Raw genomic sequence first — 56,805 nt, forward strand, 5'->3', positions numbered from 1 at the left:
CCTGCTGGAGCGTCCGCCACCCGGTCCGCGGGGGTGCGCTGCCACCGTCCCCACGAGGCAGCGCGGGCAGGCGGGCCGTCCGGTCATCGGAGACGACCGCCCGCCGGTCTTCAGGGGCCCGGAGCCAGGCCCAGTGCGGGGAGCAGCGCGGCGTCGACGAAGCGGACGAGGTAGTCGGCGTCGGCGTAGCGGCCCTCCAGGACGGGGCGGATCCGCAGGACGCCCATCAGCTGCGCCGGGAGGAACTCCACGGCGGGGTGCCCCGCGGCGATCTCGCCGCGGGCGACGCCGCGGGCCACCATCACGTCGAAGGCGGCCAGTTCGGGTTCGACCAGCGCCTCGCGCAGGGCTCCTTGGAGCTCCTCGTCGTTCATGACCGCGTGGCCGAGGGCCTGGGTGAGGCGGGTGTCACGGCCCGAGGTGCCGGCCGCGATGCGGGCGACCGCGCGGAGGTCCCCGGCGAGGGTTCCGGTGTCCACGGCGGTGAGGCTGCGGTCGCTCCGGGCCGAGCGCAGGGCCGCGGCGACCAGGCGCGGCTTGGTCCTCCACTGTCGGTAGAGCGTGGACTTGCCACAATTGGCCCGGGCCGCGACGCCCTCCATGGTCAGGGCCTCGTAGCCGTGCTCGCGGAGTTGCTCGAGGACCGCGTCGAAGAATTCCTGCTCCCGCTCCGGGGTGATCTTGGAGCGGCGCGCGGCGGCCGTCGGCAACGGCGACGACGTCATCAGCGGCTCTCCTTCGGCGGACGGCGGGGCGGGTGGCGGGTGCGGTGCCCTTCGATACGGCAGCGTACCGGAACGCAGCCGTATCGGTACACTCTCGTATCGATACATTGTCGTATCGATAGTCGCAGAGGAAAGAGACCGGGGCATGACCCAGCGCACCACGGCCGTCGGGCGGCCCCGCGCGATACCCGAGCTGTTGCTCGTCGCGGTCCTCTTCGCCGTGTACAAGGGCGGCCGGATGCTGACGTCGGGCCACACCGACGACGCCTTCCGCAACGCGGGCCGCGTCTGGGACGCCGAGCGCGCCCTCGGACTGCCGGGCGAGGGCCGGGTCCAGGACCTGCTCCTGCACAGCGACGCCGTCGTCCACCTCGCGAACACCTACTACGCGGCCGTCCACTTCCCGGCCACCGCGGCCTTCTTGATCTGGCTGTACCTGCGCCGCCCCGGCCACTACCTGTGGGCCCGCCGCGTGCTCGCGGCGCTCACCGCCGTCGGGCTGGTCGTGCACCTCGGCTTCCCGCTGGCCCCACCGCGGCTGCTCGACTCGGCGCACCTGATCGACACCGGCCAGGTGTACGGGCCGACGGTCTACGGCGCCGCTCCCGCCCAGGACACCATGGCCAACCAGTTCGCGGCGATGCCCTCGCTGCACTTCGGCTGGGCGCTGATGCTGGCGATCGGCATGATCGCGGTCACCCGCGGCCGGTGGCGGTACCTGTGGCTGCTGCACCCGCTGCTGACCCTGACCGTGATAGTCGGCACGGCCAACCACTACTGGCTGGACGCCGCCGTCGCGACCGCGCTGCTCGGCGTCGCCCTGCTGGTGATCCCCCGGCCCGTGACGCGGCGGGCGCCGGAGCGCGGTTCAGCCGCTCCGGGCGACGAGGCCGTGCTCGTGGGCGAGGACGACCGCCTGCGCTCGGCTGGCCAGAGCGAGCTTGCTCATGCAGTGGTGCACGTGGGTCTTGACGGTGGCCGGGCTCAGGACCAGTCGGCGCGCGATGTCGGCGTTGGACAGTCCGGCCCCGACCAGGCCGAACACCTCCCGCTCCCGCGGCGTGAGCACGTCCAGCCCGGGCCACGGGGTGCGGAGCACCGGGGCGCAGCTCTCGATCAGACCGGTCAGCGCCCCGGGGCTGAAGAGCATCTCACCGGCGTGGACGGTCTCGATGGCGGCGAGCAGCCGCTCCGGCGGGGTGTCCTTGACCAGGAACCCACCCGCACCGGCGCGTAGCGCCCGGTAGACGTACTCGTCGGTGCCGAAGGTGGTCAGTACGAGCACCCGCGGGCCCGGACCGGCGGCCGGGTCCGCGGCGGCGGCCGCCAGGATGCGTTCGGTGGTGGTGATCCCGTCGGCGCCCGGCATCCGGATGTCCATGAGGACCACGTCGGGCCGGGTCTCGGCCGCGAGGCGCACGGCCTCCTCGCCGTCTGCCGCCTCGCCCACGGGATCGAAGCCGGGCGCGGCCCTGAGCAGGGCGATCAGCCCCGACCTGATCAGGAACTGATCGTCGACGACCAGTACAGACGGCATCCGCGCTCCCCCGCTTCCCGTGCTTGCCGTGCTTGCCGATGGGCCCGGACGAGCCGGTTCCGTCGCCCGTCGCTCCTCATCGGGCGGCGACCGGACGGGGCACCGGGACGGTCAGGCTGACCTCGAAGCCACCTTCCGGGACGGACCGCGCCACCACCGTGCCGTGGTAGATCGTCGCCCGCTCGCGCATGCCGATCAAGCCCTGGCCCGAGGACGGGAGCCCGGTGGCCGAAACCCGCCGGGGCGCTCCCTCGTCCTTGATCAGGACCGACACGGAGTCCCTCGCGTAGTGGACGTGGACGGTGGTGCGGGCGGCCGGGGCGTGCTTCATGACGTTGGTCAGCGCCTCCTGGACCACGCGGTACGCGCAGAGGTCGATCCCGGGCGGGAGGGCGTAGGCGCTCCCGGTGATCCGTACCCGCACCGGGACCCCGGCCGCCGAGACGCGCGCCGCGAGCTCGCCGAGCCGCCCCAGCCCCGGCACCTCGGGCGCCGGTTGCGCCGCCGCGCCCGGGGCGGCCGGAACCCGGTCGGCCGCGCGCAGGACCACCAGCATCCGGCGCATCTCGCCCAGTGCCTCGCGGGCACTGGCCGCGATGACGTCGAGGGCGGAGCGCGCCGTCGCGGGGTCGGTGGTGACCACGTACCCCGCCACTCCGGTCTGGACGGCGATCACCGAGACGTGGTGCGCGATCACGTCGTGCAGCTCGCGGGCGATCTGGATGCGTTCCTCCATCACGGCCCGGCGCGCCTTCTCCTCCTGCTCGCGGCGCAGCCGACGGGTGAGCTCGCGCAGCCGACGGGAGCCGTCGCCCGCCTTCCAGCCGACGGCTGCGGCGACGACGACGAAACCGGCGCTGAGGGAGACGATGCCCGGTTCGGCGAGCCGGGAGCCCCACAGCTCGACGAGGACCACCAGCACGGCGCACCTGACCGAAATCCGCCGCTCCCGGCGTGCGGCGACGGTGTACAGGGGCAGCAACAGGCAGCCGACGGCGGGCACGTGGTAGTAGCCGCGGGTGAAGTAACAGGCCGTCCAGAAGGCCGTGTTGACGAGCACGGCAGCCGGGAACCGGCGGCGCAGCACCTGCGGCAGGATGATCGCGCCGAGCAGCAGGTAGGCCAGGGCGTCGCGCTCGCGCCAATAGCCGTGGGCGTCGGGGTAGTTGGTGAGCATGGCGGTGGAGATCCACAGCGACCCGAGCACGTAGACGACGTCTCCCGCCATCGGCAGCGCCGCCCGGATCCGGACCACCAGCGGATGTGCCGACACCGGCTCCGCCGACCTCCAGCGCGAAGGACTTCGCACGTCACCCCCCTCAGGACCACTCATGGTTGTACAGGGTCTACCCCCAGGGGGGTAGGCGCGTTTCAACCCGCGGATGGGCGAGCGCGACCCCTCGGCGCACATACGTTCTCTGCAACGACACGCCGACCACGACCGCACCGGTTCCGCGGGCGCCCCGCCCGTGGCGGACCCTGCCCCCCAGGGACCCCGTGCGGCCGTGCCCGTTCGGGGGCGGGCACGGCCGCACGGCGGGGGCAGCGCCTCCGGAGGAATCCGATGCAGAAACGATGCGAGTTGAAGGGGCCGGTGGTGCTCACGAGGCTGGGCCCATGGACCTCAAGGACCACCGGGACCTCGGACGAGCCCACCGCACCGGCGCCGACGACACCGAGGACGCCCGGCTCGCGGCGCTCTTCCTCGCCGGCGACGAGGACGGCATGACGGCCGTCTACCTCCGCTGGCGGCCCCTCGTGCACTCCCTCGCCCGCCGCTGGCTGGGTGACGAACGGGAGGCCGAGGACGTGACCCAGCAGGTGTTCCTCGCCGCCTGGCGCGGCCGCGGCGGCTACCGGCCCGGCAGCGGCGACCTCGGCGGCTGGCTGGTAGGCATCACCCGCCACAAGGTGGCGGACGCCCTGGCCGCGCGCACCCGGCGGGCCCGGGCGGTGGCCGCGGCCGGGACCCTGTGCGCGGTCGCACCGTCGGCCGCGGGCGCGGCGGGTCCGGAGCAGGCCCTGGACCGGGTCTTCGTCCTGGGCGAGCTGGCCCGGCTGCCCTCCGCCCAGCAGCGGATCCTGCGGCTGGCGTACTACGGGGACCTGACCCAGACCCAGATCGCGGCCCGTACCGGAATGCCGCTGGGGACGGTCAAGAGTCACATGCGGCGCGCCCTGCAGTGCCTGCGGAGCGCGCTGCAGGCGCCGCCGCTGCCAGCGCCTCGATGACGCCGACCGCCGAGCGCAGCGCGTGGAGTCGGTCCGCGCCCGGCAGCGGCGGGCCGCCCGCGCCCCAGCCCGGTCCCGCGAGCAGCAGCCACGGGTGGGCGCGCGCGCCGCGCAGTCCCCATTCGACGGCCGAGACGGACCGCACCAGCGAGCGGTCCGCCGTCGTGCGGGCCTGGGACCAGAGCACGACGGCGCAGGGCCCGATCCGGCGGACCGCTTCGAGCAGCGCGTCGGCGGGCAGTGCGGGGCCGAACATCCGCACCGGCAGGCCCCGTTCGCCGAGCGCCGCACAGAGGGCCTCCATCGGGAGGCTGTGCAGCTCCCCCGGCGCGCAGGCGAGGAGCACCGGAGCCCGGCCCGGACCCTCGGCGGCGGGCCGCACCCGGCGCAGCGCACCGGAGACGTGCCAGGACAGCAGGTGCTCCACCTCCACGTAACGCTCCCCCGCGGAGGCCCACTTGCGACCGACCGCGTGCAGGGTGGGGGCGATGATCTCCTCCCAGGCGGTGACGGGCCCGTGCGCGGCCAGGGCCGCCTCCAGCAGCTCCGTCACCGCGGGCGCGTCCAGTCGTACGGCGGCCCGCGCGAGCCCGCGGCACTCGGGGCGGACCTCCCCCAGCGGCAGCGCGTTGCGCCCGCCCGGCGCCTTGGCGACGGGCCGCGCGAGCGGCGCGGAGGGCACAGAAGGCGCAGGAGCCGCGGAAGGCGCCGGTAACGGCGGGGCGGGGGCCGGGGCGGCCGCCGGAGCCGCTCCGGCGAGGGCGGCGCGGGCGGCTTCGGCGGGCGGCACCCCCTGGGAGGTCAGGTGGCACATCAGTTCCAGGCGGGCGATGTCGTCCGGGGTCCAGCGGCGGTGCCTGCCGTCCTCCCGGCGGGCGGGGCCGATGGAGTAGCGCCGCTCCCAGGAGCGCAGGGTGGTGGGCGAGACCCCCAGGCGCCGGGCGACGGCGCCGGTGCTCAGCGGCCACGGCACGGGCGGCTGCTCCGGGGTGGGGTGCGCACGGTCCACTCCCGTCACGATACGGCCATCGGCCCCGCCGCCCCCCGCGGAGCCGTCCGCCGCGATGCCGTCCGTCGCGATGCCGTCCGTCGCGATGCGGTCCGTCACGACGCGGCGCGGGCCTGCTTGAAGCGGCCCAGCGCGTCGGCGAGGTCCACCACCGGGTCCGGATAGTCGTACCGGGCGCGCTCCAGCCCGGTCAGCCGCCAGGGCTCGAAGACCCCGGGTGCGGGCAGGTCCGCCAGTTCCGGCACCCAGCGGTGGACGTAGTGGCCGTGCGGGTCGTAGCGGCGGGCCTGTCGGACGGGGTTGAGGACCCGGTTGGGCCGGGTGTCGGTGCCGGTCCCGGCCACCCACTGCCAGTTGAGCTGGTTGTTCGCGAGGTCCCCGTCGACGAGCAGGTCCAGGAAGTGCCGGGCCCCGGTCCGCCAGTCGACGTACAGCGTCTTGGCGAGGAAGCTCGCGGCAAGCAGGCGACCCCGGTTGTGCATCCAGCCCTCGTGCCGCAGCTGGCGCATGGCCGCGTCGACGACCGGGTAGCCGGTGCGGCCCTCCTTCCAGGCCTCGACCTCCTCGGCGGCCGCCGCGCCGGTGCGCCAGTGGTCGTGCCGGACCCGGTAGTCCGCGTGCGCGGTGGCCGGGCGGGCCGCGAGCACCTGGTGGTGGAAGTCCCGCCAGCACAGCTGCCGCACGAAGGCCTCCGCGCCGGGTCCGCCCGCCGCCCGCGCCCGGTGGACGCACTCGGCGGGCGAGAGGGTGCCGAAGTGCAGGTGGGGGGAGAGCCGGGAGGTGGCGTCGCCCGCCATGTCGTCGTGCACCTCCTCGTAGCGCGCCACGCCGTCGCGCAGCCAGGCGGCGAACCGGGACCGGGCCTCGTCCTCGCCGCCGCGGGCCAGGCCCGGCGAGGTGCCGCGCACGGCGGACCGCTCGGGCAGCGGCTCCGAGCCCACCCCCTCGGGCACCCGGACCGCGCGCGGTGCGCGCGCCAGGGGCTGCGGGGGCTGATCGGACCAGCGGCGGAAGTAGGGGGTGAAGACCGCGAAGTGGTCCGAGCCCGCCGGAGTCACGGCGCCCGGGGCGAGCGCCGTCACCACCGCGTCGTGCACGTAGAGCCGCCGCCCCTCGCGCTCCAGCGCGGCGCGCAGCCGCTCCTCCCGGCCGTGGGCGTAGGCGCTGACCCCGGCCGCCATGTGGACCTCGTCCGCATCGGCCTCCCGGACCACCTTGCACACCTGCTCGACCACGTCCCCGGAGCGCACGACGAGGCGACCGCCGCGCTCGCGCAGTCCGGCGTCGAGGGCGACCAGGCAGTCGGCGAGGAAGGCGAGCCGGTTGGGGGCGGTGAATCCGCTCGCCTCGACGCCCCGGTCCCGGACGAACAGCGGCACCACCTCGGCGGAGGAGGAGAGCGCGGCCCGCATCGGCGGATGGTCGTGCAGGCGCAGGTCGGAGGTGTAGAGGACGACCGCGACGTTCATGGACGGGCTCCGCGTCAGGAGGGAGGGCGACTGTCGTGCGGTACTTCGGCCCCGCCGGTCCCTTCGGATGCGCCCGGGGGGACCGGGGACGCGGGGAGGGCGGGGAGCGAGGCCGCCGCGCGGGCGATGTTGCGGGCCATGCCGCCGAAGACCACCGCGTGGAAGGGGGACACGCTCCACCAGTAGAGGTGCCCGAGGAGCCCGCGCGGGTGGAACAGGGCGCGCTGGCGGAACCGGGCACCACCGCGGCCGCCCGCCGCGCCCGGGCCCCGGCCGTCCTCGTCGACGTACAGCTCCAGCCAGGCGAGCCCCGGCAGCCGCATCTCGGCGCGCAGCCGCAGCAGCCGCCCCGGTTCGATCTCCTCGACCCGCCAGAAGTCCAGGGAGTCCCCCACCCGCAGCCGGGCCGCGTCGCGCCGACCGCGCCGGATCCCGGCCCCGCCGACGAGCCGGTCGAGCCAGCCCCGTACCGCCCAGGCCAGCGGGAAGGAGTACCAGCCGTTCTCCCCGCCGATCCCCTCCACCACCCGCCACAGCGCCTGCGGCGAGGCGTCCACGTCCCGCTCCCGGCAGTCGGTGTAGAGGCTGCCTCCGGCCCAGTCCGGGTCGGTGGGCAGCGGGTCGCTGGGGGCGCCGGGGAGGGAGGCCGAGGACCAGCGGGTGCTGACGTCCGCCTCGCGCACCCGGCGCAGGGCCAGGGTCAGGGCCAGGTCGAAGCCGATCGGGGTGCCGGGCGGGTCGGGGACGTAGCGGGCGATGTCGTGCTCGTCGCAGACCACCTCGTGGCGCAGGGACTCGGCCAGCGGCCGGGCCAGCGCCCGCGGCACGGGCGTGACCAGGCCGATCCAGTGGCTGGACAGGCGCGGGGTGAGCATCGGGACGCGCAGGATCAGCCGGTGCGGCAGACCCGCGACGACGGCGTAGCGCCGCATCATCTGCTCGTAGGTGACCACGTCCGGCCCGCCGATGTCGAAGGCGCGGCTGACCTCGGCGGGCAGGGTGGCGGAGCCGACGAGGTAGCGCAGCACGTCGCGGACGGCGATCGGCTGGATGCGGGTGCCGACCCAGCTCGGGGTGACCATCACCGGGAGCCGCTCGGTGAGGTAGCGCAGCATCTCGAAGGACGCCGAACCGGAGCCGATGATGACCGCGGCGCGCAGCACGGTGGTGGGTACGCCCGAGGCGAGGAGGATCTCGCCGACCTCGGCCCGTGAGCGCAGGTGCGGGGACAGCTCGCGCGGCGGGACCCCGGCCGGGGTCAGGCCGCCGAGGTAGACGATCCGGCGCACTCCGGCCGCGCGGGCCCGGGCGGCGAAGATCCGGGCGGCGGACCGGTCCCGCTCCTCGAAGCCGGGGCCGGTGCCGAGGGCGTGCACGAGGTAGTAGGCGACGTCGATCCCCCGCAGGGCGGCGGCCACCGAGTCCGCGTCGGTGACGTCCCCGCGCACCACCTCGGCGCGACCGGCCCAGGGATGGTCGCGCAGCCGTTCGGGCGAGCGGGCCATGCACCGGACCCGGTGCCCCGCGTCCAGCAGCTCGGGCACCAGACGGCCGCCGATGTATCCGGTGGCACCGGTGACCAGGCAGGACAGCCCGCCGGTGGTGGTCGCGTGGTCGACCATCGCGCTCTCCCTTCGGGACTGCCGATCCGCTGTCGGCCGGACCTTCTCATGGTGCTTCGCGGCGGGCGGGGAGGACGGATGCGGCGCGGTCGCGCATTGGGCCGAATGGCGTGGCATCCGAAACGGCTCCGGCTCCGAAGTACGGGTACGGGGGCGTCCTGCCCGCGACGGCCGACCACCGGGGCCGCGACCACCGACGGCGAGGGAGCACGATGACGCAGCGAGCACAGGGGCGGCCGCGCACGGCGGTGATCGGCGGGGGCGTGTCCGGGCTGACCGCGGCGTACGTGCTCGCGCGCGCCCACGACGTGACCCTCTACGAGGCCGACGACCGGCTCGGCGGCCACGCGCACACCCACGAGGTCAAGGGGTCCGACGGGGTGCTCCGGTCCGTGGACTCCGGTTTCATCGTGCACAACGACCGTACCTACCCGCAGCTGCTCCGGCTCTTCGGCGAGCTGGGGGTGGCCACCCGGAGCACCAGCATGAGCATGTCCGTGCACTGCGAGGGGTGCGGGCTGGAGTACGCGGGGGCCCGCGGGCCCCGCGGTCTGTTCGCCCGCCCGCGCAATGCCGCGGACCCGGCGTACCTGGGGATGCTGGCGCGGGTCCCGGCCTTCCACCGGCTCGCGCGCCGACTGCTGGCGGCCCCGCCGGACGACGACCCGACGCTCGGCGAGTTCCTGCGCCGCCACCGCTTCGGCGCCCACTTCAGCGCCCACTTCGCCATCCCGCTGGTGTCCTGCGTGTGGTCCTGCCCGGAGCACACCGCGCTGCGCTACCCGGCCCGGTACCTGTTCCGCTTCCTGGAGCACCACGGCATGCTGTCGGTGGGCGGCTCCCCGAACTGGCGGACCGTGAGCGGCGGTTCGGCCCGGTACGTGCGCCTGGTGCGCGACGCGCTGGGCACGGCGGCGGTGCGGACCTCGACTCCGGTGCGGGCGCTGGCCCGCTCCGCGCAGGGGGTGCGGGTCACCCGCGACGACGGCACCTGGGCGACGTACGACTCGGTGGTGGTCGCCGTCCACGCGGACCGCGCCCTGGCCCTGCTGGCCGATCCCACACCGGCCGAACGCGCGACGCTCGGGGCGTTCGCGTACTCCCGCAACCGGACCGTGCTGCACACCGACGCGTCCGTACTGCCGGGTCGCCCCGGCGCCCGGGCCTGCTGGAACTTCCGGCTCTCGGGCTGCCGGCCGGGCGACGCGCGGGTCCGGGTGAGCTACGACATGAACCGGCTGCAGGGGCTGGACGGGCCCGAGTCCTACGTCGTCACGCTGAACGCCGACGGCCGGGTGCGGCCGGACCTGGTCCTGGCCGAGATGGACTACGCGCACCCCGTCTACACGCCGGAGTCGGTGGCCGCGCAGCAGCGCCTGCCCGAACTGTCGGGGCCGGTGACGGCCTTCGCCGGGGCCTACCACGGCTGGGGGTTCCACGAGGACGGCTGCCGTTCGGGGGCCGCGGCGGCCGCCGCGCTGGGGGTGCGGTGGTGACGGCCCCGATCCGTGCGGCCGAGCCCGCACCCGCACCCGCCGTGGACGGCGTCGAGCCCGCGCTGTACCCGTCGGTGATCACCCACGTGCGCTCCGGGCCCCGCCCGTACGCGCTGCACCAGCGCACCTCGCTGTGGCTGGTGGACCTCGACCGGCTGCCGCGGCTGCCCCGGGCGCTGCGCCCGCTGGCCCGGTTCGACGCGCGCGACCACTTCGGCGGGGACCTGCCCTCGATCCGGGCGGGGCTGGACCGCTTCCTCGCCGCGCAGGGCGCTGGGCCCGCGGGCGGGCGGGTGTTGATGCTCGCGCACCCCCGGGTCTTCGGGCACGTCTTCAATCCGCTGTCCGTCTTCTGGTGCCACGGCCCGGACGGCGAGCTGCGCCACGTGGTCGCCGAGGTGCACAACACCTACGGCGGGCGGCACTGCTACCTGTTGGGCCCCGAGGCGGCCACCGGCGCCGGGCACGCCCGCAAGGAGTTCTACGTCTCGCCGTTCCTGCCGGTCTCCGGCGACTACCGGATGCGGCTGCCGGTACCGGGTGAGCGGCTCGTCCTGACCGTCCGCCTCGACACCGGGTCCGGCACCGGGCTGACCGCGACCGTCCGCGGTGCGCGCCGGTCCGCCGACCCGGCCGGGGTGCTGCGCGCGGCACTGCGCCGCCCCTGGCCCACCGCCGCCGTCTCGCTCGGCATCCGCTTCCACGGCATCCGGCTGTGGCTGCGCGGTGTGCCCGTACAACCCCGTCCCCCGCACGTCCCCCAGGAGGGTGTGAAGTGAGCACGCGCACGACGTCCACCACGGTCACGACCACGAACCCGATCGCGCCCGCGACCCCGCCCGGCGCGGAGGCCGCTCCGGTCGTCCCCGCCGCCCCGCCGGTGCCCCGGTGCTCGCGGGTGCGGGCCGCCGTCGGCGGGCTGCTGATCCGGCGGGCCCTGGACCGGCTGCCGCTGACCGTCCGACTGGCCCCGGAGGGCCCCGGCGCCCCGACCCTGGGGCGGGGCGGCCCGGAGCTCTCGGTGCGGGATCCGCGGGCGTTCGTGCGCCGGATCGCCACGGGCGGCCTGATCGGCTTCGGCGAGTCCTACCAGGCCGGTGAGTGGGACGCGCCGGACCCGGTGGCGGTGCTGACCGTCCTCGCGGGGAACGTCGCCTCGCTGATCCCGCCGTCCCTGCAGCGGTTGCGGAGTCTGTGGGCCGCCCGCCACCCCGACGCCGACCGCAACACCCCGGGCGGCGCCCGGAGCAACATCCGGCGCCACTACGACCTGTCCAACGAGCTGTTCGCCGAGTTCCTGGACCCCACCATGACCTACTCCTCCGCCGTGTTCGGCGCGCTGCCCGCCGACTGGTCGGGGCTGGCCGCGGCCCAGCACCGGAAGATCGACATGCTCCTGGACCGGGCCGGGGTCGGTCCGGGCACCCGGCTGCTGGAGATCGGCACCGGTTGGGGCGAACTGGCGATCCGGGCCGCCGGGCGCGGCGCCCAGGTCGTCTCGCTCACCCTCTCCCGGGAGCAGAAGGCGCTCGCCGAGCAGCGCATCGAGGCCGCGGGCCTGACCCCGCGGGCCGAGGTGCGGCTGTGCGACTACCGCGAGGCGCGGGGGAGCTACGACGCGATCGTGAGCGTCGAGATGATCGAGGCCGTGGGCGTCGAGTACTGGCCGGCGTACTTCGCCGCGCTGGACCGGCTGCTCGCGCCGGGCGGGCGGGTGGCGCTCCAGGCGATCACCATGCCGCACGACCGGATGCTGGCCACCCGCAGCACCTACACCTGGATCCAGAAGTACATCTTCCCCGGCGGGATGCTGCCGTCGGTGCGGGCGGTGGAGGACCTCGCACGGGCGCACACCCGGCTGCGGGTGGAGCGGTGCGAGGGCTACGGGGCGCACTACGCGCAGACGCTCCGGTTGTGGCGGGAGCGCTTCGGCGAGCGCTCCGAGCGCATCGGCGCGCTGGGCTTCGACGCGGCCTTCCGCCGGATGTGGACCTTCTACCTCGCCTATTCGGAGGCCGGGTTCGCCTCCGGGTACCTGGACGTGCACCAGATCGTGCTGGCCGAGCGGGACGGAGGGCGCTGATGCGATGGGCGGCCTTCGCGACCGGCCTGCCGGTGACGGCGGGCGCGGCCCTCGCCGTGCTGCTGGTCGCCTTCGCGGTGGGGGTGCGCCTCGGGCGGCACCGCGGGGTGGACGTGGCCTGGGGCGCGGCCTTCGCCGCGGTCGCGCTGGCGTCGTACGCCGCTTCCGCCGGGCAGGGGGACGGCGCGCGGCGGCTGCTGTTGACCCTGCTCACCGTGGTGTGGGGACTGCGGCTGGCCGGGCACATCGCCGCGCGCGGGCGCGGGCACGGCGAGGACCCGCGCTACGAGCGGATGCTGGCCAAGGCCGGGGCGGCGGGCTCGCGGGGGCGGAACCTGTACGCGCTGCGCATGGTCTACCTGCTCCAGGCGGCCCTGGTGTGGCTGGTGTCGCTGCCGGTGCAGGCGGGGCAGTACGTGACGGGCCCGATGGGCCCGCTCGCGGCGGTCGGGAGCGCCCTGTGGCTGCTCGGGATCGTCTTCGAGGCGGTCGGGGACCACCAGTTGGCCCGGTTCAAGGCGGACCCGGCGAACCGGGGCCGGATCATGGACCGGGGCCTGTGGTCCTGGACCCGGCACCCGAACTACTTCGGGGACTTCTGCGTGTGGTGGGGCCTCTTCCTGATCGTCTGCGAGTCCCCCGGCGCGGCCGCGGCGACGGTCGTGGCGCCGCTGGTCATGTCGTACCTGCTCACGGCCGGCAGCGGCAAGGCGCTGCTGGAGCGGCACATGGCGGGGCGGCCGGGGTACGCGGAGTACCTGGAGCGGACCAGCGGGTTCTTCCCCCGGCCACCGCGCGGGCGGCGCTGAAGGGGGCGGTCGGGGCGGACGGGCGCGGGCTCCGGCGGGCCGCGGGCGTCGTGGGCGGTCCTCGCGCGAGCCGTTGGTACAGTCCGGGAGCCATCGCGACGCCCGACGGAAGGCCCCCGGACCCATGGCCGTGGACGAGCTGGACACCCGGATCCTGCGGCTGCTGATCGAGGAGCCGCGCACGAGCCTGCGCGAGTACGCGCGCCGCCTCGGCGTGGCGCGCGGCACCCTCCAGGCCCGCCTCGACCGGCTGGAGCGCACCGGGGTGATCACGGGCACGGGTCCGGTGCTGTCCCCCGCGGCGCTCGGGCACCCGGTGTTGGCGTTCGTGCACATCGAGGTCACGCAGGGGCACCTGGACGAGGTGGGCGAGGCCCTGGCCGCCGTGCCGGAGATCATCGAGGCCTTCTCGATCACCGGCGGCGGCGATCTGCTGACCCGGGTGGCGGCCCGGGACAACGCACACCTGGAGGACGTGATCCAGGGGCTCATCCGGCTGCCGGGCGTGGTCCGCACCCGCACCGAGGTGGCGCTGCGCGAGCGGGTCGCGCACCGGCTGCTCCCCCTCGTCGAGTCCGTGGGCCGGTCCGCCCGCAAACCCTGACAGGATGGACGGGAAACGTACGCAACCGGCAGGACGGGCACAACGGATGATTTCCGTCATATTCGATCTCGACGGCACCCTCGTGGACAGCGAGCCGAACTACTACGAGTCCGGCCGCCTCACCCTGGAACGGCACGGCGTCGCCGATTTCACGTGGGAGGAGCACGCGCGCTTCATCGGCATCGGCACCCTGGAGACGCTGGAGATCCTGCGCGAGCGCTACGCCCTGCGGGCCCCCGTCGAGCAGCTGCTCGCCGAGCAGAACGCGAGCTACCTGGAGCTGGCCCGGGCCCGCACCGACGCCTTCCCCGAGATGCGGAAGTTCGTGGAGCGCCTGCACGGCGAGGGGGTCCCGATGGCGGTGGCCTCCGGGTCCTCGCGCGAGGCGATCGACGCCGTGCTCGCCGGGACCGGACTGGACGCCCTGCTGACCACCGTGGTCTCCGCCGAGGAGGTCCCGCACGGCAAGCCCGCGCCGGACGTCTTCCTGGAAGCGGCGCGGCGGCTGGGGGCACGACCGGCCGACTGCGTGGTGATGGAGGACGCCGCCCCCGGAGCCGAGGCCGCGCACGCCGCCGGGATGGCCTGCGTGGCGATCCCGTACGTGGCGCAGAGCGCCGACGACCCGGCCTTCGCGACGGCGGGGCTGCTCTTCCGCGCCGGGCAGGCGCAGTTCACCGCGGAGGCGGCGCACGACTGGCTGAGCGCCCGCCGCGCCGCCTGAGCCGCACCCCGCCCGATCGGCTCCCGGCGGCCGCGCCGCGGAGCCGGGGCGGTGCGCCTCTGGTGCCTTGGCGGGGGCGCTGCCACCATGCCTGCGTGACCGCCACCCTGCCGCCCGTGGGAGCCGAGCGCGGACCGCGCCGGTGGCCCCTGCTCGGGAACCTGCCCGCCTTCGCCCGCGATCCGCTGGCCTTCTTCGAGTCCTTGCGCGACGAGTACGGCGACTGGGTGCCCTGGGCGCTGGGGCCGCAGCGCAACGTCCTGGTCTCCCGGCCCGAGCACGCCGCCGAACTGCTCGGGGCCGTCGAGGGCAGTTTCAAGCCCTCCGAACTGGGTTGGGCCTTCCGGCAGTTGCTGGGCAACGGCGTGGTGGTGGCCACCGGCGAGGACTGGCGGCGCAAGCGTGCGCTGGTGCAGCCCGCCGTCCGACCGCGCCAGGTGCGTTCGTACGCGGCCACGATGGTGGAGTGCGCGGACGCGCTGGTCGGCGGCTGGCGGGAGGGCCAACGGATCGACGTGCACCGGGAGATGGCCGGGCTGACCCAACGGATCGCGGTGCGGACCCTGTTCGGTGGTGACGCCGCGGGCCGCGAGGCTCCCATCAGCGCGGCCATGGCCACGGCCCAGCGGGAACTGGGCGCGGAGTTCCGCGGTTTGACGCTGTTCCTGCCGCCCTGGGTGCGCACCCCGGGGCGGCGCCGGATGCGGGCGGCCGTGCGGGTGCTCGACCGGGAGATCGAGCACGTCGTACGGGAGCACGAGGCGGCCTCGGCGGCGGGCGAGGAGCGCGACGACCTGCTCAGCCGACTGCTCGCGGCCCGCGACGAACAGGGCCGGCCGCTCTCGCGCACGGAGCTGCGGGACGAGTCGATCACCCTGTACATCGGCGGCCACGAGACCACCTCGACCACTTTGACCTGGGCCTGGCAGCTGCTGGCGGAGGCGCCGCAGGCGCGCGCCCGGCTCACCGAGGAGCTGGACCGGGTGCTCGGCGGGCGGCTGCCGACCTACGACGACTACCCGCGGCTGGTGTGGACGCAGCAGATCGTGAAGGAGGCCCTGCGGATCTACCCGCCGATCTGGCTGATCTCCGCGGTGGCCACGAACGGCGCGACCATCGGCGGGCGCGAGGTGCCCGCCGGGACGCTGGTGTGGACGAGCCCGTGGTCCGTGCACCGCGATCCGCGCTGGTTCCCGGAGCCGACGGCCTTCCGCCCGGAGCGGTGGGACGCGGGCACCGTGTCGGCGACGGCGGAACAGGCCTGGTTCCCCTTCGGCGGCGGCCCGCGGGCCTGCCTCGGGGCCCGCTTCGCACTGGTCGAGGCGGCCTTGGTGCTGGCGGTGCTGGGCCGGCGGTTCCACCTGGACACCGGGGGACGGCGGGCCGACGTCTTCCCCGGCCTCACCCTCCAGCCGACGGGACCGGTACCGGCGGTCCTGCGGGCGCACGGGGGCTGACGGCGCGGGGGTCCCGGGGCGCGGGAAGATCTCGGGACCCCGGCCAGTTGGTACAACCGTGAACGATTTCGTGAGCGACGTGGACGTGGTGGTCATCGGCGCCGGACAGGCGGGCCTGTCCAGCGCCTACCACCTGGGGCGGGCGGGACTGGAGCACGTGGTGCTGGACCACGCGCCCCGACCGGGCGGCGCCTGGCAGTTCCGCTGGCCCTCGCTGACCTACGGGAAGGTCCACGGCATGTACGCGCTGCCGGGGATGGAACTGGTCGGCGCCGATCCGCAGCGCCCGTCCTCCGAGGTCATCGGGGAGTACTTCGCCGCCTACGAGGAGCGCTTCGGGCTGCGCGTACGGCGCCCCGTGGACGTGACGGCGGTGCGCGAGGGGGATGCCGGGCGGCTGCTGGTGGAGTCCACCGCCGGGAGCTGGTCGACGCGGGCGGTGATCAACGCCACGGGGACCTGGGACCGGCCCTTCTGGCCGCGCTACCCGGGGCAGGAGACCTTCCGGGGGCGGCAGCTGCACACCGCGAACTACCCGGGCCCCGAGGAGTTCGCCGGTGCGCGGGTGATCGTCGTCGGCGGGGGCGCCTCCGGGGTGCAACACCTGCTGGAGATCGCCGGGGTCGCCGCGGAGACCACCTGGGTGACCCGGCGGCCCCCGGTGTTCCGGGACGGATCCTTCGGCGAGGCCGAGGGGCGGGCCGCGGTGGCCCTGGTGGACGAGCGGGTCCGCCGGGGACTGCCCCCGCAGAGCGTGGTCAGCGTGACGGGGCTGCCGCTGAACGAAGCGGTGCGCGCCGGGCTGGCCTCGGGCGTACTGGACCGCCTGCCGGTGTTCGACCGGATCACCCCCTCGGGCGTGGCCTGGGACGACGGCCGGCGCGTGGACGCCGACGTGATCCTGTGGGCCACCGGCTTCCGGGCCGCGATCGACCACCTGGCCCCCTTGCACCTGCGCGAGCCGGGCGGCGGCATCCGCGTGGACGGGACCAGGGCGGTCCGGGACCCCCGGGTGCACCTGGTCGGCTACGGCCCCTCGGCCAGCACCATCGGCGCCAACCGCGCGGGCGGCGCCGCCGCCCGCGAACTCCGCCGCCTCCTCGCACCGTCCGCCCCGGCGGGCGCGCGGGCCTAGGGCACCGGAGAGACCTGCTAAGGGCTGTCCCGCAACTGCCATCGGCAGTCCGCGCGACGGTCTACGGACGGACGCACCGCGCCAGCTCGCCGTACTTCATGCCGCCGGCGTAGAGAACACCCTGGTGATTGCGACCCATGAACTTGATGCCTTGGGTACGCCGCTCCACATGAGTCAACCGGAGGACTTCGGTGCCCGATGTGGTGGAGAGCTCCAGGAGGTCGCCGGGCTGGAGGTCCTCGGCGAGGACATCTACTGTCATGGCTGGGATGGTACGGCCTGACCGCGAGGTGGATCAGCGAAGGATGACTCCGAGGTGCCTGAGTAGACCGGCCACAGTGGGATGATCTTGCTGTGACTGGTGTGATCACGGCGCCGGCGTCGTCCTGGATAGCCCCGTTCACCGGGCTGAGCCCGCGGCAGTTCAACTGGCCCCGCTATTCGGCGTTTCTAAGTCAGCGGCGGATCGGATCATCGATGACCTCGGGCCGATGCTGGCCCTCCAGCCCCGCAAGCGGTTCGCGAAGGACACCGTGCTGATCGTGGACGGCACCCTGGTGCCCACCCGCGACCACACCGTCGCCGAGCAGTCGAAGAACTACCGGTACTCCACCAACCACCAGGTCGTCATCGACGCCGACACCCGCCTCGTCGTGGTCGTCGGTCGGCGCCTGCCCGGCAACCGCAACGACTGCAAAGCATGGGAGGAATCCGGCGCCAAGGCCGCGGTCGGCACGACCACGACCATCGCTGACGGCGGCTACCCGGGCACAGGGCTTGTGATGCCACACCGGCGCCGCAAGGCTGCGGAGCTGCCCGGCTGGAAACAGGCACACAACAAGTCCCACAAGCAGGTTCGTGCCCGCATAGAGCACGTCTTCGCCCGCATGAAGACTTGGAAGATCCTCCGCGACTGCCGCCTCAAAGGCGACGGAGTGCACCACGCCATGCTCGGCATCGCACGGATGCTCAACCCCGCCATCGCCGGACAGGCGAGCAGATCACACCGCGACCGACCCTGCCCAGGACAACTCAAAGATCATTTACGGGTTAGGCCTTGCGGGCGGCCGCGCGGTGCTTGTTGAACTCCGCGACGTGGCGCTTGTGTTCCTCGTAGGTCGCGGAGAAGCGGGTGTCCCCCGGCTTCACGGTGACGAAGAACAGCCAGTCGCCCGGTGTCGGGGCGACCGCGGCCGCCATGGCGGTCGCGCCCGGGCTGTCGATCGGGGTCGGTGGCAGGCCCTGGCGCTCGTAGGTGTTGAAGGGGCTGTCGATCCGGGTGTCGCGCACCGCCGTGTCCACGGTGGAGCGGTTCAAGGCGTAGTTGATCGTCGAGTCCATCTGTAGCGGCATCGATTTGGCGAGCCGGTTGTAGACGACGCGCGCGACCTTGCCCATGTCGGCCGGGGTGTCGGCTTCCGCCTGGATGATGCTGGCCAGCGTGGCCGTCTGGTAAGGGGTCATCCCCTGGGCCTTGGCTCCGGCGGCGACCGGCTTGGCGGCCAGCTTCCGGTTGGCCGTCTGCACCATGTAGGCGAGGAGCCCGGCCGGGGTGGTCTCCCGGGAGAGCGGGTACGTCGCCGGGAAGAGGAAGCCCTCCGGGTTGCCCTTGGCCTCGGCGGGCAGCTCCAGTCCCGCCTGGGCGATCGCCTTCTTGGCCGAGCCCGCGGGGAGTTTCAGCTCGCGGTCGACCGCCGCGTACACCTGCGCGGCCCGCCACCCTTCGGGGATCACGAGGCGGCGCGGCTGCGGGGGCTTCTCCGCGCCCCCGTCCGGCAGGAGGGGGACCAGGACCGCTGCCCCGGTCGCCATCAGCAGACCGATGAAGATCGCCAGGCGGCCCCGGCGGGTGACGCGGGTCCCGGGCCGCTTCGGCGGCCGGTGCTCTTGACGCATGCAGAAACGCTAACCCGGGGACTGCCGCAATTCGGGCATCCCGACCGTGTGGCGGTCATACGATCACACGGTCACGGAGACGGTCGGCGCCCCCACGGCCACCTCGGCCGGAACCAACTCGCTGTCCCGGCGCACCAGCGCCGCATACCGTCCGTCAGCTTCCAACAGCTCCTCGTGCGTACCCCGTTCGGCGATCGTTCCGCCGTCGAGGACCACGATCTGGTCGGCATCGCGGACGGTGGAGAGCCGGTGCGCGATGGTGATGGTGGTGCGACCTTCGGAGAGGGCGTCGATGGCCTTCTGCACGGCGTGTTCGGTGCGCGTGTCGAGGGCGCTGGTGGCCTCGTCGAGGATCAGGACCGGCGGGTCGCGCAGGATCGTGCGGGCAATGGCGAGGCGTTGCTTCTCGCCGCCGGAGAACCGGTAGCCGCGCTCGCCGACCAGGGTGTCGTACCCGTCGGGCAGGGACTCGATGTGGTCGTGGATCTGCGCCGCCCTGGCCGCCTGGGCTATCTCCTCGTCCGTGGCGTCCGGCTTGGCGAAGCGGAGGTTGTCGGCCACCGAGGCGTGGAAGAGGTACGTCTCCTGGCTGACCACGCCGATCGAGCGGGCCAGCGAGTCGAAGTCCAGGTCGCGGACGTCGATGCCGTCGAGGGCGACCCGGCCGCCCGTCACGTCGTACAGCCGGGGCACCAGGTAGCTCAGCGTGCTCTTGCCCGAACCGGTCGGGCCGACCACGGCGAGGGAGCCGCCGGCCGGGACCGTGATGTCGATGCCGGTCAGGGTGGGGCCGTGCTTGGCGTCGTAGGCGAAGTCGACGCCCTCCAGCCGGATCTCGCCCTTGGCCTGCTCCAGGCGGACGGCGTCCTCGCGCTCGGTGATGTCCACCGGCAGGTCGAGGTACTCGAAGACGCGGGCGAAGAGGGCCAGCGAGGTCTGGATCTGCACCCCGGTCGACAGCAGGCTCACGGCGGGCCGGAACAGGCCCTGCTGGAGGGTGACGAAGGCGACGAGGGTGCCGACGGAGAGCGAAGGGGCCCCGGACTGGAGGGCGATGCCCGCCGCCCAGTAGATCATCGCGGGCATCGCGGCCATCACGATGCCGATGGTCGACATCCGCCAGCGCCCGGCCATGCTGGAGCGGACCTCCAGGCCGACGAGCTTCTCCGACTCCTCGGCGAAGGACCGCGTCAGCGAGTCGGCCCGACCCATGGTGCGGCCCAGCAGGATGCCGCTGACCGAGAGCGATTCGGTGACCGTGGCGGCCATGGCCGCCATCTGCTTTTGGCGCTGGGTCGTGATCCGCTTGCGCTCGCGGCCGACCCGACGGCTGATCCACACGAACACCGGCAGCAGGAGCAGCGAGACGAGGGTGAGCCGCCAGTCGAGGGCGAGCATCGCGACGACCGAGGCGACCACGGCCGTCAGGTTGGAGACGAGGGAGGTCGCCGTCGAGGTGACGGTGGCCTGCATTCCGCCGATGTCGTTGGCTATCCGGGACTGCACCTCGCCCGTGCGGGTCCGGGTGAAGAACGCCAGCGGCATCCGCTGGAGTTGGGCGTAGACGGCGGTGCGCAGGTCGTGCATGACGCGCTGGCCGACCGTGGTGGAGATCAAGGTCTGGAGCACGCCGAAGACGCTGGTCACGACCGCGGTGAGGATCATGCCGAGCGCGAGCAGGCTGAGCAGTCCCGTGCGGCCCTGGGGGATCGCGACGTCCAGGATCTCCTTCAGCAGGAACGGCGAGGCGACACCGACCAGCGACGAGGCGCCGACCAGCAGGCCCACGACGCCGAGCCGACCCCGGTAGGGGCGGAACAGGCGGGCGATCCGACGCAGCTCACGCGGCTGGTCGGCGGGGGCGGGACGACTCGGGTCGAGGGCTTCCTTCGATGGCGTCCATTTCGGTTCTTTTCCTTCGGGGCGCATGGGCCTCCTTTGACGGCTCCCGACAGGACAGTCCTGACGAGACTCCACTGAGCATAGCTCATTGTTACCTATGCTCACAATGAACGGGGTCCTGATACCCTTCCCAGTATGAGCAGCTCTTCCGAGACCGACAGCCCAGCCAGCAGCCCGGTCGACACTCCGGACAGTTCGGACGGCGTCCTCGCCGAGCAGCTGCTGCGCCTGACCCGTCGGCTGCACCGCATCCAGAAGCGCCATCTGGAGCCCCTCGGGATCACCCCCGCCCAGTCCCGCCTGCTGCGCACGGTCGCCCACTACCCCGAGGCGGAGCCCCCCCGAATGGCGGATCTGGCCGCCCGCCTGGAGGTCGTGCCCCGCGCGGTGACCACCCTGGTCGACGGTCTGGAGGCGGCCGAGTGCGTGCGCCGGGTGCCCGACACCGCCAATCGCCGGGTGATCCGGATCGAGCTGACCGAGACCGGCCGCGCCACGCTGCGCAGGCTGCGCAACGCGCGAACGGGCGCCGCAGAGGAGATCCTGGCTCCGTTGACCACCGATCAGCGCGAACTGCTCGGCGGCCTGCTCAACGCCCTGGCCGACGGACCGGCCGACGCACCGGCCGACGGGCGGGCGGAGCAGCGCGGCTGCTGACGCGGAGCGCCTAGCCCAGGGGGCACGCATGCCGCTGCTGGAGCCGAAGCCGGGAGCCCTGCGCCCGCGCACCGTCAGCGGTCCGGCCCCCGACCGGGTGCCCGAGCGGCTGGCGGCCGGTACGCCCGAGCCGCTGCGCTCCGAGCTGATCGCGCTGCTGGGCGCCGACAAGGTGCTGTGGCAGGTCTCCGACCTGGTCCGCTACGCCTCGGACGCCTCCCCCTACCGCTTCGTGCCGCAGGTCGTCGTGATCGCCGAGGACATCGACGACGTCTCGGCCGTGCTGTCCTACGCCCACGGCAAGCAGCGCGAGGTGGTCTTCCGCGCCGCCGGGACCTCGCTCAACGGCCAGTCCCAGGGCGAGGACATCCTGGTCGACGTGCGCCGCCACTGGGCGGGCGTGGAGGTGCTGGAGGACGGGCTGCGCGCCCGCGTCCGCCCCGGGACCACCGTGCTGCGCGCCAACGCCGCGCTCGCCCGGCACGGCCGGGTGCTCGGCCCCGACCCGGCCAGCGCGATCGCCTGCACGCTCGGCGGGGTGGTCGCGAACAACGCCTCGGGCATGACCGCGGGGACCACCCGGAACTCGTACCGCACCCTGTCCTCGCTCACCTTCGTACTGCCGGGCGGCACCGTCGTGGACACCGCGGACCCGCTGGCCGACGAGGAGCTGGCGCGCGCCGAGCCCGCGCTGTGCCGCGCCCTGATGGAGATCAAGCGGGAGATCGAGGCCGATCACCGGCTGACCGCCCGGATCCGCGCCAAGTACGAGATCAAGAACACCACCGGCTACCGGCTGGACGCCTACCTCGACGGCACCACCCCGGTGGAGATCCTGCGCGGGCTGATGGTCGGTTCCGAAGGCACCCTCGGTTTCCTCTCCGAGCTGGTCTTCGACACCCTGCCGCTGGACCGCGAGCTCTACAGCGGCCTGCTCTTCTTCCCCTCGCTGCCCGCCGCCGCGGCGGCCGTCCCGCTCTTCAACGCGGCGGGCGCGATCGCCGTCGAGCTGATGGACGGCAACACGCTGCGCGCCTCGGTCAGCGTGGCGGGCGTACCCGCCGACTGGGCGGCGCTGCCCAAGGACACGACCGCCCTGCTCGTGGAGTTCCGGGCGCCGGACGCCGCGGGTCGGGAGGTCTACGAGCGGCGGGCGGCCGAGGTGCTCGCGGGGCTGGAGCTGGTCGCGCCGGTGGCCTCGGTGACCAACGCCTTCACCACCGACGCGGCGACCATCGCCGGGTACTGGAAGGCCCGCAAGGCCTTCGTCACTGCCGTCGGCGGCGCCCGCGCCGCGGGCACCACCTTGATCACCGAGGACTTCGCCGTCCCGCCCTCCCGCCTCGCCGAGGCCTGCGCGGCGCTGCTGGAACTCCAGGCGGAGCACGGTTTCGACGCCGCCGTCGCCGGTCACGCGGCCCACGGCAACCTGCACTTCCTGCTGGCCTTCGACGCCGCGCTGCCCGCCGACGTCGAGCGGTACGGGGCCTTCATGGACGCCTTCTGCCGACTGACCGTCGAGCGCTTCGACGGCTCGCTGAAGGCCGAGCACTCCACGGGACGCAACATGGCCCCCTTCCTCGAACTGGAATGGGGCGCGGCGGCCACCGAGCTGATGTGGCGCACCAAGCAGGCCGTCGACCCCGACGCCGTGCTCGCGCCGCGGATCCTGCTCGACCGCGATCCGCGGGCCCACCTGCGCGGTCTCAAGACCATCCCGCGCGTGGAGGCCGTCGCCGACCCCTGCATCGAGTGCGGGTTCTGCGAGCCGACCTGCCCCAGCAAGGACCTGACGACCACGCCGCGGCAGCGGATCGTGCTGCGCCGCGAGATGATGCGCCAGCAGCCCGGCTCCCCCGTGCTGGACGGTCTGCTCGCCTCCTACGGTTACGACGCCGTGGACACCTGTGCGGGCGATTCCACCTGCAAACTCGCCTGTCCGGTCGGCATCGACACCGGCGCCCTGATGAAGGACTTCCGCCACCGCAGGCACAGCCCGCGCGAGGAGCGGACCGCCGCGCTCGTCGCGAAGCGGTTCGGGGCCGTGGAGACGGCCGCCCGGCTCGCGGTGGCCGCCGCCGACCGGATCACCGACCGGGTCGGGGACGGTCCGTTGCGGCTGGTCACGGGGGTCGCGCGGAAGGCCGTACGACCGGACCTGGTCCCGCAGTGGCTGCCCCAGATCCCGGGCGCCGCGGCCCGCGCCCTGCCCGTCACCCGGCGGGTCGGCGCCTCGGCCGTCTACTACCCGGCCTGCGTGAACCGGATCTTCGGGGGCCCGGGCGCCGACCCCGCCCGCGCGGCCGGGGACGCCCCGGGCGGCCCGTCGCTGCCCGAGGCGGTGGTCGCCCTGTCCGAGCGCGCGGGCAAGCCCGTGTGGATCCCCGGGGACGTCACCGGGACCTGCTGCGCGACCATCTGGCATTCCAAGGGCTACGACGCCGGGAACCGGCTGATGGCCAACCGCATCGTGGAGGCGGCCTGGGGCTGGACCGCGGGCGGGCGGCTGCCGCTCGTCGTCGACGCCTCCTCCTGCACCCTCGGCATCGCGCACGAGGTGGTCCCGTACCTGAGCGCGGACAACCGCGAGCTGCACGCCGAGCTGACGGTCGTCGACTCCGTCGTCTGGGCGGCCGAGGAACTGCTGCCGCATCTGGAGGTGCTGCGCACGGTCGGTTCGGCGGTGCTGCATCCGACCTGCTCGATGCGCCATCTGGGTGACGAGGCCCACCTGCGCGCGGTGGCCGAGGCCTGTGCCCGGGAGGTGGTCGTGCCGGACGACGCGGGGTGCTGCGCCTTCGCCGGGGACCGCGGCATGCTGCACCCCGAGCTGACGGACGCCGCGACGGCCCGCGAGGCGGCGGAGGTCGCCGCGCGCTCCTACGACGTGCACCTGTCCGCGAACCGCATGTGCGAGGTGGGCATGGACCGCGCCACCGGGCACTCCTACTACTCGGCGCTCCTCGAACTGGAGCGGGCCACCCGCCCCTGAACGTCCCCCGGCGTCCCCGAGTACTGCCCCGATATGGCCCCGGCACGGTCGCCGAGGCGGTCACCGATCCCCGGACGACCATGGCCGGTTCTCGTCGGAACAACGGAAAATCGATTGCCCCGCATGCTGTTCAAAGGCGAACCTTGCACGGTTTGAACCACTACCGAGTCATGGGGCGTCATGCAGATCAGCGATCTTCCGTATCCGGACCCAGGGGTACCCGACGCGCGATCAGGGCCCCGGTTCCTGCTGTGGCTGGGGCGCAATCAGCTGGGCGGGCAGCTCAAGAGCCTGTGCTGGGGGCTGATGCACCACTGCGGGATCGCGGGCCTGCCCTTCGCCGTCGGGCTCGGCGTCGAGGCGGTCGTGGACCGCGACGGAACCCGGCTGATCCTGGTCGGCGGACTCATCCTGCTGCTCGGGATCGCCATCTCGCTCGGTGACACGATGCTGCACCGGACGGCGGTGACCAACTGGATCACCGCCGCCGCCCGCGTCCAGCAGCTCCTCGCCCGCAAGACCGCCGAGTTGGGCGCCGCCCTCAGCCGACGCGTCGCCGCCGGCGAGGTGGTGGCGGTGTCCACGGGCGACGTCGAGAAGATCGGCTGGTTCGTCGAGGCGGTCTCCCGCTTCCTCGCCGCCGCCGTCGCCGTCGTCGTGATCTGCGTGGGCCTGGTCCTCTACGCGCCCGCGCTCGGCGTGGTCGTGGCGATCGGGGTTCCCGTGCTGGCCGTGGCCGTGCTGCCGTTGCTGCCGCACGCCACCCAACGCGCCGACGTGCAGCGCGAGAAGGCGGGCAGGGCCACCGAACTGGCCTCCGACACCGTGGCCGGGCTGCGCGTGCTGCGCGGCATCGGCGGCGAGGAACTCTTCCTCGGCCGCTACCGCGAGGCGTCGCAGGAGGTCCGCAAGGCCGCCGTGCGCAGCGCCCGGATGTGGGCCCTGATCTCGGCGATCCAGGTCCTGCTGCCCGGTCTGCTGCTCATCACCGTGGTCTGGTACGGCGCCGAGCTCGTCCTCGACGGGCGGATCACGGTGGGCGAACTCGTCGCCGTGTTCAGCGCGGTGGCGCTGATGCTCTACCCGCTGCGGCACTTCGAGGAGATCGCCATGGCGTACTCCTTCTCGCGGCCGTCGGCCAAGCGGGCCGCCCGGGTGCTGTCGCTGACCCGTACGGACCCGGCGACCGACCCCGCCCCCGACGCGGAGCCGGGCCCCCGTGCGGACGCGCCGACGGAGCCGGCGACGGCGACCACGGCAACGGCAACGGCAACGGCAACGGCAACGGCAACGGTCGCCAGCCCGCCCGCCGCGCCGGCTCCCGGCGGGGACCTCTACGACCCCGAGACCGGGCTGCTGGCCCCCGCCGGCCAGTTCACCGCGGTGGTCTGCGGGGACCCGGACCTGGCGGGGCGGCTGGCCGAGCGCCTCGGCGGGCATCCCGCCGACGCCGTCGGCAGCCCCTCCGTGCTGCTGGGCGGGGTCGCGCTCGACGACCTGGAACTGGACGCGGCGCGCACGCTGGTGCTCGTCCAGGACAAGGACCCGGTGCTGCTCTCGGGGACGCTGCGCGAGCTGCTCGACGTACCGGCCTCCGGTTCGGTCGGGGCCGCGGAGGCCCTGGCGGCCGCCCAGTGCGCGGACGTGCTGGACGCGCTGTCGCAGTCCGCGCCGGACGGCGTGGACGACCCGATGGACGCGCGGATCACCGAGCGCGGCCGCTCGCTGTCGGGCGGCCAGCGCCAACGGCTCGCGCTGGCGCGCTCGCTGGTCACCGACCCGGAGGTGCTGGTGCTGGACGAACCGACCTCCGCGGTCGACTCCCACACCGAGGCCCGGATCGCGGGCGGCGTCGCGGCGCTGCGCGCGGGGCGCACCACGGTGGTCCTGGCCTCGTCACCGCTGCTGCTGGACCGCGCCGACCGGGTCGTCCTGGTCGACGGCGGCACGGTCTCGGCGGTCGGTACGCACCGTGAACTGCTGCAGGACGAGCCGCGCTACCGCGCGGTCGTCACGCGCGAGACGGACGAGGAACAGCTGCTCGACGCGGTCGAGGGGCTCGACAAGTTGCGGGAACTCACAGAGATCGAGGAATCGGCATGATCGGCGTGGTGGCGCCGGAGTACGATCCGGCCGCCCCCGAGACCGTCGCCACCCTTCCGGTGGGCACGTCGGCGACGGTGCGGGGCTATGTGCGCGGGCTGCTGCGGCGGCACCGTCGGGCGTTCGTCCTCCTGGTCACGGTCAACGCGGTCGCGGTGATCGCGTCCATGATCGGCCCCTACCTGCTCGGTCGGGTGGTGGACGATCTCGCGGCGGGGGCGCGCGAACTGCACCTGGGGCGCGTCGCGCTGCTGTTCGCGCTGGCCCTGCTCGTCCAGACGCTCTTCGTCCGGATGGTCCGGCTGCGCGGAGCCGTGCTGGGCGAGGAGATGCTGGCGGATCTGCGCGAGGACTTCCTGGTCCGCTCGGTGGGCCTGCCGCCGGGCGTGCTGGAGCGCGCGGGCACGGGTGACCTGTTGTCCCGGATCACCACGGACATCGACCGGCTCGCCAACGCGATGCGCGAGGCGGTGCCCCAGCTGGCGATCGGCGTGGTGTGGGCGGGGCTGCTCTTCGGGGCGCTCGCCGTGACCGCGCCGCCGCTGGCGCTGGCCGCCCTGGTGGCAACCCCGGTCCTGGTGTTCGGCTGCCGCTGGTACTTCAAGCGGGCGCCCTCCGCGTACCGGTCGGAGTCGGCGGGCTACGCGGCGGTCGCCGCGGCGCTCACCGAGACGGTGGACGCGGGCCGCACGGTCGAGGCGCACCGCCTGGGCGGGCGCCGGATCGCCCTGTCCGAGCAGCGCATCAAGGAGTGGACGGCCTGGGAGCGCTACACGCTGTTCCTGCGGTCGGTCCTCTTCCCGGTCATCAACGTCACCTACGTGACGATCCTCGGCTCGGTGCTGCTGATCGGCGGCTACTGCGTCCTGCAGGGGTGGATGTCGGTGGGGCAGATGACCACCGGCGCGCTGCTGGCCCAGATGATGGTCGACCCGATCGGTCTGATCCTGCGCTGGTACGACGAACTCCAGATCGCCCAGGTCTCCCTGGCCCGGCTGGTCGGGGTGCGGGAGATCGAGCCCGACGCGGGCGACGAGCGGGTGGTGCCGGACGGGCGCGACGTGGAGGCCGACTCGGTCCGGTTCGGCTACCGCGAGGGGGTGGACGTACTGCACGAGGTGTCCCTGTCGGTGCCGCCGGGGACCCGGATGGCGCTGGTCGGGCCCTCGGGAGCGGGCAAGTCCACGCTGGGCAGGCTGCTGGCGGGCATCTACGCGCCGCGCTCGGGCGAGGTCACGCTCGGCGGCGCCGAGCTGTCGCGGATGCCGGCCGAGCGGGTGCGCGCGCACGTGGCGCTGGTCAACCAGGAACACCACGTGTTCGTGGGGAGCCTGCGCGACAACCTGCGGCTCGCCCGGTCGGGCGCCGAGGACGCGGAGCTGTGGGCGGCACTGGGCGCGGTGGACGCGGACGAGTGGGCCAGGGCGCTGGAGGACGGGCTGGACACCGAGGTCGGCTCCGGCGCCGCGGCGCTCACCCCGGCGCAGGCGCAGCAGATCGCGCTGGCCCGGCTGGTGCTGGCCGATCCGCACACGCTGGTCCTGGACGAGGCGACCTCGCTGCTGGATCCGCGGGCGGCCCGGCACCTGGAGCGCTCGCTGGCCCGGGTGCTGGAGGGCCGTACGGTCGTGGCCATCGCCCACCGGCTGCACACGGCGCACGACGCGGACGTGATCGCGGTGGTCGAGGCGGGCCGGATCAGCGAGCTGGGGTCCCATGACGAACTGGTCGCGGCGGACGGCGCGTACGCGGCGCTGTGGCGCTCCTGGCACGGCTGAGCGGGAGGGCCCGACCCGTGGGCGCGTGCCCCGTACCGTCCCTTCGAGGGGGACGGTACGGGGCACGTCCGTGTCACGCCTTGCGGAGCCGTTCGATGATGCCGTCGAGGTCCCGGGTCATCATGTAGTCGCGGACGAAGTGGCCGCCGGGCTCCTCGTGCCACTCGTGCGGGATCCCGACCCGGTCGAGGGCGCCGCGGAATTCCCGCTGTCCGGCGAGCACCTGGGTCTCGTTGAAGGTGTCGAAGGCGTTCGTCCGGTCGGGGCTGGTGCCCGCGACGAGGAAGACCCGCTTGTTGCGGTAGCTCTCGATGCGTTCGATCGGGTTGTCGGCGGTGACCCTGGCCTGGTCCCACGGGACGCCGTACACCGTGCCGCCGCCCAGGTCGAGGGCCCCGGAGGACACGTTGGCCCAGTGCACGACGGCGCCGCCGTCGCGGCGCAGGCTGGCGGGGCCGGAGTGGGAACTGACCGAGGCGAAGTGGCCCCAGTACTTGGCCGCGTACTTCAGGGCGCCGAAGCCGCCCATCGAGAACCCGGAGACGGCGCGGCCGTCGTACTCGGCGAAGGTGCGGAAGTTCGCCTCGACCCAGGGGATCAGCTGCCCGATGTGGAAGGTCTCCCAGTTGCGGGGGCCGACGTTGGAGGTGACGGGGTTGGAGTACCAGCCCGCGTGCCCGCCGTCGGGCATCACGACGATGATCGGCTTGCCCTGGGTCAGTTCGCGGATGCGCAGGCGGTCGAAGGTGATGAAGTCCTGGTCGGTGCCGCCGCCGTGGAACAGGTAGAGGACGGGGTAGGTGCGCCCGCTCCAGTGGTAGTCGTCCGGGAGGAGGACGTTGACGGCGGGCTGCCAGCCGATCGCGTCGGTCTGGAAGCGGTAGTACCACATGCGGGGGTCGCCCTCGCCGCGGTCCACGATGTGCAGGCCGCCCGCGTCGCCGACCGCCGCGGCCGACCCGGCGGAGGCGAGGACGCCCCCGGCGCCGAGGGCCATCGCGGCGGAGAGCCCGCCGACGGTCTTGAGGAGGTTCCTGCGGGTGGGACGGTGCTGCTCGTTCACCATGATCTCCTGATCACGAAGCGAATGGATGGTCGTCAGTTGGGGGTGGTCCAGGTGCCCCGGGCGGGGTTCCAGTGGATGATGACCTTCTGGAAGCGCTGGGCCTTTCCGCCCGCCTCGTCCACCTCGTCACCCACGGGGTAGCCGAGGGCGGCCTCGTGGCCGCCCGCATGGAAGGCGTCGTAGATCGCACCGTGCACCACGTGCGCTCCCGTCTGCGCCGACCACATGAACAACCCTCGTTCGAAGAACTGGTAACGGCCCCGCGTGCCGCCCGGTGCCTGCGCGGCGTCCGCCTCGTCCATCGTGGGGAAGCCCCAGCGCCGCTCCGCGTCCGTCGCCCAGAACTTGTCGCGGATGTCGCCGTAGACCGCGTGGGCCTCGTCCGGGTGCCAGAGGATGATCCCGTTCTGGAAGGCCTGGAAGCGGCCGCCCATCATGGAGTCCCGCTCCCCCGCGGTCGGTCGGCCGAGCGCGCCGCCCGGACCGCCCATGCCGTCGTACTTCGCCCCGATCGCGCCGTAGGGCATGAGGTCGTCCAGCAGGTTGTACCGGCGGGGCGTGAAGCCGCGCAGCCCGTCGCCCCACACGCGTTCCTCGGCCACCTGCCCGAAGTCGTACTCCTCCCGGACCACCGGCTGCGTGTGCCCGGGGTCGGCCCAGCGGACGAACAGCGCGACGTGGTCGGTGCCGCCCGCGTCCTTGAGCAGGATGTCGCCGGGCTGCAGGTCGCCCGCCGGTACGTCGAAGGTGACGTTCCACAAGGACCAGGTGGTCAGGGACGATTCCAGGTTCCAGGCCATCGACACGAAGCCCGAGCAGTCGGGCCGGTAGCAGCCGAACTGGTTCTCGTGGCAACCGCTCTGGGAGTAGGGCACCCGCTCGGCTATCCACGACCACGCGCGGTCCATCGCCTCGCCGCGCCCGATCGGCCCGCCCCGGTCCGACGCGCTCGCGGCGGGCGCCGCGACGAACGTCACCGCGGTGGCCGCCATCATCAGGGTCAGCGCCCCGACCGCACGCCGAAGGATCAGCGCTCTCATGGCTGTCTCCTGGTCAGTTGGTGGTGGTCCAGGTGCCCCGGGCGGGGTTCCAGTGGATGGTGACCTTCTGGAAGCGCTGGGCCTTTCCGCCCGCCTCGTCCACCTCGTCACCCACGGGGTAGCCGAGGGCGGCCTCGTGGCCGCCCGCGTGGAAGGCGTCGTAGATCGCACCGTGCACCACGTGCGCCCCCGTCCGCGCCGACCACATGAACAGGCCGCGCTCGAAGAACTGGTAGCGGCCGCGGGTTCCGTCCGGCGCCGGTGCGGCGTCCGCCTCGTCCATCGTGGGGAAGCCCCAGCTCCGCTCGGCGTCCGTCGCCCAGAACTTGGCCAGGATGTCCCCGTAGACCGCGTGGGCCTCGTCCGGGTGCCAGAGGATGATCCCGTTCTGGAAGCCCTGGAAGCGGCCGCCCATCATGGCCGCCTCCTCGGCGCGGACCGGCCATCCGAGGGGGCCGCCGTGGCCGCCCAGTCCCTCGTACTTCGCCCCGATCGCGCCGTACGGCTGGAAGGCCTCGTCCCGCTGCGCCCGGGCGGCGCCCTCCACCGCGTCGTACCGGTCCGGATAGGCGGAACGTTGGACGGCCTGCGCGAGTTGGCCGGCGGTGCTGCCCTCCATGCCGGGCTCCATCTGGAGGGCCACCTCGAAGAACTTGCCCGCCGCGTAGTCGACGTCGAGGATCTGCTCCCGCGAGCCCCACCCCTGCGAGGGCCGCTGCTGGAAGACGCCGAGCGAGTCCCGGTCGCCGCAATCGAGGTTGTTCATGCGGGACTCGACCCAGCCGGTCTCGAAGCCCGCGAGCATCACCTTGTCGGAGACGTTCATGCGCTGACCGACCTCGTACACCTTGCGCGTCACCGCGATGTCCCGCTGCGCCGGGATGTCGCAGAACATCTCGGCGGTCGCGGTGTGGCCGAGGGGGCCGGGCACCCGCTGTAGGCCCTCGGCCCACGCCGGGGCGCACAGGGCGGAAACGGCCGTCATGACCAGCAGGACCAGCAGGACCACTGTTCTCGATCTCGTACGTCGTACCGTTGCGCCACGCACCAGCCTGCTCCTTCGCTGCGGTTCGCCTTGCGTCGGCCTCCGTGTGGGGGGTGCGGTCCTCGGACCGACGGGCCACAACGTACGGGCGGGGCAGGGCGCGACCGCATCCGGAACGCTCCGGAGTGACAGCGCGCGGTGGTGTCCGCTACCTCTGGTTCCCGGTGCCGGTCGGGGGCGCCGGGCAGGTGGGCAGCGCGGGGCGGCCCTCGGTGCGCACGGCGGGCAGCCAGGCGTCGGGGCGGGCCGAGCCGGGAGGGAGGTGGACGTGGTACCACTGGGTCGAGCGCGTGCCCGACTCGTCGATGATGGGGATCCCGTCGGGGAGTTGGCAGTCGGCGTCGAGGACGTCGCCGTGCCACACCCGGGTCGCCACGACGTTGTCGGTGGTGTACGGGCTCCGGGGGTCGATCGCCAGGCCCAGGCTGCACTGCGCGTCACGGTCCGTCCGGGCCAGACAACTGTGCTCGGCGTTGAACACCACGACCCGGTACGACGCTTCGGTCATCCGGCCGCTCGCCGAGGTGCCGTTCGCCCCGGGCGCCGCGGAACCGCCGCCGCCCCGCACGGCGTACGCCCAGCCCGCGGCGAGGACCCCGCACACGGCGACGGCCGCGAGGGCGGCGAGGGCCCGGCCGCGCCGCCGCGCGGTCGGTCGTGCGGCCCCGGTGCGGTCGGCCCCGGTGTGGTCGGACGCCGTGCGGTCGGACGCCGTGCGGGCCGTGATGCGGGTGTGCAGGCTGTCGGCGGTGTGGGGGGCGCGCGCGACGTGGTTCGGCGCCAGGCAGTCGGTCGCGAGCGCGCGCCAGAACGGCGGCACCGCGGAGTCCAGCCGCAACGCCGCCCGCCCGTCGGCGTACTCCTGCGCCACGGCGCCGCGCGCCATCGGGGTGGCGCCGGGGAAGGGCGAGGCTCCGGCGGCGAACACCTCGTGGATCACGATGCCCAGCGCCCAGATGTCGGCGCTCGGGCGGACCTCCACCCCGTGCTCGCCGAGCGGGGCCTTCCAGCGTTCGGGCGGGAGGTAGTCGAAGGTGCCCATCGGGGGCGCGTACCCGTGGGTGCCCTCGATCCCGGTCAGTTCCGTGGCGATGCCGAAGTCCGCGAGCTTGGCCGAACCGTCGGCCATGATCAGCACGTTGTCCGGTTTGAGGTCGCCGTGCACCCACCCGGTGCGGTGCAGGTGGGCGAGGCCCTCGCAGACCTCCTCGATCAGTCTGGACCCCTCCGCCTCGCTCACCGGCTCGGCCAACAGGTCGCGCAGGCTGCACCGGGCCCGTTCCATGACCAGCACGATCGCGCCGTCCAGGAACGGCTGCTCGGGGTCGCTGAGCACGACGGAGTCCAGGAGCCCGATCAGGCGCGGGTGGCGGGAACGGCCGCACAGCTCGACCTCGCGCCGGGCGGCATCGGCGACCGACCGGGCCTGGCGCGGGGAGAGTCCGGCGGTCGGCAGGAACTTGAGCGCGACGTCGGCGGGAGCGCGGTCCTCGTCGGGACCCGGGGCGGAGTCGACCCTCGCGCCGGTGTCGGGAACCGGTTCGCGGAGCGGACCGTCGGAGGACGCCCGGGCGCGGTCTCGGTCGCCGGGGCTGGTGCGGTCGCTGGTGGTGGTGCTGGTGCCGGTGCTGGTGCTGGTGCTGGTGCCGGTGCCGGTGCCGGTGCCGGTGCCGGTGCCGGTGCCGGTGCTGGTGACGGGGCGTCCCGCGTAGACCGTGGCCCAGCCGCCTGCCGCGATCGGCTCGACGACTTCCCAGGCGCCGACGCGGTATCCGCGCGGGAGGGGCCGGGCGCACTCACTCCCCGCTGTGTCGGCCGTGCCGTGCACCGTCTGCTCCTCCGGCCCGCCGGGCATCTCGGTCGGCTCCCGCGCCCGGCGCGGGACGCCCTGCCGGGGTCATCGCACCGTCTCCCGCTTGCGCGTGCCGGCCGGGAAGCGGGGCGGCAACAGCGCGAGGTGCTCCTCCCGGACCAGCCCGAACCGCAGGGCGAGTCCGACGAGCGTCTCCCGCTTGCCGTTGCGCCGCGCGCTGCGGCGGGGATCGCACTCCGCCGGGGCGGTGATCCGCATCTTCTCCTCGGCGAGGTAGTCGATGTGGGAGCTGACCGCACGCGCCGTCAACAGTGCGCAGGCCGCGTGCCCTTTGAGTCGATCGACGATCTCGGGGGTGGTCGGCACCGCGACCGGTGACTCGTCCCGCAGGCGCGGTTCGCAGAGCGCGACCAGGACGAGGAAGTAGGTGGCCGTCTCGTCCAGGGAGTAGGCGGTGACGGTACGGCTCCCCCCGTGGCCCCCGTGCCCACCGCGACCCGCCGCGGCTCTCATGACGTCCGGGTCCAGGTAGACGTGGTCGGGCGCGAACACCTGGAAGGAGACGGTGGAGTCGCCGCGCGTGGGCAGCACCACCCGCGAGAACTCGAAGGGAATGGGCGCCCCGGCCCGGCGCGGCGGCACCCGGAGGTACTCCCCCGCCCCTTCGGGGTTCTCCACCAGATAGCTCTGGTGGGCACTGTGGTTGCTGAGCTGCCAGTGGTCGTCGGTCACCCGGATCTCTCCCGCCAACCGGGAGATCGCCGGGTCGACGAGCCGGAGTTCCACGGGCGTCGCCGTGGATCCCCGCCCGAACCGGGCCATTTCGCCCGGCCCGAGTCGTAATGTCACGGCGTCGCCGAAGGGCTCCTCGCCCACGCCGTCGTTCCCTTGCGGCAGGTAGACAACTATCCCGCTCACGGTTCCCCCGTTCTCGACCCGCGCCAGCGGGCTTCGCCCCGAACGACGTTACCCACCCGTAAAGGAGTTCGACGCCGGGATGCGGCCGCATTGGCTGGGACTCACCGTGAGACTGTCCGACCGGTCGGCATGTCCGGCCGGGCCCACGGGAGCCGGCACGCCCGGCCCGGGTCGGGGGCGGGAGCCCGTACGCCTGCGCACACCACGAGGGGACGTCCGGCGGAAACCGGGAGGAGGCGCCCCTCCCGCTCGCTCACGGGTGGGGCGCCCGCGGGTCTAGATGAAGCCGAGTGCCGCCGCGCCGCCGACGCCGCCGAGCAGCATGAACACCGGCATGAGGACCTTCAGCTCGACCCAGCTGCCGGCGCGGAAGCGCATCATCTTCGGCGGGCCGATCGGGTACCAGCGCTTGCCCGCGATCGGGATGGGCCACAGGACGGGGCAGCCCGAGACGGTCAGGGCGTCCCCGATGTCGTGGACCAGGGCGCCGAGCACGATCGGCAGGCCGAGCCACAGGTACTCCTCGCCGGGACCGGTGAACAGCCAGTTCGCGCCGTTTCCGGGCTGGTCCAGCACCCCGGCCAGTATCCAGGCGCTGGTGGCACCGAGGAGCCAGACGAGGACGTCGCTGGACATCCGGGCGGCCCGCCACAGGAGGCCCTCGACGGCGAGCACGAGGTGGACGAAGAGCAGGGCCAGGACGCCCCAGCGGTCCGTGGTGACCGCCAGCGCCGAGGCACCGCCACCGATCAGGACGGCCCACAGCCAGGTGTGGGTGAGGGTGCGGTGGCCGCCGGTCCGGCGGGCGTCGCGCGGGGCGCGGGTGGCCTTGTAGACGGCGTAGGAGATCTTGTCGACCACCTCGCACAGGCCGCGGGACAGCGGCCCGAAGGCGCGCGAGATCGTCGCCGACTTGTGGTCGAGGTCGGGGGCCAGGGCGGCGCCCGCGCAGATGAGCGCCCCGACGACGAGGACCGGCCAGGGCATGGGGTACCCGGCGGCCGCGGTCGCCGCGCCCACCCCCAGCCAGGCCGCTGCCCCGGAGAGTGAGTGCGCCGGACCCATCATGTCGTTCCCGCCCCAGTGGTGTGGAGGTCGGGCCCAGTTGACGGTTTCGTTCGGACCCGGTCGACGGCACAGCGTACCGTCGATGATCTTCTTTCCCGCCGCCGGTTCCCTCATCCGGGGGGAAGCCAGGCAAGATGGGGGGTGTGACCCTCATTGATCAGCTCCCGCCGAACGCCGACCCCGACGCCCTCTTCGAGGCTTTCTCCTCGTGGGCGGAGGACCAGGGCATCACCCTGTACCCGGCGCAGGAGGAGGCCCTGATCGAGGTCGTCTCCGGCGCGAACGTGATCCTCTCCACGCCGACCGGCTCCGGCAAGAGCCTGGTGGCCGCCGGAGCGCACTTCACCGCACTGGCCCAGGACAAGGTCACCTTCTACACCGCGCCGATCAAGGCCCTGGTGTCGGAGAAGTTCTTCGACCTGTGCAAGCTCTTCGGCACCGAGAACGTCGGCATGCTGACCGGCGACGCCTCGGTCAATTCGGACGCCCCGGTCATCTGCTGCACCGCCGAGGTGCTGGCCTCCATCGCGCTGCGCGACGGCAAGAACGCCGACATCGGCCAGGTCGTGATGGACGAGTTCCACTTCTACGCCGAACCGGACCGCGGCTGGGCCTGGCAGATCCCGCTGCTCGAGCTCCCGCAGGCACAGTTCGTCCTGATGTCGGCCACCCTCGGCGACATGAAGCGGTTCGAGGAGGACCTGACCCGGCGCACCGGGCGCCCGACCTCGGTGGTCCGCTCCGCGACCCGGCCCGTCCCGCTGTCGTACGAGTACGTCACCACGCCGATCACGGACACCATCACCGAGCTGCTGGAGACCCGGCAGGCACCCGTGTACATCGTGCACTTCACCCAGGCCCAGGCGGTCGAGCGGGCGCAGTCGCTGATGAGCATCAACATGTGCACGCGCGAGGAGAAGGACAAGATCGCCGATCTGATCGGCCACTTCCGCTTCACCACCAAGTTCGGCCAGAACCTCTCGCGCTACGTCCGCCACGGCATCGGCGTGCACCACGCGGGCATGCTGCCGAAGTACCGCCGACTGGTCGAGAAGCTGGCCCAGGCGGGTCTGCTCAAGGTCATCTGCGGCACCGACACCCTCGGCGTCGGCGTGAACGTCCCGATCCGCACCGTGCTCTTCACCGCGCTCACCAAGTACGACGGCAACCGGGTGCGCACGCTGCGGGCGCGCGAGTTCCACCAGATCGCCGGTCGGGCCGGGCGGGCGGGCTTCGACACCGCGGGGTACGTGGTCGCCCAGGCACCCGAGCACGTGATCGAGAACGAGAAGGCGCTGGCGAAGGCCGGCGACGACCCGAAGAAGCGCCGCAAGGTGGTCCGCAAGAAGGCCCCGGAAGGCTTCGTCGCCTGGTCCGACACCACCTTCGAGAAGCTGATCGGCGCCGACCCGGAGCCGCTGACCTCGCGCTTCAAGGTCACCAACATCATGTTGCTGTCGGTCATCGCCCGCCCCGGCGACGCCTTCCAGGCCATGCGCCACCTCCTGGAGGACAACCACGAGCCGCGCCGGAACCAGCTGCGCCACATCCGCCGGGCCATCGCGATCTACCGCTCCCTGCTGGACGGCGGCGTGGTCGAGAAGCTCGACGCTCCCGACGCGGAGGGCCGCACGATCCGGCTCACCGTCGACCTCCAGCAGGACTTCGCGCTGAACCAGCCGCTGTCCACCTTCGCGCTGGCCTCCTTCGACCTGCTGGACCCGGAGTCCCCCTCCTACGCGCTGGACATGGTCTCGGTCGTGGAGTCCACCCTGGACGACCCGCGCCAGATCCTCGCCGCGCAGCAGAACAAGGAGCGCGGCATCGCCGTGGGCGCGATGAAGGCCGACGGGATCGAGTACGAGGAGCGGATGGAGCGGCTCCAGGACGTCACCTATCCCAAGCCGCTCGAAGAGCTGCTCCTGCACGCCTACGACGTGTACAGCAAGAGCCACCCGTGGGTCCGCGACCACCCGGTCTCCCCGAAGTCGATCATCCGCGACATGTACGAGCGCGCGATGACCTTCACCGAGTTCACCTCCTACTACGAGCTGGCGCGCACCGAAGGCATCGTGCTGCGCTACCTGGCGGGTGCCTACAAGGCCCTCGACCACACCATCCCGGACGACCTCAAGTCCGAGGACCTCCAGGACCTCATCGCCTGGCTCGGGGAGCTGGTCCGCCAGGTCGACTCCAGCCTGCTCGACGAGTGGGAGCAGCTGGCGAACCCCGAGGTGGAGACGGCGGAGCAGGCCCAGGAGAAGGCCGACCAGGTCAAGCCGGTCACGGCGAACGCCCGCGCCTTCCGGGTCCTCGTCCGCAACGCCATGTTCCGCCGGGTGGAGCTGGCCGCCCTGGACAACCTCCACGAGCTGGGCGAGCTGGACTCCGATTCCGGCTGGAACGCCGACGCCTGGGGCGATGCGATGGACGCCTACTGGGACGAGTACGACGACCTCGGCACCGGTCCGGACGCGCGCGGCCCCAAGCTGCTCATGATCGAGGAGGACGCGGAGCACGGCCTGTGGCGCGTCCGCCAGTCCTTCGCCGACCCCAACGGCGACCATGGTTGGGGCATCAGCGCCGAGGTCGACCTCGCGGCCTCCGACGAGGAGGGCCGGGCGGTCGTCCGGGTCACCGCCGTCGGCGAGCTCTGACCGTCCCGCAAGCGGCTGGTCCGGGACGCGGCCGGACCCGCCTCCGTCCGGCCCGGCCTCCGTCCGGCGCCCCCGACACCGCCGCCCCGACCTCAGTGGAGAACCCCTGATGACGAACCCCGCCGAGAGACTCGTCGACCTGCTCGACCTGGAGCAGATCGAGGTCAACATCTTCCGCGGCCGCAGTCCCGAGGAGTCCCTCCAGCGGGTCTTCGGCGGCCAGGTGGCCGGGCAGGCGTTGGTGGCGGCGGGCCGCACCACCGAGGGCGGCCGCCCGGTCCACTCGCTGCACGCGTACTTCCTGCGCCCCGGGATCCCCGGGGTGCCGATCGTGTACCAGGTGGAGCGGGTGCGCGACGGGCGCTCCTTCACCACCCGGCGCGTCACCGCGGTCCAGCAGGGCAAGACCATCTTCAACCTCACCGCCTCCTTCCATCGGCCGGAGGACGGCAGCATCGAGCACCAGCTGCCTCCTCGGCTGGACTTCCCGCACCCCGACACGCTGCCGAAGGTCGCGGACGAGATCCGCGAGCACCTGGGGGCGCTGCCCGAGGCGCTGGAGCGGATGGCCCGTCGTCAGCCCTTCGACATCCGGTACGTGGACCGGCTCCGCTGGACCCCCGAGGACCTCAAGGACGCCGATCCGCGCAGCGCCGTGTGGATGCGCGCGGTCGGCCCGCTGGGCGACGACCCGCTCGTCCACACCTGCGCCCTGACCTACGCCAGCGACATGACCCTCCTCGACGCCGTGCGCATCCCGGTGGAGCCGTTGTGGGGGATGCGCGGTTTCGACATGGCGAGCCTGGACCACGCCATGTGGTTCCACCGTCCCTTCCGGGCGGACGAGTGGTTCCTCTACGACCAGGAGTCCCCCATCGCCCACGGGGGCCGGGGGCTGGCCCGCGGCCGGATCTACGACGTGGAGGGCAGGCTGCTGGTCTCCGTCGTGCAGGAGGGTCTCTTCCGCCCCTACCCCTCCCCGCCCACCCCTCCCGCCCCGTCCGCCCCGTCCGACCTGTCACCGAAGAGCTGAGCGCGCCCATGCCGAGCCCCGTCCTCCCCTGCCCCTGCGGGCTGCCCGCCGCCTACCCGGACTGCTGCGGACGCTTCCACTCAGGCGAGCGGCAGGCGCCCACCGCGGAGCTGCTGATGCGGTCCCGCTTCAGCGCCTTCGCCGTCGGGGACACCGCCTACCTGCTCCGCTCCTGGCACCCCTCGACCCGTCCGGGGCGGCTCGATCTGGATCCCGACCAGCGCTGGGAGCGCCTGGAGATCCTGGGTACCGGGCGCGGCGGGATGTTCGAGACGGAGGGCACGGTGGAGTTCCGGGCGCACTACCGCGAGGGCGGTCACACCGGCTCGCTGCTCGAACACAGCACCTTCTCCCGCGAGGGCGGCGCCTGGGTCTACGTCGGTCCCCTCTCCCCCGTCGTCTTCGACTGATCCCTGGCTCCGGCGAGCGCGAACTCCAGGCTGGTCCGGTACCAGCGCAGCTCGTCCGGGGGCTCCGCCCGCAGCAGGGCGCTCGCGACGGCCGCCGCGGCCGGGACCTGCGGGTGACCGTAGGGCGGGGGCGGGGCGAGCCCCGCGAGCAGGATCCGCTCGGCCCGGTCGGGCACCGCCTGCTCCAGCTCCGCCTCCGGCAGTACGGAGGCCAGGACGGCCGCCCGCTCCCAGGGATCCGCGGTGCGTCTCAGCAGCAGCCCCACGTGCCGCCCGCGCCATCGCCGGGGCCTCAGATCCGCCCGGGCCTCGACCAGCGCCCTGTCCTGCGGGGGCGCGCTCCCGCGCAACAGCGCCGGCTCCCGCGCGGCGAACTCGGCCAGCTCGGCGGCGAGGTAGAGCCAGACGACGGCCCGGTAGCGGTTGATCCGGTAGCCGACCGGCGTGACCCGCCCGCAGCGCGCGAGCCGGGTGAACCGGCCCGGGCTGACCCCCATCGACCCGGCCGCCTCCGCCGCGCCCACCGTCCGCACCCGCTCGCGCAGGGCGTCCGGGAACCCTTCGGCCCTCCTGACCCGGTCCAGCTCGGCGCGGGCGAACCGCGCGGCCCCGCTCGACGCGCACGGCCCGGCCCGCACCATCCCCAGCTGCACGGCCCTGGCGAGCTCGCTCCGCCGCAGCCCCAGCTCCTCGGCGGCCCGGGCGCCGCCGACCACCTCCGCCACCTCGACGGGCCCCGACCCCGCCGTCACGTGCCTGCTCCTGACCTCCATCACGGTCCTCCCCCGCACAGCTCGATTACCCTGTGTGAAGACCGTAACGCAGAGCGACTAACACTCGCGGGGCCTGTGGATAACTCCCCACCGGCCCCCGGCGGACCGTCGCCGCCGGGCCCGGTGAACCTTTCAGGTCACGGCACTAGCCTCCGGTGATCCGTCGCTCGGTGACGCCCAGGTGCTCGCCCACCCGGTTCACCAGCAGCGTCATCTCGTACGCGACCTGCACGTAGTCCGCCTCGGTCGCGGTGAGCACGCACAACGAACTGCCCGCTCCGGCCGCCATCACCAGCAGCACGCCCTCGTCGTACTCGATCACCGTCTGGCGCACCTCACCGGCCCGGAAGTGCCGCCCGGAGCCCTTCGCGAGGCTCTGCAGTCCGGCCGATACCGCCGCCAGGTGCTCCGCGTCCTCCTGTGCCAGGCCCGCGCTCGCGCTCGTCACCAGGCCGTCGTTGGAGAGCACCACCGCGTGCCGGACCTGCTGGACCCTGCGCGTCAGGTCGTCCAGCAGCCAGTCGAGCTGCTTGTCCAGTGCCATTTTCCGCCCCTCCCCGTCGACCCGGCCGGCCCGGCCGCGCCCACCCCCGCATAGTCGTTCCGCAAGCCTTGCCCACCAGCGGCTTTCCGGCAAGGAGGATGTCCCCATGGCACAGAAGATGACTCAAGAGGAATGGCGCGGGTTCGTCTCGCACTCCACCCGCACCGGAAAGCTGTCGACCGTACGAGAGGACGGAAGCCCCCACATCGCTCCCATTTGGTTCGTACTCGACGGCGATTCCTTCGTTTTCAACACCGGTAAGGACACCGTCAAGGGGCGCAATCTGGCCCGCGACGGCCGGGTCGCCCTCTGCGTGGACGACGACCGGCCGCCGTTCTCCTACGTCGTCCTGCAAGGACGGGCCACGATCACCGAGGACGTGGACGACACGCTCCTGTGGGCCACCCGGATCGGCGGGCGCTACATGGGCGAGGAGCGGGCCGCGGCCTTCGGCCGCCGCAATGCCGTCCCGGGCGAACTCCTCGTCCGGGTCCGGATCGACAAGGTGATCTCGGCGGCGGGCATCACCGACTGAGGCCCCCGCGCGGGCCCGGCCCTCACACCGAGTCCGCCCGCGGCTGGACCGCGTCGAGGAGCCGGGCGGTGTGCATCCGCCCGGCGTACTCGACCAGCCTGATCAACACTTCCTTCCCCGAGTCCTTGTCCCGCGCGTCGCACAGCACCACGGGCGTGCCCGGCTCCAGGTCGAGCGCCCGCGAGACCTCGTGCGCGCCGTAACCCCGGGCTCCCGAGAAACAGTTGACGGCCACCACGAAGGGGATGCCCCGGTGCTCGAAGTAGTCGACCGCCGGGAAGCAGTCCTGCAGCCGCCGGGTGTCGGCGAGCACCACCGCCCCCAGGGCGCCCTGCGACAACTCGTCCCACAGGAACCAGAAGCGGTCCTGCCCCGGCGTCCCGAACAGATAGAGCGACAGGCCCTCCCGGATGGTGATCCGACCGAAGTCCATGGCCACCGTGGTCGTGGTCTTCTGGTCCACCCCGTCCGTGTCGTCGACCAACTCGCCCGCCTCGCTGAGCTGTTCCTCGGTCCGTAGCGGTCGGATCTCGCTGACGGCGCCCACCAGCGTGGTCTTGCCGACCCCGAAGCCGCCGGCCACGAGTATCTTCAGGGCGAGCGGAGCCAGTTCCTCCTCCGCTGCCGCTTCCGACCCCTGGACGTGTTGTCCCATCACTGTCGTCCCATCCGTCTCGTACCGTCCGTCTCGAACCGTGTTCCTCGAACACGCCCCTCGAACCGTGCCCCTCGAACCGCGCGCATCGAAGCGTGCGTCGCGGCGCCGCCCGCCCCGCCGCCGACCGCCCCGCACCGACCCGTCACAACGCCCGCAGGCCTTCGATGACCTCGCGCAGGATCCGCTCGTCCGGCAACCGGGCGGGCGGTACGGGCCTGCTCACCCGGACGTGGCCCGCCTCCAGCAGGTCCCCGAGCAACACCCGGACCACGCCGACCGGCAGGTCCGCGTCGGCGGCGAGCTCCGCGACCGACTGGGTCTCGGAGCGGCAGAGTCCGAGCAGGGCGCGGTGCTCCGGTCCGAGCAGCGACTCCCGCGCCGCGTCCGCGGCTCCCGGTTCGACGACCACCAGCGCTATCAGGTCGAAGCGCACCCCGTGCGGACCGGGCTTGGTGCGCCCGCCCGTCATGGCGTACGGGCGGACCAGCGGGCCCGCGTCGGCGTCGTACCACTGGCCGTTCACCGTTTCGGCCGCCGCCCTCAACCCGCGGCCGGGGGGTGCGCCGCGAACCGGGAGGGGGTGTAGAGGTGTTCGCCGACGCGTTTCACCAGCCGGGCCATCTCGTAGGCGATCAGCCCGATGTCGGCGCCCGCGCCGCTGAGCACGGCCAGGCAGGAGCCGTCCCCGGCCGCCGCTACGAAGAGGAACCCCTCGTCCATCTCCACCATCGTCTGGCGCACGCCCCCGGCGTGGAAGTGCCGCCCCGCGCCCTTGGCGAGACTGTGGAAGCCGGAGGCCACGGCCGCCAGGTGTTCGGCGTCCTCCCGGCCCAGCGCACTGGAAGCGCCCACGGCCAGGCCGTCGTTGGACAGGACGACCACGTGCCGGACCTCCCGGACCCTGACCACCAGGTCGTCCAGCAACCAGTCCAGCTCGCCGGACCGGCGCACGCCCTCGATGTCGATCCGCTGGTGTTCGATCATCACTCTGCTCCTTCGTTGTCGGTGGGTGTGACGTCCCGGGCGCCGCGGGCCCACCCGTCGCGGTAGGCCGCCATGCGATCGCGGGCCTCCTCGGGGCTGCGTCCCGGCCGGTCCTGCGGGGTCCTGGGGGCGGACGCGCCCGTCCGGTCGGGCGCTTCGCGCAGCTGGGGGACGAGGCTGGCCTGGCGGACCCGGCGGGGCAGCTCGGTCACTCCGGCCAGTACCGGCTCGGGCTCGGGCTCGCGCCGGGGCGGCGCCGCCGCGAGGTGGGGCGCCGGGCCCGCGGCGCCGCGCAGCCGCAAGGTGGCCACCGGCGCGGGGCGGGGGTCCCGCTCGACGGGGGCCCGGGGCGCCGCCGCGATCCCGCGCGGGTCCTCCCGTACGGCGCGGACCGCGGGACGGGCCCGCTCCTCGGCGGCCGTGGTCTTCGGGGGCGCCGCCGGGGAAGCGGAGGAGGCGGAGAACGCCGGGAACTCCGTCGGCGGGGCCGATGCGACGGCCGATGGGGCAGTCGGTGAGGTAACCGGTCCGGGCGGCGGTACGGGGCCTGACACGGGGGCCGATGCGGGGGCCGACCGGTGCGTCGGCGCCGCGGCCGGTGCCGGCGCGGCGTCGTCCGCCGCGCCGTCGCCCCTCGCGCCGTCGCCCGCGGTGAGCGCGCCCTGGAGCAGCGCGTTGGGCAGCAGGACGACGGCGGTGGTGCCGCCGTAGGGGGAGGTCCGCAGCTGGACCCTGACCCCGTGGCGCGCCGCGAGACGGCTGACCACGAAGAGGCCGAGCCGGTCGCTGTCGAAGAGGTCGAGCGCTTCGGACTGTTCGATGCGCCGGTTGGCGTCGGCGAGGGACTCGCGACCCATGCCGAGCCCGCGGTCCTCGACCTCCAGCACGTACCCGGCGCCCACGGGCTCCCCGCTGACCCGGACCTTGGTGTGCGGAGGGGAGAACTGGGCGGCGTTCTCGATCAGTTCGGCCAGCAGGTGCGTGAGGTCGGCGACGGCGCCGCCGACGACGCCCGCCTCCGCGAGCCCGCGGACCTCGATCCGCGGATAGTCCTCGATCTCCGAGACGGCGGCCCGCACCACGTTGGTCAGCGGTACCGGCATCCGCCAGGCGCGCCCCGGGGCCGCCCCCGACAGGATGATCAGGCTCTCCGCGTGCCGCCGCATCCGGGTCGTCAGGTGGTCGAGCCGGAAGAGGTCGCCCAGCTCGCCCGGGTCGTCGGTGCGCCGTTCCATCGAGTCGAGCAGCGTGAGCTGCTTGTGGACCAGGACCTGACTGCGCCGGGCCAGGTTCACGAAGACGCCGGAGACGCCGCTCGCGAGTTCGGCCCGCTCCACGGCGGCGCTCAGCGCGGCCCGGTGGACGGTGGACAGGGCCTCTCCGACCTGTGCGATCTCGTCCTCGGCGGGGTGTCCCGGCGGGGCTTCGGCGAGGACGTCGATGTCCTGTCCGGCGCGCAACCGGTCCATGGCGTGCGGGAGTTTGCGGTGGGCGATCTCCAGTGCGCCGTTGCGCAGCGACACGAGCTCGACGACGAGTCCGCGCCCGATGCGTACGGAGATGACGAGGGAGACGGCCACGGCGGCCAGGCCGAGCAGGACGGCGGCGCCGGAGGGGCTGAACAGGCCCTGGGCCAGGGGCGCGGTCCGGTCGGTGGAGGCGTCGTGCGCGGCGCTCGCGACGGTGCGCATCGAGCTGGTCACACCGGCGTACGCGGGCGCCCAACCGGCGGGCGCATCGTGCGCGTCGCGCCCGGTCCCGGCGGCCAGCGCCCGGTCCTCGGCCGCGGTGAGGTCGGCGTAGACGGCGCTCTTGGCCACCGCCCCCCAAGCGGTCCGCTGGGCCGCGGGCAGGTCCTGGGCGGCGCTGTCGGTGAGGATCCGGCGGCTCTCGATCGCGCCGGTCAGCTGCCGAAGCGTTTCCGCACTGCGCGGCCCCGGTACGGCGAACAGCGCGTCCTCCCGGGCGAGCAGCTCGCCGGCCCGCGCGAGCTCCAGCAGGACGCGGGCGTCGGCACCCAGCTCCGCGTCCTGGCCGCCGCTGAGCGCGCCCCCGACGGCGAGGGCGGTGTCGACGACGCGGGTGTAGGCCGCGTAGGCGGCGTCGGGGGTGGCCTTGCGGTCCGTGACCTCGCGGCGGGTGGTGGCGAGCGCGTCGGCGGCGGCCACGAAGGTGCGCATCCGGCCCGCGAGTTCGGCCGGGTAGCCGCCCGAGTCGGCGACGGTGTGCGCGTCGCCGAGCCGGAGTCCGTCGATGGCGGCTCCGGTGCGGCGGCCCTGTTCCAGCAGGGCCGCGCCCTGTTCGGTGGCGGCGGCCGGGTCCGCGAGGAAGCGGACCGCGGTGACCCGCTCGGCCTGGAGCGCCGCGACCGCGCGGTCGACTGGGGTGCGTATCCGGTCGTCGACCTGCTGGGCGCGGCCGATGCGGGCCACGTCCTGGGCGGTGCTGACCGTCGCGAAGGCCCACAGGGCGAGCAGCGAGACCACCGGGACCATCAGGAGGGAGACGACCTTCGCGCGGACCGTGCCGGAGGAGCGCGCGGAGCGCGGACCGCGGCGGACGTCGGGGGCGGCTTCGCCCGTGGCCGCGGCGGAGGCGAATCCCGAGCTGCCGTGCCCGTAGGTGGTGGGCCCGGGGCCGCCTTCCCCGGGGGCTCCGGCGGCGGTTCCGGGCGGGACGGCGGGGCCCGCGGCGAAGGTGCCGGGCGCGACGGACGGCCCGGGTGCGCCCGCGGGGCGCGGTGCGGGCGCGTCCCCGGGTCTCGCCAGGGGTGAACGGGCGCCGGGGGCGTACGCCCGTCCCGGGGCGGTCGACCGGCCCCGGGTCATCGCCGCGGGCGGTGCGTCCGGGGGGCCGGGGTGGGGCTCGTCGGCCGGAGGCCCGGCGTGCGCCCGGCGGCCGCGCGCCGGGGGCGCGGGGTGCCGCGGCGGCGCCGCGTCCGGTTTCCTGCGGGGTTTGCGCATGGGGGTCCTCGTTCCGATGCGGTGCGTGCGTTACGTGTGGTGCGTGTGGTGCGGGCGTCGGGATCGGCGGGGATCAGTGGGCGGCGACGTGGGCGCCCAGGCTCTGCGCGGAGGCCGATGCGGCGCGCTCGTCGGCGGTCGGGGAGAGGGCGACGAACGCCGAGGTGATGAACAGGTACGAGCCGAGGCCGACGGCGAGGGGGAAGACGAACTGCATCAGCGGGGCCCCCGACAGGGGCGCGTCCGAGGGGGTGACCTGGACGGAGACGGCGAGCATCCCGGTGTAGTGCATGCTGCTGACGGCGGCCCCCATCACCAGCGAGGCGACGGCCACGGCCACCGGGGACTTGATGTTGACCGCCGCCCAGAGCGCCGCGGTGGCCGCGACGACCGCGATCGCGACGGAGAGGCCGACGACCAGGGGGTCGTACGAGACGCGTCCGTGCATGCGCAGCGCCGCCATGCCGAGGTAGTGCATGCTCGCGACGCCCAGGCCGGTGGTGAGGCCGCCGAGCACGAGCGCGCGGCCGCGGTCCCGGCCGTATCCGACGGCGAACACCCCGGCCCCGACGACCAGGAGGGCGCCGACCAGGCTGAGCAGGGTCAGCGGCACGTTGAAGTGGATCTCGGTGCCCGTGACGCCGAAGCCGAGCATCGCGACGAAGTGCATCGTCCAGATGCCGGTGGCGATCGCGGACGCCGCGGTGAGGAGCCAGTTGCGGCGGGAGCGTCCGGTGGCGGCGAGCGCCTGGACGGTGCAGCGCAGCCCGAGGGCCGAGCCGATGCATGCCATCACATACGACAGTACGGGTGTCAGCCAACCGTAGGCCGCGTGGTCGAGGTGTCCCATGGCCACGGGACGCTAGTCCGGGTGAGCCCACGAACAGGGGGAGCATTTCGAAAGACGCTGGAACTGCTGGAATATGACAGACAGGCGTTCATCTTCGATCACACCGGGTGTCATCCTGCGCACTGTCCGCACGCAACGGCAGGTGGGGGATCATGGGCGCATGAGCGAAGACCACACGCACGTACAGGAGTTCTTCGGGGCGCGAGCGGCCGACTGGGACCGGAAGTTCCCCGGGGACGGCCCCGCCTTCGCCGCCGCCGTGGCCGAATTCGACCTGCGCCCCGGGGACCGGGTGCTCGACGCGGGCTGCGGGACGGGGCGGGCCCTGCCCGAACTGCGCTCCGCCGTCGGCCCCTCGGGGACGGTGCTCGGCGCCGACCTCACCCCGCAGATGCTCGACGCGGCGGTGCGGGCGGGGCGGGCGGCGGCGGGCGCGCTGCTGCTCGCGGACGTGGCGCGGCTACCGCTGCGCGACGGCGGACTCGACGCGGTCTTCGCGTCCGGGCTGATCGCCCACCTGCCCGACCCCGGGGCCAACCTGCGCGAACTCGCGCGCGTGGTGCGCCCCGGCGGGCGCCTCGCCCTGTTCCACCCGATCGGGCGGCTGGCCCTGGCCACCCGCCAGGGCCGGGAGCTCACCCCCGGGGACATGCGGGCCGAGCACAACCTCGGCCCGCTGCTCGCCGGTTCCGGGTGGGACCTGCTCTCGTACGCCGATGAGGACGCCCGCTTCCTGGCCGTGGCGGTCCGCCGCCCCTGAGGTCGCCCTCATCCCCAGGGCACCACCCGGGCCCCACCCGGGCGGGCACCCCTCAGGCGGGGGGCGGCGCGTCGGCGCCCTGGGGTCGGCGGGGATGCGGAACCGGGCAGCCGCCGGCACCGGACCTCGGGAAGGTGCCCAGCTCCCCCACGTCGTAGCCCTCGGGGTACCCCTTGATCTCGGGGTTCTGCCGGGCGTAGTGCGGCTGCGCGCGGGGCGGCAGCAGGCGGACCGCACGCCCGCGCAGCCGCAGCGCGCCCTGGACCAGTCCGCGCACGCGGGGGTGCGGCGGCTCGTACCGCAACGCGCGCAGCAGCGGCTCGTCGAGGAGGGCCCGGCCGGCGCCGCGCACCAGCGGGGCGAGCGGGGCCGGGTACCAGGAGGCCATCAGGTCGAAGGTGGCGTCGGCGACCTCGCGGCCGCCCTCGTGCCAGCCGAAGTGGGCCGCCTCGTAGGCGTTCAGCGTGGCTTCGAACTCCTCGAAGGAGTCCGGGACGTCCTTGATGCCCAGGTGCTGCCCGAGGGTGGTGTAGTACCGCGCGCACGCCCGCTGCTCGTGGTGGGTCAGCGAGCGCCAGCCGTAGACGTCCAGCCAGCGCTTCGGAATCACCACGAAGGTGCACAGGACGTAGCGCATGTCCTCGTTGGAGATGGTGTAGCCGCCGTGCATCTGGTTCACGCGCCGGATCGCGGCGCGCCCGGTGTCGCTGTCGAAACCGTGCTCCAGCACCGCGTCGAGGAGCAGCGCGGTGTCGTCGTAGCGCTTCTGGGCGCGGCCGGTGAACTCGCCGGTCCCGGCGAGCAGCCCGCCGATGCTGGGGACGGCGTACGTCCGCTGGAGGGCCAGTTCCAGCGCTCTGGCGAAGTCCCAGGGGAACTCGTAGGTGGCGGTGAGTCGGTAGATGGCCAGGAAATCCCGCTCCGGATCGAGCCTGAGGATCTCCTTCAGCCGGTCGTAACGCTGCACCGGGCATCCCTTTCTGTGGCGGGCCCCCAACTCTACGTGCGGGCAGCTGCCTTGGAAATCGGTGCACTCCCGGTCTCGACGAGCGGGTTACTCGCTGGTTAGGGTGCGCCGACAGATGAGCCACCAGGAGGGTACGTGTCCGACGAGGAGGGCGACGGTTCGCTGTACGTGCTGTCCGCCGTACTGCTGACCCCGGCCCAGTTCCCGAGCATCCTGGGAGACGACTACCCGGAGGCCTGCTCCCTGCTGGGCGTGCCCGCCGCCGGGGACGGGTACGGGCTGGTGCTCGGCCAGGACGAGGACGGCGCCCGCTGGACGGTGGTCGTCGACGACGTCGCCCTCGTGGCGACGGCCATCGCCTCCTGGGACTGCGGGATGGAGTACGACCTCTCGCCGGACGAGCGCAGCATCGTGGTCTCCCTGGCGGGCTGGCCCTTGGCCCTGTCCGTCGCCGCACCCGGCATCCCCGAGCCACACGACCCCGAGCAGGGCGCGGACGGCACGGGGCGGGTGCCGCTGGCTCCGCCCTCGGCCGAGAGCTGGGGGCCGGTCCAGCGGCGGATGGGCGCGGACCAGATCGCCCGCCAGTGGGCCGAGTGGCGCGAGCGGTTCGACTCCGACGGCGGCGGTCAGCCCGTCGAGCACCCGGGGCTGGCCCGGGTGCTGGAGGAGGCACGGGCCTACACCACCGCACCGCCGCCGCCGGGGCGGGTGCGGTCCGCCTTCGCCGGCGAGGGTGCCAGGACCCTGCGGGTGGACGGGCCCGGGTGGTCGCTGGTGGCCCGCACCGACGACATCGCCTTCGTCCTGCTGGACGAGGGGCCGAGCGAGGTCATCCCGGTGCCCCGGGACGGCGAAGCGGACCTGCCCGGGCTGCTGGCGGCGCTGGACGGGGTCGCGGTCCGGCCGGTGTGAGCGGACGTACGGGCGCGGGCGGACGCGGGAACGGGTCGGCGCACGGGAGCCGGTCGGCGCGGGAGCCGATCGGCGCGGGAGCCGATCGGCGCGGGCGCGGGCGCTGGGGCGGGCCTGCGCGCCCCGCGCGTCAGACCCGTTCGAGCGCGACGTGCGGCCGAGGCGGCAGGGTGACGCTGATGGCGTCGCCCGGGCGGATCGTGCCGCCCTCGCGGACCACACCCATGATGCCCGCCTTGCGCACCACCCGACCCGTCGTCTCGTCCCGGCCCACCACCTGCTTGAGCAGGCCCTGCTGGAACGCGTCGATCTGGAGGCACGGATTGCGCAGTCCCGTGACCTCGACGACCGCTTCCTCGCCGAAGCGCAGCAGCGCGCCGGTCGGCAGGGCGAGCAGGTCTATGCCCTCGGTGGTCACGTTCTCCCCGAGCTGACCCGGTGCGACCTCGAAGCCCTCCCTCGCGACCTCGTCGAAGAGCTCGCGGTGGATCAGGTGGACCTGTCGGAGGTTGGGCTGCGTCGGGTCCTGGGCGACCCGGGAGCGGTGCTTGACGGTGACGCCCGCGTGCACGTCCCCCTCGACGCCGAGACCCGCCAGGAGCGTGATGCTCTCCCGCGTGGGCTTGGTGAACGAGTACACGTCATTGCTGTTGACCGCCGTGACCTGGCCGGTGCTCATCTGGAACTTCCCCCCTCGGACGCCGTCAGCGCCCTATTTGCCTTCTGTTCTTCGACACGCCGCGCAGCCGTCGCCGCTGGGAGGGATCGAGCATCAGGTAGGCGGCGGCCGGTACCCCGATCAGGACCAGCAGACCCACCCAGAACCCGACCGTGAAGAACAGGACGATCGCTGCCGCCACTCCGACCGCGGCGACCTTGCCACTCGTCGACATCGGGGACCCCTCTCCTCGCGTGCTCCGACTGCTTCTCCCTCTGTAACGCGACCGCTCTACCACTCGTTCCCGACCGCTCGTTCCCGGCCACCCCGCACTCCTGGCGACGTGATCCGGGTCACGACCGGACAGCGGGTTCTCCGCGTGACGGCTGGGGTACTCTCGGCGACCTTGAACCCGGTAGTCAAGTTTGAGGAACGCGTGCAGCCCGATATTTCCGTCCTCATCCGCTGTTCAGCCGTCTTCCTTCCCGCCGGTCCCGCCGATCCCGCCCGCCACGGCAGGATCGCCTTCTGGAGCCGGGACGGAGAGCTGGCCGACGCCATCCGGCCAATCGGATCCCCTGGACCACTTGGGGCTCCGGCACCTCCCGGGCCTGCCGCGTCTCCGGGCTCTCCCGCGCCCCTGGGATCCCCCGGGGCCCCCTGGCCCCTCGAAACCCTCAGCGTCGTCGTCGACGACGACGGTCCGCGACCGGCGGCCGTCACGGTCACCGCGCTCGTGCTGCCGGTGGCCGACGCCCTGCCCCTCCTCGTCCGGGCCCGTCTCGCTGTCGCCACCCCCGGAACGACCGTCCCCCGAACGACCCCCTCCGCGGCGGCCGCCTCCGCCGCGGCCGCCTTCTGGGGCGCCGCCGGGCTGCTCGCCCTGCGCTTCCTGGCCGACGGGCTGCTCCTGCCCGGACTGACCGCCGCCGGGTACGACGCCTGGCGGATCGGCCCGCTCGACCAGGGAGGCCACGACCTGGTCGGGGAGTTGGCCGCCGCGATGCCGCCCGAGGCCCGCAGCGTGCCCCTGACCACCACCGGACCGCTGCTTCTGCCCGCGCCCGAACCGCTGCTGCGCTCCTTCCTCGACGCGGTCGCCGACACCCTCCCCCGGTCCCCCGCCGCCGCGGCCGCGACGGCCGGACCGGCCTACGCCGCACCCGCCGCGGAGCGGCACCCCGAGCTGCGCCCCTGGGCCGACGAGCTCGCCGCCGCGCACGACGCGGCCGTACGGATCTCCCTCCGCGTCGAGCTGACCGCTTCGCCCGACCGCCCGATCGGTCCCGTCGGCGACCCCACCCGCGATCTCGATGGCGCGCCCGGTGCCGGGCCCGGCTGTCGGGCCGTCCTCCAGATGCATGGTCTCGGTGGCGCCGCGCTCGTGGCGGACGCCGCCGACGTCTGGTCGGGCGCGGGCCCGGCGGCTACCGGGTTCCCTCCCCGCGCCCGGCGGGACGCGCTCCGGGCGCTGCGCCGCGCGGCCAGGACCTGGCCCCCGCTGACCCCGCTGCTCACCGCGGCCGTGCCGGACGCCGTGTCGCTCGCCGACGAGGAGGTCGCCGAGCTGCTCGGTCCCGCGGCCATCGCGCTGGCGGCCGACGGGGTCGAGGTGCACTGGCCGCGCGGACTCGCCCGGACCCTGGGCCCGCGTGCGGTCATCGCCTCCGGCTCCGGCGCCGCGCTCACCGGACCGCTCTCCGCGGCCGCCCCGCTCTCCCTGTCCTGGCGGCACTCGCTCGGCGGCCACGGCGACCTCACCGCCGAGGAGCTGGACCGGCTCGCCGAAGCGAAGCGGCCGCTGGTCCGGCTGCGGGACCAATGGGTCCTGATCGACCCGGCCGAGGCGCGCCGGGCCCGGGCCCGCGCCCGGCAGGAGCGCGCCGTCGCGCCGCTGGACGCGCTGGTCGCCGTACTCACCGGATCGACGGAACTGGACGGGCGGCGGGTCGACGTCACCGCGACCGGCCCGCTGGAGCGGCTGCGCGCGCTGCTCTCCGCCGATCCGGAGGAGCCGGGCTCTCCCGACTCCCGCGGCGCCCGACCCGTCGTCGCTCCGCCGGAGTTGCGGGCGACCCTGCGCGACTACCAGCTGCGCGGGCTGCGTTGGCTGGTCCGGATGACCGAGCTCGGTCTCGGCGGCTGCCTGGCCGACGACATGGGCCTCGGCAAGACCGTCACCCTCATCGCCCTGCACCTGCACCGGCAGCGGGACCCGGGGACGGCCGGGGCGACCCTGGTCGTCTGCCCGGCCTCGCTGCTGGGCAACTGGCAGCGCGAGATCGAACGGTTCGCCCCGGGGACGCCCGTGCACCGCTTCCACGGCGCCCGGCGCAGTCTGGAGGGCCTCTCCGGCGGCGCCTTCGTCCTCACCACCTACGCCACCATGCGGGCCGCCGCTCCCGAACTCGCCGCCGCCGGCTGGGGGATGGTGGTGGCCGACGAGGCGCAGCACGTCAAGAACCCGCACTCGGCGACGGCGAAGGCGCTGCGCACGATCGGCGCTCCGGCCCGGGTGGCGCTCACCGGAACACCGGTGGAGAACAACCTCACCGACCTGTGGGCCGTGCTCGACTGGACCACGCCCGGCCTGCTGGGGCGGCTCGGCACCTTCCGCGCGCGCTTCGGCGAGGACGTCGAGTCGGGCCGCGATCCGCTGGCCGCCGACCGACTGGCCCGCCTGGTACGGCCGTTCCTGCTGCGGCGGCGGAAATCGGATCCCGGGATCGCCCCGGAGCTGCCGCCCAAGACGGAGACCGACCACGCGGTCGCGCTGAGCGCGGAACAGGCGGGGCTCTACGAGGCGGTCGTGCGCGAGACCCTCGCCGCGATCGCGGCGGCGGACGCGATGGAGCGGCGCGGGTTGGTGGTCAAGCTGCTCACCTCGCTCAAGCAGATCTGCAACCACCCGGCCCAGTACCTCAAGGAGGGCGGCGGACGGTCCGGGAAGTTGGAGCTGCTGGACGAGTTGTTGGACACGATCGTGTCCGAGGGCGGTTCGGTGCTGGTCTTCACCCAGTACGTGGCCATGGCCCGGATCCTGGAGCGGCACCTGGCGGCCCGCGGGATCCCGGCCCAACTGCTGCACGGCGGGACCCCGGTGGCCCGCCGCGAGGAGCTCGTGGACCGCTTCCAGGACGGCGAGGTCCCGGTGTTCCTGCTCTCCCTCAAGGCCGCGGGCACCGGCCTCAACCTCACCCGCGCCGGACACGTCGTCCACTACGACCGCTGGTGGAACCCCGCCGTCGAGGAACAGGCCACCGACCGCGCCTACCGCATCGGCCAGACCCAGCCCGTCCAGGTCCACCGGATCATCGCCGAGGGCACCGTCGAGGACCGCATCGCCCAACTCCTGTCCCGCAAGAAGGCTTTGGCGGACTCCGTACTGGGAGCGGGCGAGACCGCCCTCACCGAGCTGAGCGATGCCGAGCTGGCGGCCCTGGTGGCGCTGCGCGGCCCGGACGAGGGCGCCACCACCGAGCGGGAGGGGCGCGCGTGAGCACCCACGAGCACGACGAGTACGACGAGCACGACGAGAGCGCCGGCTACGGCGAGGACCCCGCGTACGACGAGGACTCCTCCCACGGGTACGAAGTGACGTTCCCCGCCCTGCCGCCCGCGGGGACCGGGCGCGGCTTCGCCGGGACCTGGTGGGGCCGGGCCTGGCTGCGCGCCCTGGAGGACAGCGCCCTCGACGGCGAACAGCTGCGCCGGGGGCGCCGGTTGGCCAGGTCCGGAGCGGTCGGCGCGGTGTCGGTGCGCCCGGGGCGACTGACCGCGGTGGTCCGGGACCGCGACGGCACGGCGCACCGTACGGACGTGCTGCTCCAGGAGTTCGGGGAGGCGGACTGGGGGCGCGTACTGGACCTGGCGGCCGCCGAGTCGGGGCACATCGCGGCGCTGCTGGAGCGGGAGGTGCCGCCCGAGCTGGCCGAGGACGCCGCGGCCGCCGGGGTCGCGCTGCTCCCGGGGATCGGCGACCTGGACCCCGACTGCGACTGCGGCGAGTGGGACCACTGCCCGCACACCGCGGCGCTCGCCTACCAGGTGGCGCGGCTGCTCGACCAGGACCCCTTCGTGCTCCTGCTGCTGCGCGGGCGGGGCGAGCGCGCCGTGCTGGACGCCCTGGAACAGCGCAGCGCGGCGGCGGCCGCCGGTCCGGGTGCGGAGGACGGGTGCGCGGTCACGGGCGGGCCCGCGGCGCGGGTGTTCGCCGCGCGCGGGGCCGTCGCACCGCTGCCGCCGCTTCCGCGGCTGCCGGCGGCGCCCGGCCAGCCGCCCCAGTCGGAGGGCGAGGAGGAGCCCGAACTCGACCTGGACGCGGTGGAGTTCCTCGCGCAGGCGACGGCCGCCGAGGCGCACCGGATGCTGGCCCGGGCCCTGGCCCCGACCGCCGGGGGCGCTCCCGCACCCGCGACGCTCACCCTCGACCAGGACGCGGTGCGACTGGCGGCGTCGGAGGGGGCGCCGGTACGGGTGCGGGCCCGCCTGGCGGCGGCTTCGGGGCGCGACCGGGCGGCCCTGGACCTCGCTGTGCGGGCCTGGGGCTTCGGCGGGGCCCCGGCGCTCGCGGCACTGGAGGAGGACTGGGCCCCGGACCGGGCGGCTCTCGGGCGGGCCAGGGCCGCGCTGGCCGCGGCCTGGCCCGACGAGGAAGCGCCGGTGCTCCGGCGGGTCCGGGCCCGCTGGACCCCGACCGCCCATCCCGATCGCCAATTGCGGTGGGGACGCGAGGGGTTGTGGTGGCCGTACCGCAAGGAGGCCGGCCGCTGGCTGCCCGCGGGCCCACCGGCCCGCGACCCCGCGTCCGCACTGGCCGGGCCCGATCCCGGGGACGCCGCCGCGGATTCCTGAACCGGCCGCGGCCCCGTGGACTGGCCGACGTACGGCTTGCCGGGGGTGGGGGCCGGTACGACGATGGGGCGCCAGGTACCGCCGCATCCCGGGAGGCTGACACATGGGCGATCCTTCGGTCGCGTTGCCGGGCGGGGCCGATCCGGTCGAGCGGGGGCGGGAACTGCGGCGCGCGCACGAGGCGTTCACGGTGGACGGACGGGTCGAGGCGCCGGTGCGGGCGGTGATCGCGAAGTCCTGGCGGCGCTGCGCGCGGGCCCGGGTCAGCCCGGAGTGCACGGCCCGGGTCGAGCTGGCGGAGCCGGAGCTGCGCGCGTACCGGGAGGTGCATCCGCTGGCCCGGGTGATGCCGGTGTTCCGCGAGCTGGTGGGGGCGTTCGCGGCGCACGGGGCGCACCTGTTGGCGGTGTGCGACGCCCGGGGGACGCTGCTGTGGGTCGAGGGCGAGAGCGCGACCTTGGACCGGGCGCGCGGGCTGGGGTTCGTACCCGGTGCGCGCTGGTCGGAGTCGGCGATGGGGACGAACGCCCCGGGGACGGCGGTGGCCGTCGGCGAGCCGGTGCAGGTGTTCGGGGCGGAGCACTTCAGCAGGCACGTGCACCCCTGGACGTGTGCGGCGGCGCCGGTGCGGCATCCGCGGACCGGGCGGCTGTTGGGCGCGGTGGACATCACGGGCGGCGACGGGCTCGCGCATCCGCATTCGCTGGCGTTCGTACAGGCGGTGGCCCGGGCCGCGGAGGCACAGCTCGCCCTGCTCGATCCGGGGGACGCGGGGAATACGGCGGGAGCGGCGGGGGTGGCCGGCGCGGTGCCCCTGGCGGCGGGCACCGCGTATCCCGCGATGCCCCCGGCTCCGGCGTACGGGGCCGGGGGCGGGGGCGCCGCGGACTCGTTGGCCGCGCTGGGGCGGGACGAGGCGCTGCTGGTGACCGGTGGGCGCGCGGTGCGCCTGGGCCACCGGCACAGCGAGATCGTGGCGCTGCTGGCCCATCACCCCGAGGGGCTGTCAGGCGAGGAGCTGTCGATCGCCCTGTACGAGGACGAGCGGGTCGCGCCGGTGACCCTGCGCGCCGAGATGTCGCGGCTGCGCTCCCTCCTGGGTCCGCGCGCCCTGCTCTCGCGCCCGTACCGGACGGCCGCGCCGATGGAGGCGGACTTCACCACCGCGATCCGGCTGCTGGCGGCGGGAGCCGTGTCCGCCGCGCTCGGCGGGTACCCGGGCCCCCTGCTGCCCGGCTCGCGGGCGCCCGGCATCGTTCGGCTGCGGCGCCGGATCGAGGACCAGGCGCGGGCGGCGGTGATCGCCCGCGCGGATGCGGGACTGCTGGCCGACTGGGTGTGCAGCCCGTGGGGCGAGGACGATCCGGCGGTGTGGCGGGCGCTGGCCGCGGCGCTGCCGCGGGAGGGGCGCCCGGTGGCGCTGGCCCGGGTGCGCGCGCTCGACGCCGAGCTGGGCGGCGTACGCGCGGACCGCCCGCCGTCGCGCACGGGCGCGGGCACCGGCGCGGGCGCAACGTATCCGCAACCTGTGCGCTCCTAGCCTCCTCCCGAGCGCCGTCCGGTCCGGCACGGCGCCCGGCGAAGGGGAGGACGTCCATGGCTCGCTACGCTGCGCCCGGTACCGAGGGGGCGCTCATGTCGTACGCGTCCCGCTACGACCACTTCATCGGCGGCGAGTACGTCGGGCCGGTGCTCGGCCAGTACTTCGCCAACCCGTCCCCGGTCAACGGGCAGCCCTTCACCGAGGTCGCGCGCGGTACGGCGGCCGACGTGGAGCGGGCGCTGGACGCGGCGCACGCGGCGGCGCCCGCCTGGGGCCGCACCTCCCCCGCCGACCGCTCCCTGGTCCTGCTGCGCATCGCGGACCGGATGGAGCAGAACCTCCAGGCGCTGGCGGTCGCGGAGACCTGGGAGAACGGCAAGCCGGTGCGCGAGACCCTGGCGGCGGACATCCCGCTGGCCATCGACCACTTCCGGTACTTCGCGGGTGCGGTACGGGCCCAGGAGGGCACGCTCAGCGAACTCGACGACGACACGGTGGCCTACCACTTCCACGAGCCGCTC

The 56,805-nt window shown here is 74.0% G+C and carries 48 protein-coding genes and 2 pseudogenes (1 of these 50 only partly in view); 25 read left to right on the top strand and 25 right to left on the bottom strand.

The window, feature by feature from the left end; all coding sequences use genetic code 11:
* Positions 1-110: 110 nt before the first annotated feature.
* Positions 111-725 carry a TetR/AcrR family transcriptional regulator gene (locus ACFWAR_RS17715; RefSeq protein WP_385778051.1) on the bottom strand — a complete coding sequence of 205 codons (615 nt, stop codon included), beginning with the start codon at positions 723-725 and terminating at the stop codon, positions 111-113.
* 145 nt (positions 726-870) lie between these two features.
* Here ACFWAR_RS17715 and ACFWAR_RS17720 point away from each other — a divergent pair.
* Positions 871-1,629 (top strand): annotated as a pseudogene (locus tag ACFWAR_RS17720) (phosphatase PAP2 family protein); the annotation flags it as partial.
* Here ACFWAR_RS17720 and ACFWAR_RS17725 read toward each other — a convergent pair.
* A complete protein-coding gene (locus ACFWAR_RS17725; protein WP_385778053.1) occupies positions 1,594-2,262 on the bottom strand; it encodes a response regulator in 669 nt (222 codons plus the stop codon). The pseudogene ACFWAR_RS17720 and the gene ACFWAR_RS17725 overlap by 36 nt on opposite strands.
* Positions 2,263-2,338: 76 nt before the next feature.
* Positions 2,339-3,535 (bottom strand): sensor histidine kinase, encoded by a 1,197-nt coding sequence (locus ACFWAR_RS17730; protein WP_385778055.1) that lies wholly within the window; start codon positions 3,533-3,535, stop codon positions 2,339-2,341.
* Between the two features lie 344 nt (positions 3,536-3,879).
* On the opposite strand from ACFWAR_RS17730, the gene ACFWAR_RS17735 reads away from it, so the two are divergent.
* Positions 3,880-4,494: an RNA polymerase sigma factor gene (locus tag ACFWAR_RS17735; RefSeq protein ID WP_385778057.1), complete on the top strand. Its 615-nt coding sequence runs from the start codon at positions 3,880-3,882 to the stop codon at positions 4,492-4,494.
* Here the strand turns inward: ACFWAR_RS17735 and ACFWAR_RS17740 are convergent.
* The 3 genes from ACFWAR_RS17740 to ACFWAR_RS17750 form a co-directional block, all read right to left on the bottom strand.
* Positions 4,418-5,503 carry a MerR family transcriptional regulator gene (locus ACFWAR_RS17740; protein WP_385778164.1) on the bottom strand — a complete coding sequence of 362 codons (1,086 nt, stop codon included), beginning with the start codon at positions 5,501-5,503 and terminating at the stop codon, positions 4,418-4,420. The genes ACFWAR_RS17735 and ACFWAR_RS17740 overlap by 77 nt on opposite strands.
* 95 nt (positions 5,504-5,598) lie before the next feature.
* A complete protein-coding gene (locus ACFWAR_RS17745) occupies positions 5,599-6,972 on the bottom strand; it encodes a cryptochrome/photolyase family protein (RefSeq protein WP_385778059.1) in 1,374 nt (457 codons plus the stop codon).
* 14 nt (positions 6,973-6,986) lie between these two features.
* Entirely contained in the window at positions 6,987-8,594 is a 1,608-nt protein-coding gene (locus tag ACFWAR_RS17750; protein ID WP_385778061.1) for an SDR family oxidoreductase, read from the bottom strand.
* 212 nt (positions 8,595-8,806) lie between these two features.
* Between ACFWAR_RS17750 and ACFWAR_RS17755 the strand changes: the two genes are divergently transcribed.
* The 8 genes from ACFWAR_RS17755 to ACFWAR_RS17790 all read left to right on the top strand — a co-directional run bounded on the left by ACFWAR_RS17755 (position 8,807) and on the right by ACFWAR_RS17790 (position 16,902).
* On the top strand, positions 8,807-10,090 hold the full coding sequence (locus ACFWAR_RS17755; RefSeq protein WP_385778063.1) for an NAD(P)/FAD-dependent oxidoreductase: 1,284 nt from the start codon (positions 8,807-8,809) through the stop codon (positions 10,088-10,090).
* Complete coding sequence (locus tag ACFWAR_RS17760) at positions 10,087-10,869, top strand: DUF1365 domain-containing protein (protein WP_385778065.1); 783 nt, start codon at positions 10,087-10,089, stop codon at positions 10,867-10,869. Before ACFWAR_RS17755 ends, ACFWAR_RS17760 begins: the two co-directional genes overlap by 4 nt.
* The gene (locus tag ACFWAR_RS17765; protein WP_385778066.1) at positions 10,866-12,173 is read left to right on the top strand and encodes a class I SAM-dependent methyltransferase; all 1,308 of its coding nucleotides are present in this window, start codon (positions 10,866-10,868) and stop codon (positions 12,171-12,173) included. The genes ACFWAR_RS17760 and ACFWAR_RS17765 overlap by 4 nt, the downstream gene beginning before the upstream one ends.
* Positions 12,173-12,982 (top strand): DUF1295 domain-containing protein, encoded by an 810-nt coding sequence (locus tag ACFWAR_RS17770; RefSeq protein WP_385778068.1) that lies wholly within the window; start codon positions 12,173-12,175, stop codon positions 12,980-12,982. The genes ACFWAR_RS17765 and ACFWAR_RS17770 overlap by 1 nt, the downstream gene beginning before the upstream one ends.
* A 124-nt stretch (positions 12,983-13,106) precedes the next feature.
* Positions 13,107-13,586, top strand: a complete 480-nt coding sequence (locus ACFWAR_RS17775) for an Lrp/AsnC family transcriptional regulator (protein ID WP_354379367.1) — start codon at positions 13,107-13,109, stop codon at positions 13,584-13,586.
* Between the two features lie 46 nt (positions 13,587-13,632).
* A complete protein-coding gene (locus ACFWAR_RS17780; protein WP_385778070.1) occupies positions 13,633-14,310 on the top strand; it encodes an HAD family hydrolase in 678 nt (225 codons plus the stop codon).
* 95 nt (positions 14,311-14,405) lie between these two features.
* Positions 14,406-15,767 carry a cytochrome P450 gene (locus ACFWAR_RS17785; protein WP_385778072.1) on the top strand — a complete coding sequence of 454 codons (1,362 nt, stop codon included), beginning with the start codon at positions 14,406-14,408 and terminating at the stop codon, positions 15,765-15,767.
* A 58-nt stretch (positions 15,768-15,825) separates the two neighbouring features.
* Positions 15,826-16,902, top strand: a complete 1,077-nt coding sequence (locus ACFWAR_RS17790; protein ID WP_385778074.1) for an FAD-dependent oxidoreductase — start codon at positions 15,826-15,828, stop codon at positions 16,900-16,902.
* Between the two features lie 61 nt (positions 16,903-16,963).
* On the opposite strand, the gene ACFWAR_RS17795 is transcribed toward ACFWAR_RS17790, so the two are convergent.
* Complete coding sequence (locus ACFWAR_RS17795; RefSeq protein WP_385778076.1) at positions 16,964-17,164, bottom strand: hypothetical protein; 201 nt, start codon at positions 17,162-17,164, stop codon at positions 16,964-16,966.
* A 92-nt stretch (positions 17,165-17,256) separates the two neighbouring features.
* On the opposite strand from ACFWAR_RS17795, the pseudogene ACFWAR_RS17800 reads away from it, so the two are divergent.
* A pseudogene (locus ACFWAR_RS17800) lies at positions 17,257-17,987 on the top strand (transposase).
* Here ACFWAR_RS17800 and mltG read toward each other — a convergent pair.
* Both mltG and ACFWAR_RS17810 read right to left on the bottom strand, forming a co-directional pair.
* Positions 17,953-18,798, bottom strand: a complete 846-nt coding sequence (mltG, locus tag ACFWAR_RS17805) for an endolytic transglycosylase MltG (RefSeq protein ID WP_385778078.1) — start codon at positions 18,796-18,798, stop codon at positions 17,953-17,955. The pseudogene ACFWAR_RS17800 and the gene mltG overlap by 35 nt on opposite strands.
* Positions 18,799-18,861: 63 nt before the next feature.
* The gene (locus tag ACFWAR_RS17810; RefSeq protein ID WP_385778080.1) at positions 18,862-20,727 is read right to left on the bottom strand and encodes an ABC transporter ATP-binding protein; all 1,866 of its coding nucleotides are present in this window, start codon (positions 20,725-20,727) and stop codon (positions 18,862-18,864) included.
* A 108-nt stretch (positions 20,728-20,835) separates the two neighbouring features.
* On the opposite strand from ACFWAR_RS17810, the gene ACFWAR_RS17815 reads away from it, so the two are divergent.
* The 4 genes from ACFWAR_RS17815 to ACFWAR_RS17830 all read left to right on the top strand — a co-directional run bounded on the left by ACFWAR_RS17815 (position 20,836) and on the right by ACFWAR_RS17830 (position 28,230).
* Positions 20,836-21,357, top strand: coding sequence for a MarR family winged helix-turn-helix transcriptional regulator (locus ACFWAR_RS17815; protein WP_385778082.1), 522 nt, complete (start codon positions 20,836-20,838; stop codon positions 21,355-21,357).
* Between the two features lie 28 nt (positions 21,358-21,385).
* Positions 21,386-24,349 carry an FAD-binding and (Fe-S)-binding domain-containing protein gene (locus tag ACFWAR_RS17820; protein WP_385778084.1) on the top strand — a complete coding sequence of 988 codons (2,964 nt, stop codon included), beginning with the start codon at positions 21,386-21,388 and terminating at the stop codon, positions 24,347-24,349.
* Between the two features lie 180 nt (positions 24,350-24,529).
* Entirely contained in the window at positions 24,530-26,452 is a 1,923-nt protein-coding gene (locus ACFWAR_RS17825) for an ABC transporter transmembrane domain-containing protein (RefSeq protein WP_385778086.1), read from the top strand.
* The gene (locus tag ACFWAR_RS17830; protein WP_385778088.1) at positions 26,449-28,230 is read left to right on the top strand and encodes an ABC transporter ATP-binding protein; all 1,782 of its coding nucleotides are present in this window, start codon (positions 26,449-26,451) and stop codon (positions 28,228-28,230) included. Before ACFWAR_RS17825 ends, ACFWAR_RS17830 begins: the two co-directional genes overlap by 4 nt.
* 73 nt (positions 28,231-28,303) lie before the next feature.
* On the opposite strand, the gene ACFWAR_RS17835 is transcribed toward ACFWAR_RS17830, so the two are convergent.
* From ACFWAR_RS17835 to ACFWAR_RS17860, 6 genes are all read right to left on the bottom strand, one after another.
* A complete protein-coding gene (locus ACFWAR_RS17835; RefSeq protein WP_385778090.1) occupies positions 28,304-29,296 on the bottom strand; it encodes an alpha/beta hydrolase in 993 nt (330 codons plus the stop codon).
* A gap of 32 nt (positions 29,297-29,328) precedes the next feature.
* Positions 29,329-30,336, bottom strand: a complete 1,008-nt coding sequence (locus ACFWAR_RS17840; RefSeq protein WP_385778092.1) for a hypothetical protein — start codon at positions 30,334-30,336, stop codon at positions 29,329-29,331.
* Positions 30,337-30,349: 13 nt separating this feature from the next.
* Positions 30,350-31,321 carry an LGFP repeat-containing protein gene (locus tag ACFWAR_RS17845; RefSeq protein ID WP_385778166.1) on the bottom strand — a complete coding sequence of 324 codons (972 nt, stop codon included), beginning with the start codon at positions 31,319-31,321 and terminating at the stop codon, positions 30,350-30,352.
* Positions 31,322-31,529: 208 nt separating this feature from the next.
* Complete coding sequence (locus ACFWAR_RS17850; protein WP_385778094.1) at positions 31,530-33,236, bottom strand: serine/threonine-protein kinase; 1,707 nt, start codon at positions 33,234-33,236, stop codon at positions 31,530-31,532.
* A 42-nt stretch (positions 33,237-33,278) separates the two neighbouring features.
* The gene (locus tag ACFWAR_RS17855) at positions 33,279-34,112 is read right to left on the bottom strand and encodes a serine/threonine protein kinase (protein WP_385778096.1); all 834 of its coding nucleotides are present in this window, start codon (positions 34,110-34,112) and stop codon (positions 33,279-33,281) included.
* A gap of 276 nt (positions 34,113-34,388) precedes the next feature.
* Entirely contained in the window at positions 34,389-35,180 is a 792-nt protein-coding gene (locus ACFWAR_RS17860) for a metal-dependent hydrolase (protein ID WP_385778098.1), read from the bottom strand.
* Between the two features lie 143 nt (positions 35,181-35,323).
* On the opposite strand from ACFWAR_RS17860, the gene ACFWAR_RS17865 reads away from it, so the two are divergent.
* The 3 genes from ACFWAR_RS17865 to ACFWAR_RS17875 all read left to right on the top strand — a co-directional run bounded on the left by ACFWAR_RS17865 (position 35,324) and on the right by ACFWAR_RS17875 (position 39,280).
* Positions 35,324-37,837 (top strand): DEAD/DEAH box helicase, encoded by a 2,514-nt coding sequence (locus ACFWAR_RS17865; protein ID WP_385778099.1) that lies wholly within the window; start codon positions 35,324-35,326, stop codon positions 37,835-37,837.
* 109 nt (positions 37,838-37,946) lie between these two features.
* Positions 37,947-38,870, top strand: a complete 924-nt coding sequence (locus tag ACFWAR_RS17870) for an acyl-CoA thioesterase (RefSeq protein ID WP_385778100.1) — start codon at positions 37,947-37,949, stop codon at positions 38,868-38,870.
* Positions 38,871-38,878: 8 nt separating this feature from the next.
* Complete coding sequence (locus tag ACFWAR_RS17875) at positions 38,879-39,280, top strand: YchJ family protein (RefSeq protein ID WP_385778102.1); 402 nt, start codon at positions 38,879-38,881, stop codon at positions 39,278-39,280.
* On the opposite strand, the gene ACFWAR_RS17880 is transcribed toward ACFWAR_RS17875, so the two are convergent.
* Together ACFWAR_RS17880 and ACFWAR_RS17885 are read right to left on the bottom strand one after the other, a co-directional pair.
* Entirely contained in the window at positions 39,244-40,032 is a 789-nt protein-coding gene (locus ACFWAR_RS17880) for a DUF6397 family protein (RefSeq protein WP_385778104.1), read from the bottom strand. The two genes, ACFWAR_RS17875 and ACFWAR_RS17880, sit on opposite strands and share 37 nt — an antisense overlap.
* A gap of 166 nt (positions 40,033-40,198) precedes the next feature.
* Positions 40,199-40,597 carry a roadblock/LC7 domain-containing protein gene (locus ACFWAR_RS17885; RefSeq protein ID WP_385778106.1) on the bottom strand — a complete coding sequence of 133 codons (399 nt, stop codon included), beginning with the start codon at positions 40,595-40,597 and terminating at the stop codon, positions 40,199-40,201.
* A 106-nt stretch (positions 40,598-40,703) separates the two neighbouring features.
* Here ACFWAR_RS17885 and ACFWAR_RS17890 point away from each other — a divergent pair, with 106 nt between their 5' ends.
* The gene (locus ACFWAR_RS17890) at positions 40,704-41,132 is read left to right on the top strand and encodes a PPOX class F420-dependent oxidoreductase (protein ID WP_385778109.1); all 429 of its coding nucleotides are present in this window, start codon (positions 40,704-40,706) and stop codon (positions 41,130-41,132) included.
* Between the two features lie 22 nt (positions 41,133-41,154).
* Here ACFWAR_RS17890 and ACFWAR_RS17895 read toward each other — a convergent pair whose 3' ends face one another.
* The 5 genes from ACFWAR_RS17895 to ACFWAR_RS17915 form a co-directional block, all read right to left on the bottom strand.
* A complete protein-coding gene (locus ACFWAR_RS17895; RefSeq protein ID WP_385778111.1) occupies positions 41,155-41,787 on the bottom strand; it encodes an ATP/GTP-binding protein in 633 nt (210 codons plus the stop codon).
* Between the two features lie 145 nt (positions 41,788-41,932).
* Positions 41,933-42,313, bottom strand: coding sequence for a DUF742 domain-containing protein (locus tag ACFWAR_RS17900; RefSeq protein ID WP_385778113.1), 381 nt, complete (start codon positions 42,311-42,313; stop codon positions 41,933-41,935).
* A gap of 17 nt (positions 42,314-42,330) precedes the next feature.
* Entirely contained in the window at positions 42,331-42,774 is a 444-nt protein-coding gene (locus ACFWAR_RS17905) for a roadblock/LC7 domain-containing protein (protein ID WP_385778116.1), read from the bottom strand.
* Positions 42,774-45,737 carry a nitrate- and nitrite sensing domain-containing protein gene (locus ACFWAR_RS17910; RefSeq protein WP_385778118.1) on the bottom strand — a complete coding sequence of 988 codons (2,964 nt, stop codon included), beginning with the start codon at positions 45,735-45,737 and terminating at the stop codon, positions 42,774-42,776. Before ACFWAR_RS17910 ends, ACFWAR_RS17905 begins: the two co-directional genes overlap by 1 nt.
* Positions 45,738-45,810: 73 nt before the next feature.
* Complete coding sequence (locus ACFWAR_RS17915; protein WP_385778120.1) at positions 45,811-46,587, bottom strand: MHYT domain-containing protein; 777 nt, start codon at positions 46,585-46,587, stop codon at positions 45,811-45,813.
* Positions 46,588-46,747: 160 nt separating this feature from the next.
* On the opposite strand from ACFWAR_RS17915, the gene ACFWAR_RS17920 reads away from it, so the two are divergent.
* Positions 46,748-47,347 (top strand): class I SAM-dependent methyltransferase, encoded by a 600-nt coding sequence (locus ACFWAR_RS17920; protein ID WP_385778122.1) that lies wholly within the window; start codon positions 46,748-46,750, stop codon positions 47,345-47,347.
* A gap of 52 nt (positions 47,348-47,399) precedes the next feature.
* Here the strand turns inward: ACFWAR_RS17920 and ACFWAR_RS17925 are convergent, their stop codons facing one another.
* Positions 47,400-48,314, bottom strand: coding sequence for an oxygenase MpaB family protein (locus tag ACFWAR_RS17925; protein WP_385778124.1), 915 nt, complete (start codon positions 48,312-48,314; stop codon positions 47,400-47,402).
* A 135-nt stretch (positions 48,315-48,449) separates the two neighbouring features.
* On the opposite strand from ACFWAR_RS17925, the gene ACFWAR_RS17930 reads away from it, so the two are divergent.
* The gene (locus ACFWAR_RS17930; RefSeq protein ID WP_385778125.1) at positions 48,450-49,229 is read left to right on the top strand and encodes a hypothetical protein; all 780 of its coding nucleotides are present in this window, start codon (positions 48,450-48,452) and stop codon (positions 49,227-49,229) included.
* A 130-nt stretch (positions 49,230-49,359) separates the two neighbouring features.
* Here ACFWAR_RS17930 and ACFWAR_RS17935 read toward each other — a convergent pair whose 3' ends face one another.
* Together ACFWAR_RS17935 and ACFWAR_RS17940 are read right to left on the bottom strand one after the other, a co-directional pair.
* Entirely contained in the window at positions 49,360-49,908 is a 549-nt protein-coding gene (locus tag ACFWAR_RS17935) for an MOSC domain-containing protein (RefSeq protein ID WP_385778126.1), read from the bottom strand.
* A 25-nt stretch (positions 49,909-49,933) separates the two neighbouring features.
* Complete coding sequence (locus ACFWAR_RS17940) at positions 49,934-50,122, bottom strand: hypothetical protein (RefSeq protein WP_385778129.1); 189 nt, start codon at positions 50,120-50,122, stop codon at positions 49,934-49,936.
* A gap of 201 nt (positions 50,123-50,323) precedes the next feature.
* On the opposite strand from ACFWAR_RS17940, the gene ACFWAR_RS17945 reads away from it, so the two are divergent.
* The 4 genes from ACFWAR_RS17945 to ACFWAR_RS17960 all read left to right on the top strand — a co-directional run.
* The gene (locus ACFWAR_RS17945) at positions 50,324-53,386 is read left to right on the top strand and encodes a DEAD/DEAH box helicase (RefSeq protein WP_385778131.1); all 3,063 of its coding nucleotides are present in this window, start codon (positions 50,324-50,326) and stop codon (positions 53,384-53,386) included.
* Positions 53,383-54,741, top strand: coding sequence for an SWF or SNF family helicase (locus ACFWAR_RS17950; RefSeq protein WP_385778133.1), 1,359 nt, complete (start codon positions 53,383-53,385; stop codon positions 54,739-54,741). The genes ACFWAR_RS17945 and ACFWAR_RS17950 overlap by 4 nt, the downstream gene beginning before the upstream one ends.
* Positions 54,742-54,844: 103 nt before the next feature.
* Entirely contained in the window at positions 54,845-56,281 is a 1,437-nt protein-coding gene (locus ACFWAR_RS17955; RefSeq protein ID WP_385778135.1) for a GAF domain-containing protein, read from the top strand.
* A 56-nt stretch (positions 56,282-56,337) separates the two neighbouring features.
* Positions 56,338-56,805: the start of an aldehyde dehydrogenase family protein gene (locus ACFWAR_RS17960; RefSeq protein WP_385778138.1), read on the top strand. It continues 1,056 nt past the right edge of the window; 468 of the gene's 1,524 nt are visible here — the first part of the coding sequence; the start codon lies at positions 56,338-56,340; the stop codon falls past the right edge of the window.

Origin of the sequence: Streptomyces sp. NPDC059917 (genome assembly GCF_042730635.1) — a bacterium.
Classification (GTDB): Bacteria; Actinomycetota; Actinomycetes; order Streptomycetales; family Streptomycetaceae; genus Streptomyces.

Bases quoted from the DNA above. Each gene is read 5' to 3' on its own strand.
- ACFWAR_RS17715 (WP_385778051.1), bottom strand. From the start codon at position 725: ATGACGTCGTCGCCGTTGCCGACGGCCGCCGCGCGCCGCTCCAAGATC.
- ACFWAR_RS17725 (WP_385778053.1), bottom strand. From the start codon at position 2,262: ATGCCGTCTGTACTGGTCGTCGACGATCAGTTCCTGATCAGGTCGGGG.
- ACFWAR_RS17735 (WP_385778057.1), top strand. From the start codon at position 3,880: ATGGACCTCAAGGACCACCGGGACCTCGGACGAGCCCACCGCACCGGC.
- ACFWAR_RS17745 (WP_385778059.1), bottom strand. From the start codon at position 6,972: ATGAACGTCGCGGTCGTCCTCTACACCTCCGACCTGCGCCTGCACGAC.
- ACFWAR_RS17750 (WP_385778061.1), bottom strand. From the start codon at position 8,594: ATGGTCGACCACGCGACCACCACCGGCGGGCTGTCCTGCCTGGTCACC.
- ACFWAR_RS17755 (WP_385778063.1), top strand. From the start codon at position 8,807: ATGACGCAGCGAGCACAGGGGCGGCCGCGCACGGCGGTGATCGGCGGG.
- ACFWAR_RS17770 (WP_385778068.1), top strand. From the start codon at position 12,173: ATGCGATGGGCGGCCTTCGCGACCGGCCTGCCGGTGACGGCGGGCGCG.
- ACFWAR_RS17775 (WP_354379367.1), top strand. From the start codon at position 13,107: ATGGCCGTGGACGAGCTGGACACCCGGATCCTGCGGCTGCTGATCGAG.
- ACFWAR_RS17780 (WP_385778070.1), top strand. From the start codon at position 13,633: ATGATTTCCGTCATATTCGATCTCGACGGCACCCTCGTGGACAGCGAG.
- ACFWAR_RS17795 (WP_385778076.1), bottom strand. From the start codon at position 17,164: ATGACAGTAGATGTCCTCGCCGAGGACCTCCAGCCCGGCGACCTCCTG.
- mltG (WP_385778078.1), bottom strand. From the start codon at position 18,798: ATGCGTCAAGAGCACCGGCCGCCGAAGCGGCCCGGGACCCGCGTCACC.
- ACFWAR_RS17810 (WP_385778080.1), bottom strand. From the start codon at position 20,727: ATGCGCCCCGAAGGAAAAGAACCGAAATGGACGCCATCGAAGGAAGCC.
- ACFWAR_RS17815 (WP_385778082.1), top strand. From the start codon at position 20,836: ATGAGCAGCTCTTCCGAGACCGACAGCCCAGCCAGCAGCCCGGTCGAC.
- ACFWAR_RS17820 (WP_385778084.1), top strand. From the start codon at position 21,386: ATGCCGCTGCTGGAGCCGAAGCCGGGAGCCCTGCGCCCGCGCACCGTC.
- ACFWAR_RS17825 (WP_385778086.1), top strand. From the start codon at position 24,530: ATGCAGATCAGCGATCTTCCGTATCCGGACCCAGGGGTACCCGACGCG.
- ACFWAR_RS17830 (WP_385778088.1), top strand. From the start codon at position 26,449: ATGATCGGCGTGGTGGCGCCGGAGTACGATCCGGCCGCCCCCGAGACC.
- ACFWAR_RS17835 (WP_385778090.1), bottom strand. From the start codon at position 29,296: ATGGTGAACGAGCAGCACCGTCCCACCCGCAGGAACCTCCTCAAGACC.
- ACFWAR_RS17840 (WP_385778092.1), bottom strand. From the start codon at position 30,336: ATGAGAGCGCTGATCCTTCGGCGTGCGGTCGGGGCGCTGACCCTGATG.
- ACFWAR_RS17845 (WP_385778166.1), bottom strand. From the start codon at position 31,321: ATGACGGCCGTTTCCGCCCTGTGCGCCCCGGCGTGGGCCGAGGGCCTA.
- ACFWAR_RS17850 (WP_385778094.1), bottom strand. From the start codon at position 33,236: ATGCCCGGCGGGCCGGAGGAGCAGACGGTGCACGGCACGGCCGACACA.
- ACFWAR_RS17860 (WP_385778098.1), bottom strand. From the start codon at position 35,180: ATGATGGGTCCGGCGCACTCACTCTCCGGGGCAGCGGCCTGGCTGGGG.
- ACFWAR_RS17870 (WP_385778100.1), top strand. From the start codon at position 37,947: ATGACGAACCCCGCCGAGAGACTCGTCGACCTGCTCGACCTGGAGCAG.
- ACFWAR_RS17875 (WP_385778102.1), top strand. From the start codon at position 38,879: ATGCCGAGCCCCGTCCTCCCCTGCCCCTGCGGGCTGCCCGCCGCCTAC.
- ACFWAR_RS17885 (WP_385778106.1), bottom strand. From the start codon at position 40,597: ATGGCACTGGACAAGCAGCTCGACTGGCTGCTGGACGACCTGACGCGC.
- ACFWAR_RS17890 (WP_385778109.1), top strand. From the start codon at position 40,704: ATGGCACAGAAGATGACTCAAGAGGAATGGCGCGGGTTCGTCTCGCAC.
- ACFWAR_RS17895 (WP_385778111.1), bottom strand. From the start codon at position 41,787: ATGGGACAACACGTCCAGGGGTCGGAAGCGGCAGCGGAGGAGGAACTG.
- ACFWAR_RS17905 (WP_385778116.1), bottom strand. From the start codon at position 42,774: ATGATCGAACACCAGCGGATCGACATCGAGGGCGTGCGCCGGTCCGGC.
- ACFWAR_RS17910 (WP_385778118.1), bottom strand. From the start codon at position 45,737: ATGCGCAAACCCCGCAGGAAACCGGACGCGGCGCCGCCGCGGCACCCC.
- ACFWAR_RS17915 (WP_385778120.1), bottom strand. From the start codon at position 46,587: ATGGGACACCTCGACCACGCGGCCTACGGTTGGCTGACACCCGTACTG.
- ACFWAR_RS17920 (WP_385778122.1), top strand. From the start codon at position 46,748: ATGAGCGAAGACCACACGCACGTACAGGAGTTCTTCGGGGCGCGAGCG.
- ACFWAR_RS17935 (WP_385778126.1), bottom strand. From the start codon at position 49,908: ATGAGCACCGGCCAGGTCACGGCGGTCAACAGCAATGACGTGTACTCG.
- ACFWAR_RS17940 (WP_385778129.1), bottom strand. From the start codon at position 50,122: ATGTCGACGAGTGGCAAGGTCGCCGCGGTCGGAGTGGCGGCAGCGATC.
- ACFWAR_RS17955 (WP_385778135.1), top strand. From the start codon at position 54,845: ATGGGCGATCCTTCGGTCGCGTTGCCGGGCGGGGCCGATCCGGTCGAG.